At 64.0% G+C, this 57039-nt stretch carries 53 protein-coding genes (2 of these 53 running past the window's edge); 12 read left to right on the top strand and 41 right to left on the bottom strand.

What is annotated here, in order from left to right:
* From DM813_RS26635 to DM813_RS26565, 15 genes are all read right to left on the bottom strand, one after another.
* Nucleotides 1-395, bottom strand: partial view of a DUF1329 domain-containing protein gene (locus DM813_RS26635; protein WP_128326445.1) — the beginning only. The gene continues 940 nt to the left of window position 1, outside the view; only the first 395 of its 1335 coding nucleotides appear in the window; its start codon is at nt 393-395; its stop codon lies beyond the left edge, outside the window.
* Between the two features lie 175 nt (nt 396-570).
* The gene (locus DM813_RS26630) at nt 571-1779 is read right to left on the bottom strand and encodes a helix-turn-helix transcriptional regulator (RefSeq protein ID WP_128326371.1); all 1209 of its coding nucleotides are present in this window, start codon (nt 1777-1779) and stop codon (nt 571-573) included.
* A gap of 89 nt (nt 1780-1868) precedes the next feature.
* The gene (locus DM813_RS26625) at nt 1869-3077 is read right to left on the bottom strand and encodes an acetyl-CoA C-acyltransferase (protein WP_128326370.1); all 1209 of its coding nucleotides are present in this window, start codon (nt 3075-3077) and stop codon (nt 1869-1871) included.
* Between the two features lie 7 nt (nt 3078-3084).
* A complete protein-coding gene (locus DM813_RS26620) occupies nt 3085-3555 on the bottom strand; it encodes a MaoC family dehydratase (RefSeq protein WP_128326369.1) in 471 nt (156 codons plus the stop codon).
* 10 nt (nt 3556-3565) lie between these two features.
* On the bottom strand, nt 3566-4351 hold the full coding sequence (locus DM813_RS26615; protein ID WP_128326368.1) for an SDR family oxidoreductase: 786 nt from the start codon (nt 4349-4351) through the stop codon (nt 3566-3568).
* Nucleotides 4352-4564: 213 nt separating this feature from the next.
* On the bottom strand, nt 4565-5443 hold the full coding sequence (locus tag DM813_RS26610) for an SDR family oxidoreductase (protein WP_128326367.1): 879 nt from the start codon (nt 5441-5443) through the stop codon (nt 4565-4567).
* A gap of 61 nt (nt 5444-5504) precedes the next feature.
* On the bottom strand, nt 5505-6656 hold the full coding sequence (locus DM813_RS26605) for an acetyl-CoA C-acetyltransferase (protein WP_128326366.1): 1152 nt from the start codon (nt 6654-6656) through the stop codon (nt 5505-5507).
* Nucleotides 6657-6659: 3 nt separating this feature from the next.
* Entirely contained in the window at nt 6660-7715 is a 1056-nt protein-coding gene (locus tag DM813_RS26600) for an acyl-CoA dehydrogenase family protein (protein WP_128326365.1), read from the bottom strand.
* 10 nt (nt 7716-7725) lie between these two features.
* Nucleotides 7726-8883: an acyl-CoA dehydrogenase family protein gene (locus tag DM813_RS26595; protein ID WP_128326364.1), complete on the bottom strand. Its 1158-nt coding sequence runs from the start codon at nt 8881-8883 to the stop codon at nt 7726-7728.
* Nucleotides 8884-8892: 9 nt separating this feature from the next.
* Nucleotides 8893-9645 carry an enoyl-CoA hydratase family protein gene (locus DM813_RS26590; protein ID WP_128326363.1) on the bottom strand — a complete coding sequence of 251 codons (753 nt, stop codon included), beginning with the start codon at nt 9643-9645 and terminating at the stop codon, nt 8893-8895.
* Nucleotides 9642-10754, bottom strand: coding sequence for an NAD(P)H-dependent flavin oxidoreductase (locus DM813_RS26585; protein ID WP_128326362.1), 1113 nt, complete (start codon nt 10752-10754; stop codon nt 9642-9644). Before DM813_RS26585 ends, DM813_RS26590 begins: the two co-directional genes overlap by 4 nt.
* Nucleotides 10751-11659: an enoyl-CoA hydratase gene (locus DM813_RS26580; protein ID WP_128326361.1), complete on the bottom strand. Its 909-nt coding sequence runs from the start codon at nt 11657-11659 to the stop codon at nt 10751-10753. Before DM813_RS26580 ends, DM813_RS26585 begins: the two co-directional genes overlap by 4 nt.
* A gap of 16 nt (nt 11660-11675) precedes the next feature.
* Nucleotides 11676-12473, bottom strand: a complete 798-nt coding sequence (locus tag DM813_RS26575) for a CoA-transferase subunit beta (RefSeq protein WP_128326360.1) — start codon at nt 12471-12473, stop codon at nt 11676-11678.
* A 12-nt stretch (nt 12474-12485) separates the two neighbouring features.
* Nucleotides 12486-13361: a CoA transferase subunit A gene (locus DM813_RS26570; RefSeq protein WP_128326359.1), complete on the bottom strand. Its 876-nt coding sequence runs from the start codon at nt 13359-13361 to the stop codon at nt 12486-12488.
* A 12-nt stretch (nt 13362-13373) separates the two neighbouring features.
* The gene (locus DM813_RS26565; protein ID WP_128326358.1) at nt 13374-14264 is read right to left on the bottom strand and encodes a VOC family protein; all 891 of its coding nucleotides are present in this window, start codon (nt 14262-14264) and stop codon (nt 13374-13376) included.
* Nucleotides 14265-14469: 205 nt separating this feature from the next.
* Between DM813_RS26565 and DM813_RS26560 the strand changes: the two genes are divergently transcribed.
* Together DM813_RS26560 and DM813_RS26555 are read left to right on the top strand one after the other, a co-directional pair.
* A complete protein-coding gene (locus DM813_RS26560) occupies nt 14470-15642 on the top strand; it encodes an acyl-CoA dehydrogenase family protein (protein WP_128326357.1) in 1173 nt (390 codons plus the stop codon).
* A complete protein-coding gene (locus DM813_RS26555) occupies nt 15639-16829 on the top strand; it encodes an acyl-CoA dehydrogenase family protein (RefSeq protein ID WP_128326356.1) in 1191 nt (396 codons plus the stop codon). The genes DM813_RS26560 and DM813_RS26555 overlap by 4 nt, the downstream gene beginning before the upstream one ends.
* Before the next feature lie 42 nt (nt 16830-16871).
* Here DM813_RS26555 and DM813_RS26550 read toward each other — a convergent pair whose 3' ends face one another.
* Genes DM813_RS26550 through DM813_RS26540 form a run of 3 tightly spaced genes read right to left on the bottom strand, consistent with a single transcriptional unit; the run spans nt 16872 to nt 19029 of the window.
* Entirely contained in the window at nt 16872-17501 is a 630-nt protein-coding gene (locus tag DM813_RS26550) for a nuclear transport factor 2 family protein (protein ID WP_206617440.1), read from the bottom strand.
* A gap of 5 nt (nt 17502-17506) precedes the next feature.
* The gene (locus DM813_RS26545) at nt 17507-18280 is read right to left on the bottom strand and encodes an SDR family NAD(P)-dependent oxidoreductase (protein WP_128326354.1); all 774 of its coding nucleotides are present in this window, start codon (nt 18278-18280) and stop codon (nt 17507-17509) included.
* A gap of 14 nt (nt 18281-18294) precedes the next feature.
* Nucleotides 18295-19029, bottom strand: coding sequence for an SDR family NAD(P)-dependent oxidoreductase (locus tag DM813_RS26540; protein ID WP_128326353.1), 735 nt, complete (start codon nt 19027-19029; stop codon nt 18295-18297).
* A 262-nt stretch (nt 19030-19291) separates the two neighbouring features.
* Between DM813_RS26540 and DM813_RS26535 the strand changes: the two genes are divergently transcribed.
* Nucleotides 19292-20125: an alpha/beta fold hydrolase gene (locus DM813_RS26535; RefSeq protein ID WP_128326352.1), complete on the top strand. Its 834-nt coding sequence runs from the start codon at nt 19292-19294 to the stop codon at nt 20123-20125.
* Nucleotides 20126-20267: 142 nt separating this feature from the next.
* Here the strand turns inward: DM813_RS26535 and DM813_RS26530 are convergent, their stop codons facing one another.
* The 5 genes from DM813_RS26530 to DM813_RS26510 form a co-directional block, all read right to left on the bottom strand.
* Nucleotides 20268-21500, bottom strand: coding sequence for an NADH:flavin oxidoreductase (locus tag DM813_RS26530; RefSeq protein WP_128326351.1), 1233 nt, complete (start codon nt 21498-21500; stop codon nt 20268-20270).
* 73 nt (nt 21501-21573) lie between these two features.
* Nucleotides 21574-23211: a DUF1302 domain-containing protein gene (locus DM813_RS26525; protein WP_128326350.1), complete on the bottom strand. Its 1638-nt coding sequence runs from the start codon at nt 23209-23211 to the stop codon at nt 21574-21576.
* 77 nt (nt 23212-23288) lie between these two features.
* Nucleotides 23289-24905 carry a FadD3 family acyl-CoA ligase gene (locus DM813_RS26520; protein WP_128326349.1) on the bottom strand — a complete coding sequence of 539 codons (1617 nt, stop codon included), beginning with the start codon at nt 24903-24905 and terminating at the stop codon, nt 23289-23291.
* A 32-nt stretch (nt 24906-24937) separates the two neighbouring features.
* The gene (locus tag DM813_RS26515; protein WP_128326348.1) at nt 24938-25960 is read right to left on the bottom strand and encodes a ferredoxin--NADP reductase; all 1023 of its coding nucleotides are present in this window, start codon (nt 25958-25960) and stop codon (nt 24938-24940) included.
* 79 nt (nt 25961-26039) lie between these two features.
* Entirely contained in the window at nt 26040-27227 is a 1188-nt protein-coding gene (locus tag DM813_RS26510) for an acyl-CoA dehydrogenase family protein (protein ID WP_128326347.1), read from the bottom strand.
* 218 nt (nt 27228-27445) lie between these two features.
* Here DM813_RS26510 and DM813_RS26505 point away from each other — a divergent pair, with 218 nt between their 5' ends.
* The 4 genes from DM813_RS26505 to dmpG all read left to right on the top strand — a co-directional run bounded on the left by DM813_RS26505 (nt 27446) and on the right by dmpG (nt 31080).
* The gene (locus DM813_RS26505) at nt 27446-28219 is read left to right on the top strand and encodes a glucose 1-dehydrogenase (protein WP_128326346.1); all 774 of its coding nucleotides are present in this window, start codon (nt 27446-27448) and stop codon (nt 28217-28219) included.
* A gap of 73 nt (nt 28220-28292) precedes the next feature.
* Nucleotides 28293-29084 carry a fumarylacetoacetate hydrolase family protein gene (locus DM813_RS26500; protein WP_128326345.1) on the top strand — a complete coding sequence of 264 codons (792 nt, stop codon included), beginning with the start codon at nt 28293-28295 and terminating at the stop codon, nt 29082-29084.
* A gap of 30 nt (nt 29085-29114) precedes the next feature.
* Nucleotides 29115-30041 carry an acetaldehyde dehydrogenase (acetylating) gene (locus DM813_RS26495; protein ID WP_128326344.1) on the top strand — a complete coding sequence of 309 codons (927 nt, stop codon included), beginning with the start codon at nt 29115-29117 and terminating at the stop codon, nt 30039-30041.
* Nucleotides 30042-30051: 10 nt separating this feature from the next.
* Nucleotides 30052-31080: a 4-hydroxy-2-oxovalerate aldolase gene (gene dmpG, locus DM813_RS26490; RefSeq protein ID WP_128326343.1), complete on the top strand. Its 1029-nt coding sequence runs from the start codon at nt 30052-30054 to the stop codon at nt 31078-31080.
* A 62-nt stretch (nt 31081-31142) separates the two neighbouring features.
* Here the strand turns inward: dmpG and DM813_RS26485 are convergent, their stop codons facing one another.
* From DM813_RS26485 to DM813_RS26435, 11 genes are all read right to left on the bottom strand, one after another.
* A complete protein-coding gene (locus DM813_RS26485) occupies nt 31143-31976 on the bottom strand; it encodes an SDR family NAD(P)-dependent oxidoreductase (protein ID WP_128326342.1) in 834 nt (277 codons plus the stop codon).
* A gap of 12 nt (nt 31977-31988) precedes the next feature.
* Complete coding sequence (locus DM813_RS26480) at nt 31989-32756, bottom strand: SDR family oxidoreductase (RefSeq protein WP_128326341.1); 768 nt, start codon at nt 32754-32756, stop codon at nt 31989-31991.
* A gap of 108 nt (nt 32757-32864) precedes the next feature.
* Complete coding sequence (locus DM813_RS26475) at nt 32865-34088, bottom strand: helix-turn-helix transcriptional regulator (RefSeq protein WP_128326340.1); 1224 nt, start codon at nt 34086-34088, stop codon at nt 32865-32867.
* Nucleotides 34089-34268: 180 nt separating this feature from the next.
* Nucleotides 34269-36695 (bottom strand): efflux RND transporter permease subunit, encoded by a 2427-nt coding sequence (locus DM813_RS26470; protein ID WP_128326339.1) that lies wholly within the window; start codon nt 36693-36695, stop codon nt 34269-34271.
* Nucleotides 36696-36709: 14 nt separating this feature from the next.
* On the bottom strand, nt 36710-37696 hold the full coding sequence (locus DM813_RS26465; protein ID WP_128326338.1) for a WD40/YVTN/BNR-like repeat-containing protein: 987 nt from the start codon (nt 37694-37696) through the stop codon (nt 36710-36712).
* Between the two features lie 332 nt (nt 37697-38028).
* Entirely contained in the window at nt 38029-38979 is a 951-nt protein-coding gene (locus tag DM813_RS26460) for an OB-fold domain-containing protein (RefSeq protein WP_128326337.1), read from the bottom strand.
* A gap of 4 nt (nt 38980-38983) precedes the next feature.
* Nucleotides 38984-40195 carry a thiolase family protein gene (locus DM813_RS26455; protein WP_128326336.1) on the bottom strand — a complete coding sequence of 404 codons (1212 nt, stop codon included), beginning with the start codon at nt 40193-40195 and terminating at the stop codon, nt 38984-38986.
* Between the two features lie 93 nt (nt 40196-40288).
* A complete protein-coding gene (locus tag DM813_RS26450) occupies nt 40289-41959 on the bottom strand; it encodes a DUF1302 domain-containing protein (protein WP_128326335.1) in 1671 nt (556 codons plus the stop codon).
* A gap of 67 nt (nt 41960-42026) precedes the next feature.
* Entirely contained in the window at nt 42027-43112 is a 1086-nt protein-coding gene (locus DM813_RS26445) for an MBL fold metallo-hydrolase (RefSeq protein WP_128326334.1), read from the bottom strand.
* Nucleotides 43105-44958 (bottom strand): long-chain-acyl-CoA synthetase, encoded by a 1854-nt coding sequence (locus tag DM813_RS26440; protein WP_128326333.1) that lies wholly within the window; start codon nt 44956-44958, stop codon nt 43105-43107. The genes DM813_RS26445 and DM813_RS26440 overlap by 8 nt, the downstream gene beginning before the upstream one ends.
* Nucleotides 44955-46040, bottom strand: a complete 1086-nt coding sequence (locus DM813_RS26435) for an alkene reductase (RefSeq protein ID WP_128326332.1) — start codon at nt 46038-46040, stop codon at nt 44955-44957. Before DM813_RS26435 ends, DM813_RS26440 begins: the two co-directional genes overlap by 4 nt.
* Before the next feature lie 242 nt (nt 46041-46282).
* Between DM813_RS26435 and DM813_RS26430 the strand changes: the two genes are divergently transcribed.
* From DM813_RS26430 to DM813_RS26420, 3 genes are all read left to right on the top strand, one after another.
* Nucleotides 46283-47611 (top strand): spinster family MFS transporter, encoded by a 1329-nt coding sequence (locus DM813_RS26430; RefSeq protein ID WP_128326331.1) that lies wholly within the window; start codon nt 46283-46285, stop codon nt 47609-47611.
* 62 nt (nt 47612-47673) lie between these two features.
* Nucleotides 47674-48105, top strand: coding sequence for a nuclear transport factor 2 family protein (locus DM813_RS26425; RefSeq protein ID WP_128326330.1), 432 nt, complete (start codon nt 47674-47676; stop codon nt 48103-48105).
* A gap of 35 nt (nt 48106-48140) precedes the next feature.
* A complete protein-coding gene (locus DM813_RS26420) occupies nt 48141-48575 on the top strand; it encodes a nuclear transport factor 2 family protein (protein WP_128326329.1) in 435 nt (144 codons plus the stop codon).
* An 8-nt stretch (nt 48576-48583) separates the two neighbouring features.
* Here DM813_RS26420 and DM813_RS26415 read toward each other — a convergent pair whose 3' ends face one another.
* The 4 genes from DM813_RS26415 to DM813_RS26400 form a co-directional block, all read right to left on the bottom strand.
* A complete protein-coding gene (locus tag DM813_RS26415) occupies nt 48584-49834 on the bottom strand; it encodes an OprD family porin (protein ID WP_128326328.1) in 1251 nt (416 codons plus the stop codon).
* A 74-nt stretch (nt 49835-49908) separates the two neighbouring features.
* Complete coding sequence (locus tag DM813_RS26410; protein ID WP_128326327.1) at nt 49909-51249, bottom strand: MFS transporter; 1341 nt, start codon at nt 51247-51249, stop codon at nt 49909-49911.
* Between the two features lie 85 nt (nt 51250-51334).
* Nucleotides 51335-52873: a bifunctional 3-(3-hydroxy-phenyl)propionate/3-hydroxycinnamic acid hydroxylase gene (locus tag DM813_RS26405; protein ID WP_206617432.1), complete on the bottom strand. Its 1539-nt coding sequence runs from the start codon at nt 52871-52873 to the stop codon at nt 51335-51337.
* Between the two features lie 53 nt (nt 52874-52926).
* Entirely contained in the window at nt 52927-53772 is an 846-nt protein-coding gene (locus DM813_RS26400; RefSeq protein ID WP_128326326.1) for a fumarylacetoacetate hydrolase family protein, read from the bottom strand.
* A 96-nt stretch (nt 53773-53868) separates the two neighbouring features.
* Here DM813_RS26400 and DM813_RS26395 point away from each other — a divergent pair, with 96 nt between their 5' ends.
* Together DM813_RS26395 and DM813_RS26390 are read left to right on the top strand one after the other, a co-directional pair.
* Entirely contained in the window at nt 53869-54423 is a 555-nt protein-coding gene (locus DM813_RS26395) for a VOC family protein (RefSeq protein WP_128326325.1), read from the top strand.
* 54 nt (nt 54424-54477) lie between these two features.
* The gene (locus DM813_RS26390; protein ID WP_164897298.1) at nt 54478-55233 is read left to right on the top strand and encodes an IclR family transcriptional regulator; all 756 of its coding nucleotides are present in this window, start codon (nt 54478-54480) and stop codon (nt 55231-55233) included.
* Between the two features lie 6 nt (nt 55234-55239).
* On the opposite strand, the gene osmE is transcribed toward DM813_RS26390, so the two are convergent.
* The 3 genes from osmE to DM813_RS26375 form a co-directional block, all read right to left on the bottom strand.
* Complete coding sequence (gene osmE / locus DM813_RS26385; RefSeq protein ID WP_128326323.1) at nt 55240-55608, bottom strand: osmotically-inducible lipoprotein OsmE; 369 nt, start codon at nt 55606-55608, stop codon at nt 55240-55242.
* Nucleotides 55609-55684: 76 nt separating this feature from the next.
* Nucleotides 55685-56833, bottom strand: a complete 1149-nt coding sequence (locus tag DM813_RS26380) for a PQQ-dependent sugar dehydrogenase (protein WP_128326322.1) — start codon at nt 56831-56833, stop codon at nt 55685-55687.
* A gap of 30 nt (nt 56834-56863) precedes the next feature.
* Nucleotides 56864-57039: the 3' portion of a hypothetical protein gene (locus DM813_RS26375; protein WP_128326321.1), read on the bottom strand. 154 nt of this gene lie beyond the right edge of the window; 176 of the gene's 330 nt are visible here — the last part of the coding sequence; its start codon lies off the right edge, out of view — the gene reads right to left on this strand; its stop codon occupies nt 56864-56866.

Below are 57039 nucleotides of genomic sequence, written 5' to 3'. Positions count from 1 at the left end.
AGCTTGGCGATGCCGGCGTTTTCGCGAGTCGCGTTGCATACCGCGTCGTCGAAGCGGAAATCGCGGTGCGTGGGGTAGATCGGCATCTTGTAGGTGGCCGGATAAAGCTTGAACAAGGCTTTCTGACCGTCGGACAGGTACTCGCTGTACTGCGCGAGGTTAGCCGAGGTAATCACGAACAGCGGCTTTTCGTCCGGATACGGGTCAACTGGGTGGTTACCGGTGCCTTTGAAGTCAACGTGCGGTGGCACGCCCAGCCACTTGCCACTGTATGCAGGAATGCTGCCGTCGGCGTTGGCGCTCTTGTCGGCGCCGACGCAGGTCAGGTCCTTGCCCAGACGCTCGACATCTTCCGGTGCGGCAGTCGCCGTGCCGATTGCACTGCATCCCAACATCAACCCCAACACCCAGGTGGGTGTGGTGCTGGCAACTCGCGAGACAAGACCACTGGACGCCAGGTTACTGCCGGTCATTTTTATTCTCCTTGGATACCGATAGCGGTCACCCAGTATCAGCAGCCCAAGGAGCGAACAGCATCGTCCGCACGGACTAACGCATTTTGGCGACAGGCTACAGCGCTTCCTCGACCAGGGCCGGCGCACGCGGTTGCGCCAGCGCCACGACACTGTTGAGCATGATCCGCACCAGCTCGGTCTGGCGCCGCACCCCGGTTTTGGAAAAGATCGAACGCAAGTGCGCACGCGCGGTGTTGCGGCGGATGTTCAACATTTCCGAGGCTTCCTCCAGCGACAGTCCGTTGGCAAGCTCCAGGGCCAGCGCGGTTTCCGCAGGTGTCAGGTTGTACAGCTGCGAGGTGGCCACGTTGCTCACCAGCGACTTGCTGACCGCGTCGCGTACATAGACCACCACCGTCGGCTTGCCCTTACCCTCGACCAGCTCCTGCGTGGGGATCAATTCCACCACCACGCCCAGGCTGACTTTTCCTGAAGGCCGGGAAATCGACATGGCCTCGGCGCCCTGTATGCCACCTTCGCCCGGCCGCGCCCGCTGAAAGGCGTTGCGTACCAGGCGCAGCAGTTCACGGTTGTCACTCGGGTAGGTTGCTTCCAGCCGCCCACCGACGACCTTGAGGCCGTCCTGGCTGTCGAGAATCTCCCGCGCCACGGAATTGAGCTGCACCACGCTGCCGTTTTCATCGAGGACAAAGGTCGCCACCGCCATGCGGCTGATGGTTTGCGAGTACAGGCTGCCCAGCGACTCACTGCGATCGAGCTGCGAATGCATGTGCAACGCACGGCGCAAATGGGGCAGAAGCATTTCGCACATGGCGCGATCGACCGGGGAAAACCGCGGTTGGTCCTTGGGACGGTTAATGCGAAAACGCACAGCGCTGCCATCGGGCATACGGATATCGGCGCCGAGCATCTGGTGACAGCCATAGGGCTCGCAATACAGCAGGTAAAAAGACGAACTGAGCCACTCGGCCTCGCTCATCAGTTCGTCGACGGTGAAGACCGTGTCGGTGGGCAGGCCGTCGAACAGCGTCGATTTCGAGTAGTAGGCGTAATGGTTGATGCCGCCCTCCTCCAGCTCGACGTCGCCGGCGACCATCATCGGCGACAACAGCGGCTCTTCCTGGACGCGCAGAATCAGGGTGACGAAATTCGCCTTGAACAGCGACCGCAGCTGGCGCAGCGATTCCCCCATGCAGCGAATATCCATGGCCGAATCGTACATGTTGCCGATCAGCCGTTCGTAGTCGGCCAGTTCCAGGCCCATCTCCGAGAGGACCTGCGTATTGCTCAGGCGACCTTGCATAGACACTCCCCAGCAGCGGGCCCGCACGGCATGGCCCGCATTCAATCATTGATGATGGGTGATCAGTACTCGATGCAGCGAGGTCGGCATCACGGCAGTTCGAACAACCCCGCCGCGCCCATGCCGCCGCCGATGCACATGGCGATCACCACGTAACGGGCGCCGCGACGGCGGCCCTCGAGCAGTGCGTGGCCGACCATGCGTGCGCCAGACATACCAAAGGGGTGGCCAATGGAGATAGCGCCACCGTTGACGTTCAGGCGTTCCGCCGGGATCTGCAGGGCATCGCGGCAATGCAGGACCTGGCAGGCAAAGGCTTCGTTGATTTCCCACAGGCCGATGTCCGCCACGCTCAGGCCAAAGCGCTTGAGCAGTTTCGGCACTGCCACCACCGGGCCAATGCCCATTTCTTCCGGTGCGCAGCCACCGACGGCAATGCCGCGATAGATGCCCAGCGGCGTCAGCCCGCGACGCTTGGCTTCAGCCCGGCTCATCAGCAGGCTGGCCGACGCACCATCGGAGAACTGCGAGGCGTTGCCGGCAGTGATGAACTCGCCCTGCTCGATCCATTTACCGTCTTTCCACACCGGTTTCAATGCCGCCAGGTCTTCCAGACGCGTGCCCGGCCGGTTGCATTCGTCGCGATCGACCAGCACGCGCTGGTGACCGTTGGGTTGACCGTTGGCATCGAACAGCAGCTTGTCGACGCTCAGGCCGACGATTTCATCGTCGAACAAACCGTCACGCTGGGCGGTGGCGGTGCGCAACTGGCTTTGCAGAGAGTACTCGTCCTGGGCTGCGCGGCTGATGCCATAGCGGCGCGAGACGATTTCGGCGGTTTCCAGCATCGGGATGTAAGCGCTGGGCATCACCTCAAGCACCGCCTGTGACTGGGCGCGATAGGTGTTCTTGTGCTTGGTCTGGGTCAGTGACAGCGACTCCACGCCACCGCCAATGGCGATATTCAGTTCGCCGGTCATGATGCCTTTGGCGGCGACGCCGATGCTCATCAGGCCCGAGGCGCACATGCGGTCCAGGGCCATGCCGGGCACGCTGTCCGGCAGGCCGCCGGTGTAGGCACAGAGACGGCCGATGTTGTAGGCCTGGGTGCCCTGCTGCACGGCCGCGCCCATGATGACATCGTCGACTTCACCCGGTTCGATACCGGCGCGCTCGACCACCGCACGCACCACGTGGCCGCCCAGTACCGGGGCTTCGGTATCGTTGAACGAGCCGCGAAACGACTTGGCCAGCGCGGTCCGCGCGGTGGCAACGATGACAACTTCATTCAGGTCCATGACAGGCTCACTCGGTAGTAGGGTTGAAGGTGTAACGGCTGATGGTGTCGATCACGCAGCCGGGGCGCGACTGGCCCTCGACGTCGACGCTCACGCGCACCACCAGCTGCACGGCGTCCGCCAGTTGCTCGGCACGCACGATGGTGGCGCTGCCGCGCACGCGCGAGCCGACCTTGACCGGCGCCGGGAAGCGCACGCGGTCGCTGCCGTAATTGACGCCCATCGCCATGTTGTCGATGGTGATCAACTGCGGCAGGAACAGGTTGACCAAAGACTGGGTCAGGTAGCCGTGAGCGATACAGGCACCGAACGGGCCGCTGGCGGCGCGTACCGGGTCGACATGAATCCACTGGTGATCGCCGGTGGCTTCGGCAAACAGATTGATGCGTTCCTGGCTGATGGTCAGCCACTCGGTGCTCCCCAGGTCCAGGCCTTCGGCCGCGAGCAACGCCTGGGCACTGCTGAAAACATGACTCATGACCCGCTCCTCAGGCTTGTTGGGAACTGACGGACAGCACTTCACCGACCATGTAGGAGGCGTAGTCGCTGGCCAGGAACATCATCACGTTGGCGACCTCCCAGACTTCGGCGGCACGCCCGAATGCCTCGCGCCCGGCGAGGCTGGCGAGCAGCTCTTCACTGGAGGCCTTCTTGAGAAAGTCGTGCAGGGCAATCGACGGCGACACGGCGTTGATGCGCACACCGTACTCGGCGGCTTCCAGCGCACTGCAACGGGTCAGGGCCATGACCCCGGCCTTGGCGGCGGCGTAGTGCGCCTGCTCCTTCTGGGCACGCCAGCCGAGGACCGAGGCATTGTTGACGATGGTGCCGGCGCCACGGCGCTGCATCGGTCCGAGCATTGCGCGGGTCATGCGGAAGGTGCCGGTCAGGGTCACATCCAGAACCCGCAACCACTCTTCGTCGCTCATCTCGACCACACGTTTCTGGCCACCGAGGCCGGCGTTGTTGATCAGCACATCGACGCCGCCGAGCAGGTTTTCGGCGCTTGCCACCAGGGCCTGGACTTCGTCTTCGACGGTGACATTGCACAGCTGACCGTAAATCGCTTGCAGGCCGGTCTCGGCCTTGAGGCGCTCTACGGCTTCTTCGAGGCGGCGCGGGTGCACGTCGGAGATCATCAGTGCCCGGCAGCCCTCCTCGGCACTGCGCCGGGCGGCCGAGTAGCCGATACCGGCACCTGCGGCGGCAGTAATCAGCACCGATTTACCGGCGAGCAGTTGATGGCCCGGGACATAGGGGGGAGCTTGTTTCACAGCGTTTACCTCCGAAGGTATCAGTACGCTGTAGTTGTACGGAGGGGGCTGCGCGGGCGCATCGTCAAAATAGGGTAGAAAACCTGGCACACCACAGACCTGTGGGAGCGGGTTTACCCGCGAAGGGTTGTGCAGCAAACCGGTTTGGTATCGCGCTTCAGACCTTCGCGGGTAAACCCGCTCCCACAAAGACAGCTGTTCCTACATCGCCGGTTAACTGCCCCAGACCTTCTGCGCCTTCGGCGCTTCGGCAAGGATTTCGGCCACTGCAGCACCGATTTCCTCGACCTTCCACAGCGCGCCCTTGTCACGGGTAACGCCGGTACGCCAGCCGTCACCCAGCGAGATCCGCCCACCCTGGCTCTCGAAGATCTGGCCGCTGACATGGGCCGACTCCGGGCTGCCGAGCCACACCACCAACGGCGCGACGTTTTCCGGCGCCCAGGCGTCGAAGCTGCCGTCTTCGGGCTTTTTCACCACGTCGGGCATGGCGCTTTCGGTCATCGAGGTGCGTGCGGCCGGGGCCAGGGCGTTGGCGGTGATGCCGTAACGTGCCAGCTCGGCCGCCTGCACCAGGGTCAACGCAGCGATCCCGCCCTTGGCCGCCGAATAGTTGGACTGCCCCACCGAACCTTGCAGGCCGGCACCCGAGCTGGTGTTGATAATGCGCCCGTCGACCGGCGTGCCGGCCTTGGCCAGGTCACGCCAGCGCCGCCCCAACAGGTTGGCCAGGCAGTAATGCCCCTTGAGGTGCACGCGCATGACCAGGTCCCAGTCGTCTTCGCCAAGGCTGATGAACATGCGGTCGCGCAGCACCCCGGCATTGTTGACCAGCACATGCACTTCACCGAACGCCGCCAGCGCCGCATCGACAATGCGTTCGGCAGTGGCCAGGGTGGTGATGTCGTCGTTGTTGGCGATGGCCTGGCCACCGCTTGCGCGAATCTCACCGGCAACGTCCTGTGCCGCGTCGGCACGGATATCGTTGACGACGACGTTGGCGCCTGCCGCGGCGAATGCCAGCGCATAAGCGCGACCCAGCCCGCCGCCGGCACCGGTGATGATCACGGTGCGGCCTGAACAAATAGCCATGTTTAACTCCTTGATACGGCGTCAGCGCACGCCCGGCGGGCGGCGCTACGGATGGGAAAACCTAGAGACGTTCGATGATCGTGACGTTGGCCTGGCCGCCGCCTTCGCACATGGTCTGCAGGCCATAACGGCCACCGCTGCATTCCAGTTCGTTCAACAGCGTGGTCATCAACCGCGCACCGGTGGCACCCAGCGGGTGGCCCAGGGCAATCGCGCCGCCGTTGACGTTGGTGCGTGCCGGGTCGTAGTCGAGCTCCTTGGCCCAGGCCATGACCACCGAGGCGAAGGCTTCGTTGATCTCCACGCAATCAATGTCGCTCATGCGCAACCCGGTTTTTGCCAGGGCGTGGCGGGTCGCAGCGATGGGTGCGGTGAGGTGCCAGATCGGGTCATCGCCCAGCACCGTAAGGTGATGGATGCGTGCCCGTGGCGTAAGGTCGTAACGCTTGAGGGCTGCTTCCGACACCACCAGCAACGCCGCCGAGGCGTCGCAGGTCTGGCTGGAAACGGCGGCGGTGATCGACGGGAACTGAGGATCCACCGGCTGCAGCTCGGCCATTTTCGCCAGGTTGGTCAGACGCGGGGTTTCATCCACGCGCAAGCCGTTGCAGGCCACGATTTCCCGGGCGAAACGCCCGCTTTCGATGGCGGCCAGCGCACGGCTGTGGCTTTGCAGGGCGAACGCTTCCATCTGCTCCCGGCTGATGCCCCAGTGATCGGCGATGCGCTGCGCGGCATAGAACTGGTTGACCGGCTGATCACCAAAGCGTGCGCGCCAGCCTTCGCTGCCGGAGAACGGATCGGGGAAACCCAGCGGCTGCCCGGCGAGCATGGCCGAGGAAATCGGAATCCGCGTCATGGTTTGCACGCCGCCTACGGCGATCACGTCCTGAGTGCCGCTCATCACCGCCTGCGCGGCGAAATGCAGTGCCTGCTGCGATGAACCGCACTGGCGGTCAATCGTGGTGCCCGGCACGTTCAGCGGCAAGCCGGCGGCCAGCCAGCTGGTGCGGGCAATATCCCCGGCCTGCGAGCCGATGGTGTCGACGCAACCGAAGATCACATCGTCATAGTCTTCGCCCGGAATCGCGTTGCGTGCCACCAGTGCCTTGAGCACCTGGGCCCCCAGGTCAATGGCGTGGACTTCGCTCAAGGCGCCTTTGCGCTTGCCGGTCGGGCTGCGCAGGGCATCAACAATATAGGCCTCTGGCATGACTCACTCCTCGAAGGTATGGCCCGGGCCCAGGCGGGCACCGTCGGCGAACAGGTAGTCGCTGACACGGGACTTGTGGAACGCGCGATCACCCCAGGACGAATCGAGCGCCCAGGCGCGTTTCATGAACATCTGCAGGTCGACTTCCCAGGTGTACCCCATCGCGCCATGCACCTGAATGCCCTTGCGAGCAGCAACCCAGCTGGCCTCGCAGCAGGCCAGGCGGGCCTGGGACACCCACACGGAGGCATTGGCATCGCCCTGAGCCAGGCCGTGGGCGGCGCGGTACAGCACCGGCTTGGCCTGTTCGATGGCGCGGGCGACATCGGCCAGGTGATGCTTGACTGCCTGGAAGCTGCCGATCGGCTTGCCGAACTGCTTGCGCTGCGCGACGTAATCCACCGACAGGTCGAGCATGCGTTGCGCCAGACCGAGCAATTGCCCGGCCACCGACAACGCGCCGCGGTCGAGCAATTGCGCCTGCAACGTGCGGCCCAACACACCGCTGGCCACACAGGTGGCCGCGGTCGGGTTCCAGGTCACCTGCCCCAGGCGCCGCGAGGCATCGATGCTCGGCTGGTGCAGCACATCCACTTGCGAGCGCGGTACAACATGAATGTCGTCGCCATCGATCAGGATCAGCACTTCGGCCAGTTGCGCATCGCTGACCAGGGGGTTGACGGGATGGCTGATGGCAAGGCGCACGTTGCCTTCGGCGATGCGTGGCAACAGTCGGCGAGCCGGGTGTTCGGCGGTCAAGCTGGCCAGCAGGCCGGTGGCGACATAAGCAGTGTCGGCCAGGGAGTCGGGAATCGCGTAATACCCCAGTTCCTGGGTCATCAGCGCCCAGGCGACATCGTCCATGCCCAGGCCACCTTCGGCTTCAGGCACCGACAAGGCAGTCAGGCCCTGGGCGGCAATCTTGTTGCGCAGGTCCGGTGAACGACCGACGTCGGTTTCCCAGATTTCCCGGAGCATTTCCGGGGCTGCTTCGGTCATCAGGAAACGACTGATGGCTTCGCGAAACGTCAGCTGGTCATCGGTAAAAGTGAAGTCCATGGCCCGTTCCTTATTTCGGCAAGCCGAGCATCCGCTCGGCAATGATGTTGCGCTGGATTTCGTTGGTCCCGGCGTAGATCGGCCCGGACTGGGCGAACAGGAAACCGTCCAGCCAGCCCGCTGCATCGCCCTCGCCAGGCGCCAGCAACTCGGCGCGGCTACCAAGAATGCGCATCGCCGTTTCGTGCATTTTCAGGTCGAGCTCCGACCAGATGATCTTGTTGATGCTCGACTCGGCACCGATCTGCTCGCCGCGACTGAGGCGGCCAACGGTGTGGTACGCCGACAGTGCATAGGCCTCGGCGCCCATCCAGGTTTCCAGCACTGCGTCGCGCAGGCTCGGGTCGCGGTCGGCGCTGTCGCGGTTAGCCTTGTACAGCTCCACCAGGCGGCGTGCGGTAGCCTGGAAGCGTGCCGGCGAACGCAGCAACAGCCCGCGCTCGAACCCGGCGGTGGCCATTGCCACGTGCCAGCCCTGGCCATCGGCGCCGATACGGTTGGCCACCGGCACCCGGACGTCGTCGAAGAACACTTCGGCGAAAGCATCTTTGCCGTTGAGCGCCTTGATCGGGCGAATGCTCACGCCCGGCGCATTCAGCGGCACCATCACGAATGACAGGCCATGGTGACGGCTGGAGCCCGGCTCGCTGCGGAAAAGGCCAAACAACCAGTCGGCGAAGATCGCCCGGGTCGACCAGGTTTTCTGGCCGTTGATCACATAATGGTCGCCATCGAGGGTCGCCTTGCTGGTGATCGCCGCCATGTCGGAACCGGCATTGGGCTCCGACCAGCCTTGCGCCCACATGTCGAGGCTGGCGGCCATGCGCGGCAGAAAGCGCTGTTTCTGCTCAGGGGTGCCGAATTCCATCAGCGTCGGCCCGAGCAGCAACTGGCCATTCTGGTTGACCCGCATCGGTGCCCCGGCACCGTAATACTCTTCCTCGAAGATCAGCCACTCGATCAGGTCGCAGCCGCGCCCGCCCAGCTCGGCGGGCCACATCACCATCGACCAGCGGCTTTCAAACAGCTTCGCCTCCCAGGCGCGGTGCTGCTCGAAACCTTCGCGGGTGTCGTAACTGGCCAGCGGTTCGCGCGGCAGGTTGGCCGCCAGCCACGCGCGGACTTCGGCGCGGAAGGCAGTTTGTTTGGGGGTGTAATTCAGTTCCATGGCGTTCCCTCAGAACTTGGCGTCGCGTTTTTCGACGAAGGCCCGACGGGTCTCGGCGGAGTCCGGGCTGCTGTAGGCCTGCATGGTGAAGCCCTGCTCCCAGCGGTACTTGTCCTCCAGATTGCCGTCTTCGATGCCGTTCAATGCTTCCTTGGCGATACGGATCATGCCGGGGCTCTTTTCGGCGATCTTCGCCGCGATGCCCAGCGCGGTTTCGCGCAACTGATCCTTGCTGACGATGCGCTCGATAAAGCCGTATTGCAGGGCTTCAGGGGCACCGATGCTGTCGCCGGTAAAGAACAGGTAGCGGACCTTTTGCACCGGGAACAGGCGTTGCAGGTGCGCGCCACCGCCCATGGCACCGCGGTCGACTTCCGGCAGGGCGAAGGTCGCGCAGTCGGAGGCGACGACGATGTCCGCCGCCCCGGTAATGCCGATGCCGCCGCCGAGGACAAAGCCGTGGACTGCGACAATCACCGGCACCGGGTTGCGGTGCACGGCCTTGAACGTCGCATAGTTGCCGGCGTTGACCTCGACGATGCGCTCCGGATACTTGTCCAGCTCCTTGATGTCGACGCCGGCGCAAAAGCCCCGGCCTTCGGCGCGGATGACGATCACGCGTACTTGCGGGTCGGCGCCAAGGGCTTCGATCTGCCGGGCCAGCGCACGCCATTCCTGGCTGTCGAGGGCGTTGACCGGCGGCTTGGCGATCACCAGCTCCGCGATCCCCTGGTTGAGTTGTGTAGTAAATGCCTGGTTCACAGGGGTTCTCCAATACTGGCGGGATGGTTCGAGGACTGGGTCTGGCTGCGCGCCAGCAGCGCGTCCAGGCAGTGCTGGGCTTCGCTGGCGATGCCTTCGATGACTTCACGGCAACTGAGCAGCTCGCCGATGGCGGCCGCGACCTGGCCGCTGGGCAGGATGCCTTCGTCCGGGGCGCCATCCATCATCGAGCGCTGCAACAACACCGGCTGGTTGGCCGCCATCACCACTTGCGACAGGGCTGACGGGTCTTCACGCAGGGCACGGATAAACACCGACGCCATGTGCCCCAGGCTCATGCCGGTTTGCTGTTTCCATTGCCAGGCACTGCCCAGAGCGATGCGCAAGCGACCGAACGGGCCGGCCTTTTCCAGACGATTGATAAAGCGGTTTTCGATCATGCGGTGGCGCATGCCGTCCACCGCCGTGGTCACCCGCACCTGCTGCGGGTCGTTGACCTTGAGATATCGCTCCAGGGTCGCCGCCGGTGTCGGCGATTCGCGGGTCATCAGAAAGCGCGTGCCCATGGCGATGCCTGCGCCCCCGGCAGCCAGCACCGAGGCCAGGCCACGGCCGGTGGCATAACCGCCAGCCGCGATCACCGGCACCTTGACCGCCGCCAGTACCTGCGGCAGCAGTATCGAGCTGGGCACGCCGCCGGTATGGCCGCCGCCCTCGCCGCCTTGAATGGTGATCAGGTCGGCCCCCAGCTCCACCGCCTTCAGTGCATGCTTGAGTGCGCCCACGGTGGGAATGCACAGCACCTTGGCCGCCTTGAACCGCGCGATGGTCTGTTTGTCCGGGCCGCGCCCGTAGCTTACGGCGCGCAAGCGGTACTGGATCGCCAGGTCGACGCACTGCGCGGCGTTGTCCTGGAACATGTGAAAATTGAGCCCGAAGTTGCTGCCACCGGTGGCATCGATCACCTTGCGGATTTCGCTTTCCAGCTCATCGGCGGCGATGGTCGCGCCAGCAAGGAAACCAAAACCGCCGGCCTGCGTCGTGGCGATCACCAGGTTGGCATCGGCGACCCAGCCCATGGCGGTTTGCACAATCGGGTAGCGGCAACCGAGCGCTTCGGTCAGTGGCGTATCCAGCCAGCGATTCATGAGCGCTTGTCCTCTGCCTGCTTGTTGGCCTGGGCCATGCCTTTGGCGTCGAAGCCACCCAGCTTGTCGCCGGACAACAGCTCGTTGTGGGCATGGGCGAAATGGTGCCAGGCGAACACCGCATCCATCGCCGTGCGCTTGCCTTGCAGGTCTTCGACGTGGTTGATCGCCTGCTTGGTCAGGGCCAGGCCCATGCGCGGCTGACGGGCAATGCCGGCGGCCAGGGCATAGGTGGCCTGCTCCAGTTCCTCGCGGGGCACCATGCGGTTGACCATGCCCACCTGCCAGGCGCGGGTGGCGCTCATGCGGTCACCGGTAAAGAGGAACTCCTTGGCCAGGCGCGGGTTCATTTCATAGGGATGGGCGAAATACTCCACCCCTGGAATGCCCATGCGCACCACCGGGTCCTGGAAGAACGCGTCTTCGCTGGCGACAATCAGGTCGCACACCCAGGCCAGCATCAGGCCGCCCGCCACACAGGCGCCATGGACCATGGCGATGGTCGGCTTGGGCAGTTCGCGCCAACGCCGGCACATGCCCAGGTAGACCTCCTGCTCGCGGGCATAGAGTTGCTCGCCCCCAGGCTTGTTGGTGTGGTCCCACCACAGGTGCGCGCGCTCGAACGGCTTGTCGATGTCACGTCCCGGCGTGCCGATGTCATGGCCCGCCGAGAAATGCTTGCCGTTGCCACGCAGGACGATGACCTTGACCGCATCGTCGTTCACCGCCTGGCGAAAAGCGGCGTCCAGGGCGTAGGTCATTTGCGAATTTTGCGCGTTGTTGAAGGTCGGCCGGTTCAGCGTCAGCGTGGCAATCCCCTCGGCCACGCTGTACAGCACCGGTGTGTCTGTTTCGTAGACGGCTTTGTCCTCGCGGACGACGAATTCACTCTCGCTGCTGTGCATGTTCACTGTCCTCGCCTCAGGCCGTACGGATGCCGGGCGGGTTGCCCTTGATCGCCGTGGCGCGGTAATCGTGGGGGTCGAGCCGGCGGATCAGGGCCAACTGCTCTGCGGTCGGGTGTACGGTCTCGTGCAGTTGTGCCGACTTGAGCAACGGGAAACCGGTGTTGTCCTGAACCTGTTCGAAACTCACCCCCGGGTGCAACGAGCGCACCTGCACGGCACGCTCAGGGCCGTCGAAATCGAGCACGCACAGGTCGGTGACTACACAGCGAATGTCCATCAGGTCGCGACGTGCGCCTTCGGGCCAGCGCTCGGCCTTGAAGCCGACCCCGGAGACCATGTCCACTTCACCGCTGACGAATACCCGGGTGTTGTGGTTAGGTACGAAAAACGAATTGAGGTGGTTGATGCTGTTGCCCGGCAGGCCACGCACACCGAGGATCGCGGTCTTGGGCTTTTGATAGTCGCCGACGCAAGACAGGTTGGTCTGGCCCCAGCGGTCGATCTGGGTCGGGCCGATCATCGCGTGGCGACGACCGCCCCAGACGCACTCGAAGACCCGCTCGAACGACATGTAGCCGGAGTAACGCGGTACATAGTCGCCACGCGGGCCGAGAGGAATCGGCTCCTCGACCAGGAACGCTTCGCTGTCGGTCATCAACAGCTCAGGGCTGTGAGTGAGTTTGGCCAGGCTCGCGCCCAGGCGCGGAATCACGCCCAGGCCCGAGGCGATCACTTCGCCATTGCCGCGCCAGGCCTCGGAGGCGGCGACGATCATCAGCTCAGCGAGGGTGAAATCACAGGTTGCAGACATAGTCGCTAATCCTCAGAACACGGGAAGGGGCAAGGCGCCCATGGAATCGGCACCGCCGTTCTGTGCCTGATAGGCCTGCTCGCCAGCGGCGATGTAGGTCTGCACATAGTCCTGCCAGCCGTTTTCCGCCTGGCTGCTGGCGACATAGCCCTTGAGGTGCTTCATGTCCCAGCCGTAGTCGGGGGCGCAGGCAGTCGGGTGGGCGCCAAGTGGCGCATGCACCACGCCGCTGACCAGGTAGCGCTCGAAGGTGTTGAAGCGGGCCTGCTCGGCGCTCAGCTCCAGGCGCTCCTCCAGGCGCTCGCAGGAGACGATGCACTGCTGGGCCGCGCGGGCGAACAGGTGATCGAAGTACGGGTCCGGCCCGGTGACCAGGATGTTGCCCAGGCGGTCGGCGACGTTGACGTGGACAAACGCCACATCGAGGTTCAGCGCCGGCATCGCCAACAGCACCTCGCCATCGGCATACGGCGAGGCAATGGTCTTGAGTTCCGGGTTCAGGCGCGTCACGTCGGTGGCCAGGCCACAGCGGGTCGGCAGGAACGGCAGGCGCATGCCCGCCGCACGCAGGCCCCACTGGAACATGCCTTCGTCAAGCTCCAGCAGCTCCAGCTCACCGGCCTCGCGGGCCTTGCGGTAGTAAGGCTCGAGCGGGATGGCATCGAGGGTGGCGAAGCCGAACACCAGCTTCTTGACCTTGCCGGCAGCACACAGCATGCCCACTTCAGGGCCGCCGTAGGCGACCACGGTCAGGTCCTTGACCGGCGAGCGCAGGATCTCGCGCACGATAGCCATCGGCTTGCGCCGCGGGCCCCAGCCACCGAAACCGATGGTCATGCCATCGCGCAATTGAGCGACCGCATCGGCCGCTGTCAGTTGTTTGTTCATCATCACGGTTCCTTACTGTTGGCCGACCGAAAAGTCGTGCCCCCAAATGCTCACGCGGGTGAACTCGAAGGCCGAGTGTTCGGCCCAGTCGACTTGCAGCCCGCCAAAGCCGTATTCCAGATCGAATCCGGACGGTGTCTTCATGTAGAAGCTGGTCATGCGGTCGTTGAGGTGCTGGCCGAGGGTCGCCGACAGGCTCACGTCATGGGCCAGCAAGCGGTCATGGGCACGCCCGACCTCGGTCATCGAATCCACCTCGACCATCACGTGCACGCAACCGGAAGGCAGCGGGTACTCGGCCAGCGCCAGGCTGTGATGGCGGGCGTTCTGGCAATGCAGGAAGTGGATGCGGATCGGCGGTGCCGACGGGTCGGGGCGGAAGTTGAAAATGTCCGACAGCTCGAAGCCCAGCACGTCCTTGGCGAACGCCAGCGTGGCGTCGAAGTTCGGTGCCGGCAGCACGGTATGGCCCAGGCCCATGTCGCCGGTGATGAAACGCGGCACGCCCTGCGGCGAAACGAACGGCAGACAGTCGGAGCGATGGCCCCAGCTCAGTTCATGGCAGTTGCCCGACGGGTCGGTGACTTTGACCAACGCCTGCACGCCGCGCTGATCGACCTCGGCGGCGCTACCCGGCTGCCATTCGATACCGGCGGCGGTCAAGTGCGCGAGGGCGGCCTGGAATGCCGGTTCGTTGGCCAGTTCCCAGCCGGATGCCAGGTAACGCGCCTCGCTGCCTTCGACGATCAGCATGCGAAACGGACGCTCGTCCATCTTCACGTAGAGACCGCCACCCGGCGCCGGCTGCACTTGCATGCCCAGCACGTCCTCGGCGTAGCGTTGCCATTGACTGAGGTTTTCGATCTGCGAGACGAAATAGCTCAAACCGCGAATGTCGATCATGCCTGGGTTCCTCGTTGGCTGATTCCGGTGCGTGGCTGGCATTGTGCAAAGTGCCGCCCTGCCCTTCATCGTCCGTTGAGACTAACCCCCCTCACGCTTTGCGCGGTCTGGCCCGAAGCCGGGTTGACCTAGTCCGTTTTAGTGATTCAGGCAGCCCCCTGACATTCCAGACTGCGGCATCCATCCGCCTTGCAGAGACCACCCCATGGAGTTCGCTTTTACCGAAGAACACCTGATGATTCGCGACAGTGCCGAGCGCTTTCTCGCCAGCGCCAGCGACTCGCTGGCCGTGCGCGCCAGCATGAGCCGCGCCGACGGCTACGACCCCGAGGTCTGGCAACGCATCGGCCTGGAGCTGTGCTGGCCGGCCCTGATGGTTCCGGAGCGTTTCGGCGGCATGGGCCTGGGCTTTGTCGAGCTGGCGATCCTGCTGGAGCAGAGCGGTCGCTTTCTGCTCGGCTCACCGCTGTTCGCCACCGCCTGCCTGGCCACGCCAGCACTGCTGCTCGGCGACAACCCGGTGGTGCAGGAGCGCTGGCTGAGTGCAATTGCCGCTGGCGAAACCACGGCGACGCTGGCGTTTGCCAGCGGCAAAGGCTGGGATGCACAAAGCGTACAAACGATCGCCCAGCCCGCTGCTGGCGGCTTTGTCCTTGACGGTGTCTACACCCAGGTCGTCGACGGTACACAGGCAGACCTGCTGGTCGTCGCCGCACGCAACCCTGGCAGCGAGGGGGCATCGGGCATCAGCCTGTTCGCCCTCGACGCCGATACCGCCGGTATCACGCGCACTGCCCTGCCCACCCTGGACCAGACCCGGCGCCTGGCCCGGGTCGAGCTGCACAACGTGGTGGTCAGCGACGCGCAGCTGCTGTGTGGCCCTGACCAGGGCTGGGCGGTGTTGCACGACAGCCTGCAGATCGCCGCCGCCGGCCTTGCCGCCGAGCAGGCTGGCGGCGCGCAACAGGCCCTCGACCTGACCCTGGCCTACATCGCCGAACGCCGGCAGTTCAGCCGCACCATCGCCAGTTTCCAGGCGATCAAGCACCGCTGCGCCGACATGATGCTGCAGGTTGAATGCGCCCGCTCTGCGGTTTATTACGCCGCATGCGTGGTGCAGGAACACCTTGATCCGGACGGCGACGTGGCGGTCGCCAGCGAACTGACCATGGCCACCGCCACGGCGAAGATCCATGCCAGCGAAGCGTTTTTTCATTGCGCGGCCGAATCGATCCAGTTGCATGGCGGTGTGGGGTTTACCTGGGAGTACGACCCGCACCTGTATTTCAAGCGCGCCCGCGCCAGCGAGCAACTGCTGGGCACCCCGGCGCTGCACCGTGAACGCCTGGCGGCCCACCTGTTTGGAGAAGACGCATGAAAATCGGATTCAGCACTGCCGACGAAGCCTTCCGTGGCGAAGTCGCCCACTGGTTGGCCGAACACCTGAAGGGCGAGTTTGCCCCACTGCGCTTTCGCGGTGGCCCAGGGGACGAACACAGCTTTCCCGAAGAACGCAAAGCCTGGGAACGTGAACTGGCCGCTGGCGGCTGGATTGGCCTGGGTTTGGCCAAGGAACATGGCGGGCGCGGCCTGAGCATCTGCCAGCAGGTGATTTTCCACGAGGAATACGCCCGCGCCGGTGGCCCCGGACGCATGGGCCACATCGGTGAAGGCCTGGTCGGCCCGACCCTGGCCGCCTTCGGCACCCCGGCCCAGCAACAGCGGCTGCTGCCTGGCATCCTCGAGGGTCGCGAGTTCTGGTGCCAAGGCTATTCCGAGCCTGGTGCCGGCTCTGACCTGGCAAACGTACAGACCCGGGCACGGCTTGATGACAGCGGCAACCACTGGCTGATCAGCGGGCAGAAAGTCTGGACGTCACTGGCACACGAAGCCGATTGGTGTTTCGTGCTGGCGCGTACCGAGCCCGGCAGCCAGGGGCACCATGGCCTGTCGTTCCTGCTGGTGCCGATGGCCCAGACGCAGATCCGCGTACACCCGATCCAGCAGTTGACGGGTACCAGCGAGTTCAACGAAGTGTTTTTCGATCAGGCGGTGACCCACACCGACAACCTGATCGGCAAACCGGGCGACGGCTGGAAGATCGCCATGGCCTTGCTCGGCTTCGAACGCGGGGTGTCGACGCTGGGCCAGCAAATGCAGTTCCAGAACGAACTCGACGAGATCATCCGCATTGCCCGGGTCAACGGCGCCGCACGTGACCCGTTGCTGCGCCAGCGCATTGCGCAGGCCTGGTCCGGGCTCAAGGTATTGCGCTACAACTCGCTGCGCATGCTCTCCGGGCCGCAGGATGGCAGCCTCAAGCGCGAGGCGATGATCTACAAGCTGGCCTGGTCGACCTGGCACTCGGATCTCGGCAAGCTGGCGATGGATGTGCTGGGCGATGAGGCAGAAGTGCTGGACGCGGCGCCCTATCAGTTGAGCCGTTTACAGTCGCTGTTCCTGTTTACCCGCTCCGACACGATTTATGGCGGCAGTAACGAGATACAGCGCAACATCATTGCCGAACGGGCCCTGGGCATGCCGCGCGAGCCGCGGGTAGTGTAGGCGCAACTGGCCCGGCTATGCCGGGCCGCCGCGAAAGACAGGTCAGCGAACGCGGATCTTCGGGGCGTCTGCCCCACGGCGCAGGTTGGCAAGGAAGCCTTCCAGCGGCGCCGGTTCGGCGATCTGTGGCAAGGCGTCCTTGTCTGGCCGTTGCGCCCAGAACGCATCCCAGGACGGGAACAGTTCGTGGAAGGTGCCGGCATACGGCTCACGCCCCGGCCAGCGCATCTTCAGGCCGCCAATTGGTGGCTTGTTCAGGTCGGTGGCGTACCAGTAGCACGGCAGGCGCCGGCGGAAGCACCAACGCCCGTCGATCCGCTCGTAGTCGTCCCAGTACAGCATCTGCATGATCACCCACTCCGGGCCCGTCTCATGCTCGTTCTTGGAATAGACCACACCGGTGGCATGATCGACGTCGCTGAACTCGATGATGTGCTGGCCCAGGTGATGGGAGGTGCCGTGAAACTGCTTGCGCATGGTTTCGTCCAGCCACGCCTTGAGGTGCGCCCGGCCGCTCTTGTCGCGGCCCACGCGCACATCCGGGGCAAAGCAGTTGGCCATGGCATCCATGTCGCGCATGTCCAGGGCCAGGGCGTACTTGCCGGCCAGTTGGCGGATGGCGTCCAGCGACTCCAGACGGTCGATGCGCTCGAGCAGCGCGGTGGATTCCACGCCCATCACTCCATCACCGTGTACAGGTCGGAACCGCGGCCACCGTCCACTGCCAGGCTGGCGCCAGTGACATAGGAGGCTTCGTCGCTGGCCAGGAACAGGATGGCATTGGCCAGTTCCACCGGCAGGCCGACCCGTTTCATCGGGATGACTTTCTCGGTGTTGGTGCGCGCCTTGCTGTCGCCGAGCATGCCGGCGGTAGCCGGGGTATCGACCACGCCAGGGATGATCACGTTGCAGCGAATGTTGTCGGGCGCGCCTTCACTGGCCGCCGCGCGGCTGAAGTTGATGACCGCCGCCTTGGCCGCCGAGTAGCCGGCCATCCATGCAGTGCCGAACAGGCCGCAGATCGAGGCGATGTTGACAATCGAACCGCCACCCTGGGCTTTCATCAGGCGCATGGCGGTGCGGGTGCCGAAGAAGGTGCCATCGACGGTGGTGGCGAAGTTCGCGTGCCAGTCGGCGGTGCTCATGGTGTCGATGCCACCCCAGGTGTAAGCCATCGCGTTGTTGACCAGAATGTCCAGGCGGCCATGGCGCTGCGCGGTGGCTTCCAGTGCGCCGACGTAGGCCTGCTCGTCACTGACATCGGCGACGGCAATTTCAGCCTGGCCACCAAAGCCCAGAATCTTTTCCTGCACACCTTGCAACGGCTCCACGCGGCGCCCGCACAAGACGACGATGGCGCCCTCTTCGGCGAATCGCACGGCGGTGGCTTCACCAATACCGGAACCTGCACCGGTCACAAAGGCGATTTTTCCCTGTAAACGCTTGCTCATCAGTAACTCTCCGATCAGATAAAGGCCATGCCGCCGTTGACCGCGATGTTCTGGCCGGTCATGAAACTGGCGTCTTCGCTGGCCAGGAATACCGCGACACGGGCGATCTCGTCGGTTTCGCACATGCGGCCCAACGGCACGTTTTTCAGCAGCGCCTGCATGTATTCGTCAGGAATGCCCGCCATCATCGGCGTGTTGGTCGGCCCCGGTACCAGGGTGTTGACGCGGATACCGCTGGCCGCCAGCTCACGGGCGATCGAACGGGTCAGGCCCATCACCCCGGCTTTCGAGGCGCAGTAATGGCTAGGCCCCTCGCCGGTCAGCGCGGCGGTGCTGGAGAGGTTGATGATCGCGCCCTGGCGACCACCCTTGACCATCAGCTTGGCGCCCTCGCGACAGCACAGGAAGGTGCCGCCCAGGTTCACGCCAATCACCCGCGCCCAGCTTTCGTCAGGGGTTTCCAGGAAGCTGTCGAGGCCGCCCACGCCAGCGTTGTTGACCAGGATATCGAGGCCACCGAAATGCGCCTCGGCCTGACCCATGGCATCGGCCACGGAAGCGCCGTCACCGACGTTGCAGGCCAGGGCCAGGACGTTGTTGCCAAGGTCGGCGAGGCTCTCGGCCAGTGCCGCCTGATTGAGGTCGACCGCTACCACTTTCGCCCCTTCGGCGACAAAACCACGCACGATGGCCTGACCCATGCCTTGCGCGGCGCCGGTCACGAAGGCCACTTTATCGAGTAACTTCATTGCGTTCTCCCAGTGTGCAAATAGCTGCGGCCCGCCGCCCTTGCAGAGGGGCCGTCCCCTGAATGATTAGCGGCATGTGCCCGGGCTCACATCGTCCGATGGGACTAGCGCGCCCACCGTGGTCTGAACGGACGATGCCGACAGTGGCGCACGGCCCCAGCATGCAGAGGAGCACACCCCGTCAGGCGCAGCGTTCCCCTTCACACCGCTGGCACGCCTGACGCGGTTGTGCGTCATGAATCCGCAGAAAATGGAGAACCCCATGAACCAACCCGTAGACCTGCCCCTGCCCGTCGGCCATTACGCAACGCTGCCCAACGGTTTGCGCCTGCATTACCTCGATGAGGGCGCAGGCCCCGTGGTGCTGTGGCTGCACGGCAGCGGGCCGGGCGCCAGTGGTTTCAGCAACTTCAAAGGCAACTACCCGCAGTTCGTCGCGGCCGGCTACCGCAACATCGTCCTCGACCTGCCGGGTTTCGGCCGCTCGGACAAACCCGAAGACGTGCAGTACAACCTGGATTTCTTCGTTGAATGCGTGGCGACCTTCCTGCAATCGATCGGCGTCAAGCGCTGCACCCTGCTGGGTAACTCGCTGGGCGGCGCAATTGCCCTGGGCCTGGCCCTGCGTCAACCGGACCTGCCGCAGAGCCTGATCCTGCTGGCACCGGGCGGTGTCGAGGAACGCGAGGCCTACTTCAAGATGGAAGGCATCGTACGCATGGTCAGCCTGTTCAGTGCCGGCCCGATCGGCATGGACGAGATGCGCAGCATGATGAGCCTGCAACTGTTCGATGCTTCGATCCTGCCGGAAAGCCTGTTGCAGGAACGGGTCGCCGTGGCGGTGACCCAGCCGAAGAACCTGTTCAGCACGATGATGGTGCAGAACATGGAATCGCGCCTGGGCGAGATCCAGTGCCCGATCCTCGGGTTCTGGGGCAGCAACGATCATTTCAACCCGGTCAGTGGCGCCCAGCGCATCATCGATGGCGCGCAGAACGCCCGGTTCATCGTGCTCAATCGTTGCGGACACTGGGTCCAGGTGGAACACCGCGAACTGTTCAACCGCAGCTGCATCGATTTCCTGCAGAACGGTTGATCGTCAATCTCCACAATTCCTGTGGGAGCGGGCTTGCCCACGATGCGTCGGAACAGTCAACATTCATGTCAGCTGATCCACCGCTATCGCGGGCAAGCCCGCTCCCACAGGGGTTGTGGTGTATTTGTTTATTATTGTGTTGCTAGCGGTCTGCCGCCTTCTGGCTGTTCAATAGCGCATCACCCGGCTGGCCCAGCACACAAGAGGTACCCCCCGGGGTATACATCATCGCTACGCAGCGGTTACAGGCGGTGCAGATGGAGTCACGGCTGGCGCCACTTTCAAGCTTGTTGACGTAGTCGTTCTCGGCCAGCAACACCCGCCCCATCGCCACCAGGTCGAAGCCCTCGGCCATGATCTTTTCGATGCTCGCCAGGCTCTTGGCACCGCCCAGGTAAGCCAACGGCATTTTCACTGCAGCACGCACCTTGCGCGCATGTTCGAGCAGGTACAGCTCACGGAACTCCACGGTCGGCTCTTTGCGGCGCTGAATGGCCATCGCCAGGGCGATGATCTTGTTCTTCTGCTGCACGCGGTTTTCCTTGGGGAACGAGGAACCGAACATGGTGGTGATCGACTCGGCGTTCATCCCTGCGCTGAGCACCAGCAGGTGCGCGCCCTCTTCTTCGAGCATGCGTGCGATCTTCGCCCCGTCCTCGGCGCTGTTACCGGCGCGAGCGCCTTCGGTGACGCTGTATTTGCAGATCACCGCCATGTCCTGGCCCACCGCATCCAGCACCGCTCGCAGCACCCGGCGCGGAAAGCGCAGGCGGTTTTCCAGGCTGCCGCCGTACTGGTCGCGACGCTTGTTGTACATCGGCGAAATGAACTGGCTGAGCAGGTAGCCGTGACCCATGTGGATTTCCACCGCGTCGAAGCCTGCCTGACGCGCCAGGCGTGCGCCCTGGGCGAAATCGCGCACCACTTGTTGCATGTCGGCTTCGGTCATCGCCTGTTTGAGGAACATGCCGCTCATCATGCCGATCTTGTTGAAGCCGCCGCTGGCCGACAGCGGCCGCTTGGTCGAGCGCTCGCGAATAAAGGTAAAGCAACCGCCATGGGTGATCTGCGCGCTGGCCAGGCCACCGGTTGCATGCACGCCATCGGTCAGGGCCTTGAAGTGCGGCAGGCTGGATTGGCTCAGGGTCAGTTGATTGGGCAAGGTGCGGCCATCGCTGCTCACCGCGCAGTAGGCCACGGTGGTCAGCGCAGTGCCGCCGGCGACAATCGCCGAGTGCAACTTGACCAATTGTTTGGAGGGTACGCCGCCGGCACTCATGCCCTCGTTGGTGGCGGACTTGATAAAGCGGTTTTTCAGGGTCAACGGGCCAATCGCAATCGGACTGAACGGTGACGGGGTCGGACGAGGGTTCATGGGATGCCTCTCATTGTTGTTATCAGGCTACACGCGAAGGCGGCGCCGCTTGATCGCGACGCCGCCATGATCATCAAAAGGTGTACTTGGCGTTGAGCGACAGGTAATCGCGGTCGGCCAGCAACCGGCCCTGGGCGACATCCGGCGAGCTCAGGTAGGCGACATAGGTCATGCCGATCTGAAAGTTGCCCAGGTACTTGAAGTCGCCGCCCACGGTCAGGCGCTTCTCGTCCCGGCCCAGGCCCTGGTAGGCGCTGCCGTCGACGTTCTGCGTCCACACCACCTTGGTGCTCAGGTCCAGGCCGGTGGCGATGGACGGGTAATCCATGTAGGCACCGATACCGAGCAGGGTCGAGCCGCGGGTCTGGGTCTTCGATTCGAAGGTATCGAAGGTGCCGTCCACGCCAGGCCCGCCGCCGGTGATGGTCAGGCTGTCGACCCCCTCGATGTGCTGATGCACCACCTCGCCCATGAACGTGGTCTGCTGCGCCAGGAAACTCGGCCCGAGGATGTACGAGGCGTTGAGGTTGCCCTGCCAGATCTGCCCGGTGGTCGGTGCGCCGTTGTTCAGGTAGACCGAGGCGCCATCGCGGTAGCTGAGGTCACCGGCATACTGCACGGAGTCGCCGATCTTCGAACTGAAGCTGATGCCGGTGAGCTCGACATCCTCGAAGTAGCCCAGGCGGTAGGTCAACGGTTCGCCTTTGTGGCCAATGCTCTTGAGCGACGAGTACTGGGTGGTGCCGGAAAAATCGAAGAACAGTGAGCCGATGCGCTCGTTGTAGCGGTAGTGGAACAGCCCCACCTCGGTGTTTTCGGTGATCCGGTAGCGCACACCCAGGCCCCACTGGCCGCTGTCCTTGGCATCTTTCTCACCGGCATAGCTGACCGCTGCACCGTTGGGCAGGCTGTCGATCACGCCACTGCCGAGGCGGAAAAACTCGGCGCCGGGGCCGAAGGTGTCGCTGCCGAAGTAGTCGCCCACGGGGTTGAGCTGGCTCTTTTCCCACTCGTACTGGTAGTAACCGACCAGCGCCAGGTCTTCATTCAGCGACCACGACGCCGACACCTGCCCGACCGGCAGGTAGGAATCCTTGGCCTCGGTACCCGGCACGTTGAACTTGGTGGCATCGACCGGCGCCTGGCCCTGGCTGATGTTCGGCCAGAACAGGCTCTCGCCCCAGGCCACCAGGTGGCGCCCGGCCTTGAGCGACAGGTACTGGGTTTCGCCGACATCGAAGTTGCCGTACACATAGGCGTCGAGCAGGCGTGCGGTGTTGCCGCTCAGGCGGCGGGCTTCGTCACTGAAGCCATCATTGTGCCCGACCTTGTTCACCGTCTCCGGCGAGTCGTTGTCGTTGCGCTGGTGGTAGACATCGTCGTAGAAATCACTGCCGCGCAGCACCGCCCCGAGGTTGTTGTGCTTGAGTTGCAGTTCACCGAACAGGCTCAGGCGGTTGTTGATCAGGGAGCCGCGCTTGAAGTTGCGCGTGCCGTCGTCGTTGTTGGGGTCGTTGAGGTATTGGCTGGCCTGCTTGGCGGTCCGCATCGAGGCGGTGTAGTTGACCGTCAGCGACGAGTCCAGCGTGGTGTTTTCCCCCAGCTCGATAGTCGGCCCGGCGCTGGCCGTGGCACTGGCGACGGTGATCGCCGTTGCCAGCAGGCAACGCCTGCTCCCCGGATAACGCGCAACCGTGTTTCGCGTAAACATGCTCCTCTCCTTTTTGTTGTTGTTTTTGCTTGGGTCGCCACAGCGTTGAAAAATCCGTTTGCCCGGCTGTGCGGGGCTCATGCCGGCGCGCTATCGGCCACCAGCGCGCGCAGTTCGTTCTTTGCCACTTTGCTCGACGGGTTCAGGGGCAAGGCACTGAGAAAGCGCACCTGGCGCGGCACCTTGTAATTGGCCATCTGCTCACGGCTCCAGGCAATCAGTTGCGCCGCGTCCAGTGCCTCTCCGTCGCGCAGCACCACGCAGGCGCAGCCGACCTCGCCCATGCGCTCATCGGCGATGCCGATCACCGCCACCTGGGCAATCGCCGGGTGCTTGATCAGCGCCGCCTCAATCTCTGCCGGGTAACAGTTGAAACCGCCGACGATGAACATGTCCTTCAACCGGTCGGTGATGATCAGGTTGCCCGCCTCGTCCAGGCGCCCGACATCTCCGGTGTGCAGCCAGCCGTCGGCGTCGATGGTTTCGCGGGTCGCTTCCGGGTTCTGGAAATAGCCCTGCATGATGTGAAAGCCACGCAGGCAGATCTCACCCGTCTGCCCCGCGTCCAGCGCCAGGTTTTGTGGGTCGCGGATGCTCACTTCGGTGCCGGCGATCGGTCGGCCGCTGGTACCGGCAATCACCTGCGCCGAATCCTGCGGGTCGCAGATGGTCGCCAGCCCACCGCATTCGGTCAGGCCATAGGCGGTGGTGACCACGGAAAACCCCAGCTCGTTGCGCATGCGTTCGATCAGGCTGGGGGGAATGCTGGCTGAGCCGGTCACGGCAATACGCAGGCTCGACAGGTCGGTCTGCTTGAGTTGCGGGTGGGCCAACAGCGACAGGTACAGGGTCGGCGCGCCGGGCAATACGCTGATGCGCTCGCGGGCAATGCGCTGGAACACCGCTTCAGCGTCGAACACCGCGTGGGGCAAGATGGTTGCGCCGCCAATCAGGCAGGTCAGCCACCCGGCCTTGTAGCCAAAGGCGTGAAAGAACGGGTTGACGATCAGGTAGCGATCGCCCGGCACCAGGCCGATGATCTTGACGTATTCACTGAACGCCCGCAGGTTCTGGCCATGGCCGCTCATCACGCCTTTGGGTTTGCCGGTGGTGCCCGAGGTGAACAACAGGTCACACATAGCCCCGGGCTCGACTGCCATGGCACGGCGTTTGGCACTTTCGCTGTCGATGGTCGCCGCACCGCGCAAGAATCCGGCAAGCGTCAGGTCGCAGGGTTGCTCCGGTGTTTCGCCGTCGACGATGACCAGGTGCTCGAGGCTGGCCGGTCGATACGGCGCGAGCAGCGCCGGGTAGTCCACCTCGAGAAAGCGCTGCTGCACAAACAACACGCGGCAGCCGCTGCGCTCCAGCACGTCGGCGGCCTCGGGGCCCTTCATACGTGTGTTGATCGGCACCAGCACCGCGCCGGCACATTGAATGCCCAGCGCCGCGAGTATCCACTCGGTGCTGTTTGGCGCCCAGATGCCGACCCGATCACCGGCCTGGATACCCAGGGCCATCAGGCCCTTGGCGAATTCCATGACGCGTTCGGGTATCTGTGCGTAATCGATGTGCTGGCCGTTTTCCTCGATGGCAATGCGCCCGGCAAAGCGTTCGGCACTGCTGAAGACCAACTGGGCCAGGGTGGCAGGGGCTGCGCTCAACGGCGCGGCAAGGTTCAGGCTCTGATTCATCGTAGGCTCGGGCTCGGCATCATTCGGGAACATCATTCGGGAAAGCGGATGTGCAGTTGCGCGGAGGTGGGCACGGCCTGGCAGGCCAGAATCCAGCCTTCGGCGAGATCACCCGCGTCCAGGGCGTCGTTGTGCAGGAGCTCGACATCGCCACTTTCCAGCTTGCACATGCACGAGGCGCAGCCGCCGACACGGCAGGCGGCGGGCGGGTTGAGGCCGGCGCGCTCCATGGCCGCCAGTACGGTTTCGCCGCTGTCACAGGCCAGCTGGTAGTCCTCGCCATCGAGGCGTACCGCCAACTGCGCGGCCACGGCCGCCTCACTGCTGGACACCAGCGGCAGTTCACCTTCGCCAGGTAGCGAGACGAAACGCTCGACATGTACCCGGGCGTCCGGCATACCCAGCGCGCCGAGTGCGCTGACCACCGCGTCCATGAACGGACCCGGCCCACAAATGAATGCCTGGGCATCGATAAATGGCCGCGCCAGCTCGGCCAGTTGCCCGACGCTCGGCACGCCCTGTACCGAGTCGAGCCAATGGACGATCTGCAGGCGTTGCGGATGCGCAGTGGCCAGGGCCTTGAGCTCGTCCTTGAAAATCACCGAGGCTTCATCGCGGTTGGCGTAGATCAGCAAAATCCGCCCGCTGCCCGCCAACAACGCCGAACGCAGGATCGACAGCACCGGGGTCACCCCGCTGCCGCCACCGAACAGCAACAGGTCGCTGTCCAGGTTGCGTGGGACGAACACCCCGGCCGGGGCCAACACTTCGAGGGTCTGGCCGGCCTGCAACTCGCCGCACAGCCAGTTTGAAGCGCGCCCCTGGTGCACGCGCTTGACGGTTACCCGCAACGGCTCATCCAGCAACGGCGTGCTGGACAGTGAATAACAACGTGGCAACCAGCCGTCCTCGAACGGTACGCGCAAGGTCAGGAACTGGCCGGGTTGGTAGCGAAAGCGTTCGCTCAGATGCTCAGGCACGTCGAACACCAGGGACCGCGCATCCGCGGTTTCCTCGATCACTTGTGCCACGCGCAGGGCAAGATAATTGTTCATAGGTCAGGTACTCATGACCACCTGCCCGCGTTCCACGGGCAGGTGCAAACCCAGGGGTATCGAAACGGCTGCTACAGCCTCAGACGTAGGGGTCCGGGTTCGGCAGACCGAGCATCACCGCGCCGTAGCTGCGCCCGTAGGCCATGTAGTTGTTGGCGATGTGCCCGCGCGCCTGGTGCAGGTCGCGGAACAGCCTCGCCACCGGGTTGGTGTTGTACAGCCCCGAGGCGGCCATGCTGCGCAGCAGGTCGTTGACCCGTTCGGCGCAGATGTTGGTCACGTAGGCCGACTGGTAGCGATACAACAGGCGGGTCTCGGTGTCCGGGTATTCGCCGGCACGGGCCAGGTTCATCAGGTGCTCGTAGTTGCGTTCAAGCACCAGGCGCAGGCCATCGACGGTGATCATCGCTTCGGCCACCGCGGTTTGCGCCACCGGATCGTCAGCAGTGCGGGCACCGTGCTTGCCGATGTGCTTGGCGGCGTTGTCGCGGAACTCGTTGATCGCACCTTGCAGGGCGCCGATCGCCGAGGTCGAGACCGCACGAGAGAACACCTGGGCGAACGGGATCGCGTAGATCGGGTTGGTATTGACCAGGCGCCCCGGCGTCGCTTCGAGGGTGCAGTTGTTGGTGCGCTGCACACGGTGAGCAGGAACGAATGCATCTTCGACCACAATGTCATGGCTGCCGGTGCCGCGCAGGCCCAACACGTCCCAGTTGCGTTCGATCTGGTAGTCGCTACGCGGCAGCAGGAAAGTACCGTGCTCGGCGGCGAAGTCACCATCAGGCGGAATGATGCCGCCGAGGAAGATCCACTGGCAGTGCTCGCTGCCGCTGGAGAAGCCCCAGCGCCCGCTGATGCGGTAGCCACCTTCCACCACCGTGACCTTGGCGGCCGGCATATAGGTCGAGCAGATCAGCGCACTGTGGTCGTCCGCCCAGACTTCACGCTGGGCTTCGATCGGATAACGCGCCAGCTGCCAGGGGTGAACCCCCATCACGCCGTAGATCCAGGCCGTGGACATGCAGCCCTCGGCGAGGATGGTCTGGATTTCGAAGAAGGTGCGCGGATCAACTTCATAGCCACCGAATGCGCGTGGCTGCAAAGCCCGCAGCAAGCCTGCCGACTGCAGCTCGGCAACGCTTTCCTCCGGCACCTTCAAGTCCTTGTCGGCCTGCGCCGTGCGTGCTTTGAGTGCCGGCACCAAACGGCGTGCACGTTCAAGCAGATCACATTCGTCCTGGGTCTTTTCTCGCATGCTGTGCATCACTCAATTCTCCCGATCTCACTGCGCCACTGCGCCAGTTGAGATGGATCATCGGATCGAGCGAGCATTCCTTCATCGTCAAAGCGGACTAGGGTAGTCAGGCTGCGCGGCACCGGGTCTTTGGGGGACGCAGCGCTAGTCCGTTGAGACGATGCCCTCCCCGGTCACCGCAGCGATAGTGAAGGCATCCATAGTCGAACCCCACGGAGCAAGGGCCCATGAGTATTTTGCAGCGTTTCCAACTGGACGGCAGCGTCGCCATCGTCACCGGCAGCGGCCGCGGCATCGGTCGCGCAATTGCCCTGGCGTATGCCGAAGCCGGTGCCGATGTGGTGTGCTCGGCACGCTCACTGGAAGAGGTTCAAGCCGTGGCCGAAGAAGTGCGCGGTCTGGGCCGGCGCGCGCTGGCCATCACCTGTGACGTCAACGACGACGAGCAACGCCAGGCCCTGGTACGCCAAAGCGTTGAGCACATGGGCCGCATCACCCACCTGGTCAACAACGTCGGCGGCGGCGGACCGAGTGACCCGCTCAAGCTCAGCCCCGAACAGTTCGCCCAGATGCTGAATTTCAACGTCGCCACCACCTACGCCTTTTGCCAGCTGTGCGTGCCGCTGATGCGCGAGGCCGGTGGCGGCAACATCATCAACATCAGTTCGGTGGCGGCGCGCTATGCGCAGCGCCATTTCAGCGCCTACGGCACCGCCAAGGCCGCCCTCAGCCACCTCACCCGCCTGCTCGCGCAAGATTTTGCGCCGCAGATCCGGGTCAACGCCGTCGCCCCCGGCCCGACTCTGACGGAGGCGCTGAACGGCGTGATGCCGGCCGCCATGCGCCAGGCCATGGAAGCCAACACCCCGCTGAAATGCCTCGGCACCCCGGAAGACATCGCCGCCGCTGCCCTGTACCTGGCCAGCCCTGCTTCGGCCTGGGTCACCGGCAAGATCATCGACGTCGATGGCGGCGCCGACTCGTCGGTCTGGCCCGGCTGAACCCACTCCTTTGAGCCCGTTCCTGTTGATCTCGGGACGGGCTTTTTTCTTCCTACCCTCTGGAGCCTTCGCCATGGACGCCCATTTGATCCACGCGCTCGGTGACGAGCTGTTCAATGCCCTGCGCAACCGCCAGACCCTCGCGCCGCTGACCCGTCGCTACCCGCAGATCACCCTGGAGCAGGCCTATCAGATTTCCCTGAAGTTCCTGCACCGCCGCGAAGCCCTCGGCGAGCGGGTGATCGGCAAGAAAATCGGCGTTACCAGCCGCGCCGTGCAGGAGATGCTCGATGTCCACCAGCCGGACTTCGGTTTCCTCACCGATGCCATGCAGGTCGCGGATGGCAGCGATGTCAGCCTGGCCCGCTACAACCTGATCCAGCCGCGGGCCGAAGGCGAAATCGCCTTTATCCTCGGTGAAGACCTGCAAGGCCCGGGCATCAGCGCCGACGACGTGTTGGCTGCCACGCAAGCGGTGGCGCCGTGCTTCGAGATCGTCGATTCGCGCATCGATGACTGGCAGATCCGCATTCAGGACACCGTGGCCGACAACGCTTCCTGCGGCGTGTTTGCCCTCGGCAGCCAGCGCATCGACCCACGCACCCTGGACCTGGCCGCCGTGCACATGCAACTGCTGAAGAACGACCAGCCCGCGGGCTCGGGCCTGGGCTCGGCGGTGCAAGGTCACCCCTGCGCCGCCGTGGCCTGGCTGGCCAACACCCTGGGCGAGCTGGGCATTCCCTTTCGCCGCGGCGAAGTCATTCTCTCGGGCGCCCTCGCACCGCTGGTGCCTGTGGTCGCCGGCGACCGCATCAGCCTGTCCATGAGCGGGCTGGGCGAAACCAGCCTGCGCTTCGTCCCTTGACCCTTACTCCCTCCCCTGGAGCCAAAGACCATGAGCAAAAAGATCAAATGCGCGCTGATCGGGCCGGGCAACATCGGCACCGACCTGCTGTACAAACTGATGCGCAGCGAAGTGCTGGAGCCGGTATGGATGGTCGGCATCGACGCCACCTCCGAAGGTTTGGCACGGGCCCGCGAGCTGGGCCTGAAAACCACCGCCGACGGCGTTGACGGCCTGTTGCCACACGTTGTCGAAGACCAGATCCAGATCGCCTTCGACGCCACCTCGGCCTATGTGCACGCGCAGAACTCGCGCAAGCTCAACGCCCTGGGTGTGTTGATGATCGACCTGACCCCGGCCGCCATCGGCCCCTACTGCGTGCCGCCGGTCAACCTCAAGGCGCAACTGGGCCTGGGCGTGATGAACGTCAACATGGTCACCTGCGGTGGCCAGGCCACCATTCCGCTGGTGGCTGCAGTGTCCAGCGTGCAGCCGGTGGACTATGCGGAAATCATTGCCACCGCCGCGTCGAAATCGGTCGGCCCCGGCACCCGCAAAAACATCGACGAGTTCACCCGCACCACCTCCAGTGCGGTGGAAAAGGTCGGCGGCGCGAAGAAAGGCAAGGCAATCATCATCATCAACCCTGCCGAGCCGCCGCTGATCATGCGCGACACCGTGCATTGCCTGACCGCCAGCGAACCCGACCAGGTGGCGATCACTGCCGCGATCGAGGCGATGATCAAGCAAGTGCAGCGCTACGTACCCGGCTACAAGCTGGTCAACGGCCCGGTGTTCGACGGCAATCGGGTGTCGATCTTCATGGAAGTCGAAGGCCTGGGCGACTACCTGCCCAAGTACGCCGGCAACCTCGACATCATGACCGCTGCTGCAGCGCGCACCGCCGAAATGTTCGCCGAGGAAATCCTCAAGGGTGAGCTGGTGCTGCAAGCCACTGCCCAAACCGCCCACGCATAAGGAGACGACCATGGATCTTCGCGGCAAAAACATCACCGTTCACGACATGTGCCTGCGCGACGGCATGCACCCCAAGCGTCACCAGATCAGCCTGCAACAGATGAAAGACATCGCCTGCGGCCTCGATGCCGCCGGCGTTCCGCTGATCGAAGTCACCCATGGCGACGGCCTCGGTGGCAGCTCGGTGAACTACGGCTTTCCGGCCCACACCGACGAGGAGTACCTGTCGGCGGTGATCCCGCTGATGAAAAAGGCCAAGGTCTCGGCCTTGCTGTTACCCGGTATCGGCACCGTCGATCACCTGAAGATGGCCCATGAGCTGGGGGTCAACACCATTCGCGTGGCCACCCATTGCACCGAGGCCGACGTCAGCGAGCAGCACATCTCCCACGCCCGAGGCCTGGGCATGGACACCGTCGGCTTCCTGATGATGGCGCACATGAACAGCCCCGAAGGCCTGGTCAAACAAGGCTTGCTGATGGAAAGCTACGGCGCCAACTGCATCTACCTGACCGACTCGGCGGGCTACCTGCTGCCCCATGACGTCAGCGCCCGCGTCGCGGCGATGCGCGCAGCGCTCAAGCCGGAAACCGAGATCGGTTTCCACGGCCACCACAACCTGTCGATGGGCGTGTCCAACTCGATCGCCGCGATTGCCGCCGGCGCCAATCGTATCGATGCCGCCTGCGCAGGCCTCGGTGCCGGTGCCGGTAACACGCCGATGGAAGTGCTGGTGGCCGTGTGTGACCGCATGGGCATCGACACCGGTGTCAGCGTGTTCGGCATCCAGGATGTCGCCGAAGACCTGGTGGTGCCGATCATGGATTTCCCGATTCGCAGCGACCGCGATGCACTGACCATGGGTTACGCCGGAGTCTACGGTTCGTTCCTGCTGTTCGCCAAGCGTGCCGAGAAGAAGTACGGCGTGTCGGCGCGGGAGATCCTGGTCGAGATGGGACGGCGTGGCATGGTGGGGGGGCAGGAAGACATGATCGAAGATACCGCGATGACCCTTGCCCGCCAGCGCCAACAGGCGTAAGCCGGCTCAGCCTCGCTCGATATCCTGTGGGAGCGGGACATGCCCGCTCCCACAGGACAAGCTCAGCGCCAGTCGGCGACGATCCCATGCTCCAGCGCAAACGGCTGCGCGGCGATGGTCCGGCGTTGAAACGCCGGCGCCTGTTCGGCGGTGGCCAGCCACAACATCACTGCCGCCGGTACATGGGGCGGCGCGATGCCGGAACGCAAGGCGAGCACACCTTTGTCGCCGATGGTGGCCTTGAGCGCCTCGGTGCTGACCACCCCGGGGTTGAGGGTGTAGGCACGAACGCCAAGATCGCCCAGTTCCGCTGCCAACACCCCGGACAAGCGCGATACCGCCGCCTTGCCCGCGCCATAGGCATAGCCCCAACCGCCCTTGTCTGCCGCCACCGGGGGATCGCTTTCACCGGCACCGGAGGTGACGTTGATCACCACGCCGCCACCGCGCGCCACCATGTGCTCGGTGACCGCCCGGGTCAGCAGGAATGGTGTGAGGATGTAACCCTTGAACATCCGCTCCAGGGTTTGCGCCTGCAGGTTCATGAACCCGGCGTTGAGATCGCTGCCCTGGTAGATCGCGTTGTTGATCAGCACGTCGATGCGCCCGTACTCGGCCAATACCGCCTCACAGGCATCCAGGGCCGAGGCGCTGTCGAGCAGGTCCATCGGTACTACGAAAACCCGGCAACCGAGTTCGCGCACGGCCTCGGCGGTGCCATTGAGGCTGCCGGCCAGCGGTGCCCCGGCCGCGTCGCGTAACGCATGTTCGTGCTGTTCGCCCTCGTTGAGGGTGCGGGCGCTGATCGCCAGGTCAAAACCGGCACGGGCAAACGCCAGTGCCGCCTCGCGGCCAATCCCCCGGCTGGCGCCGGTGATGAATGCCACCTTGTTCATGCAGGTTCCTTATCAGAAGCGCGAGGGGCGGACCATGGCATCCATGCCGCCGTCGACGAACACCACGGTGCCATGCACAAAAGATGCTTGCGGCGACTGCAGGTACGCCACCACGTTGGCGATCTCATCAGGGTGTGCGGAACGCCCCATCGGCGCGACGAAATCGCGCGTCGCCTGGCCAAATCGTGCATCCTCCAGCGAGGCCTGGTGCAATGGTGTAGCGACAGCGCCCGGCGCGACCACGTTCAAGCGCATCCCCTGCTTGCCCCAGCTCACCGCCAGGTTGCGGGCATGGTGGCTGATGGCGTATTTGGAGGCGGAATAGGCGAAGTGAGGCTCACCAAGGTTGTTGGCAAACTCCAACGCCTTGACTTCGTCGCCGGCGAGCATCATTTCGATCATCGGCTGGCTGTCAGGCCCCGTGTGCGTCGCCGCCAGCGAACCGATGACCAGCGCCGCCGGATTCTCACCCTTGGCCAATGCACCTTGCAGGCCGTTGAGCAACTGACTGACGCCGAAATAGTTGACTGCCAGGATGATCCCGCAGTTGGGCGCGGTGACACCCACTCCGGCGCAGCAGATCAGGCCGTCGAGGACCCCACCGCTCTGCTCAAGCACCTGGGCGATTGCCGCGTCACGCCCCTGGGAGGTGGACAGGTCGGCGATCACATCGGCGTTGCTGCGATCGATACCGATGACCTGGTGGCCGGCTGCGCGCATGGCGGCGCTGACGGCAGCACCGATTCCCGAGGCGCTACCGGTGATGGCTGTAATAGGCATAGTGGTTCTCCGTGATAGGTCCAGCCAGTATCGATAGGCCGATCACCCGAGGGCATCGTCTATGCGGACTAAAAATGCGTCGCCTGCAGGCGCCAGCGGCGGCGTAACTCAGGCGGTCACAGCCAGCTTCAGCGGTGGTACTTTGATTTTCTCGGCGGCTTTCAACGCCAGCTTGGGTTTTCCCAACGCCACCACGCTGTTGAGCAGGATGCGCACCAGCTCGGTCTGGCGGCGCACGCCGGTCTTGGAGAAGATCGAGCGCAAATGGGCACGGGCGGTGTTGCGCCGGATGTTCAGCACTTCGGCGGCTTCTTCCAGGGACAGGCCGTTGGTCAGTTCCATGGCCAGTGCGGTTTCGGCCTTGGTCAGGTTGAACAACTGCTTGGTTACCACTTCGTTGGCCAGTGATTTGCTCTCGGCGTCGCGGATGTACACCAGCGCCGCCGGCTGGCCCTTCTCCTCGGCCCAGTCCAGGGACGGGATCGACTCCACCACCACACCAAGGTTGACCAGGCCCGAAGGCCGGGTAACCGACATGGCCTCGGCGCTTTTCGGCGCATCCGGCGAGAACGCGCCACGAATCAGGCGTTGCAGCTCGCGGTTGTCGCTCGGGTAGGTCGCCTCCAGGCGCCCCCCCACCAGCTTCAAGCCGTCGGAGCGGGCCAGGATCTCCTGGGCCACCGGGTTGACCTGCAATACGCTGCCGCTTTCGTCGAGAACCAGCGTGGCCACCGACAAGCGGCCGATCGCCTGGGAGTACAACTCGCTCAGCGATTCGCTGCGGTCCAGCAAGTTGTGCAACTGCAAGGCCCGACGCAGGTGCGGCAGGAACATCGCGCACAGTGCCCGTTCGTCGGCGGAAAAGTTGGGACCGCGTTTGGGCCGGGTGATACGGAAGCGGACCTTGCCGCTGTCTGGCGTGGAAACGTCGGCGCCCATTACGTGGTAAACGTCGTTGGGGCCGCAGAATGCCTTGAAGTAGGCGCTGTGCTCCCATTCCGTGGAGCTCATGATGTCATCGACAGTGAAAACGTGGTCCAGCGGCTGGTTGACGAACGGCGTGTTGGTACGCGGGTAGGTCATGTAGTTGACGTCGCCGGCGCCTTCTATATCACCGGCCATGATCATCAGGCCGACGTCGGGCTGGTCCGGTACCCGCAGGATCAGGGTGACGTAGTTGGCGTCGTAAAGGGTAAGGAAGCTTTTGAGGGCCTTGGCCATCAGTTTCGGATCGAGGGCGCCGTCATAGACTTCGCCCACCAGCTGGTTGAAACGTGTAAGGTCCAGGCCAAGGTTCGCCAGGGCTTCGTGGGTCAAGACAACATCTTGCATAGTCTTCTCCTCGCACGGGTAAGGACGGTGCCCTTCCCTTATTATTTTTATAATTTCGGCTGGGGCGAACTCAGGGTTCACCCTCTTGACTGCAACGTGCCCGCGAGCCCCGCATGGGGGCTCGCGCATCAGTTTCCCTATCCTTGTCGCCGGCCACAATAGGCCCGGCGGGTTTATTTTTTACTGGTTCGTATCACGCGACGCCGGGCTGTTTTTCAGCCGGAACTGGCCCTGTGCGGCGGCGGGTTGGCGTACCCGTTCGCTGACCAGCGGTCGCCCGCGATTGAACCAGGCGGCCAGCGCTGGCAGGAGGAAGATCGCCCCCAGCACGTTGACCAGGAACATGAACGACAGCAGCACCCCCATGTCGGCCTGGAACTTCAGCGGTGCAAACGCCCAGGTGCAAACGCCAATGGACATGGTCACGGCCGTGAACACCGCCGCCGTGCCACGCTGGCACATGGCTTCGTAGAAGGCTTCGCGCAGGTTGGCACCGCGCAGCATTTCATGCTGGATGCGTTCGTACAGGTAGATGCCGTAATCGACCCCTACCCCCACGCCCAGCGCCATCACCGGCAAGGTCGCAACTTTCAGGCCGATCCCCAGCAGGGTCATCAGTGCGTTGCAGAGGATCGCGACGATCGCCAGCGGCACCAGAATGCACAGCACGGCGCGAATCGACAGGAACGTCAGCCAGCAAAACAGCGCTACCGAGCCAAACAGCGCCCCGAGCATGATGACTTCAGCGCGTTTCACCGCTTCGTTGGACGCTGCCATCACCCCGACGTTGCCGCCAGCCAGCAGGAACTCGACTTGCGGCGAGTTGACCTCGGCAATGATCCGCTTCGCCTCGCTGATCGCGTGGCTGACGGTGCTGCCTTCGTGGTCGGTGAGAAACACCAGGATCTGCATCTGCTGGCAGCCGTCGGTCACCAGGCCGTCATCCGGGATATAGGCCCGCGCACCCTGGCTGAGGCCACGGGCAGAACCGGGAATCGCCGCCCAGCGCGGGTTGCCTTCGTTGTTACCGGCAATCACCCGCTTGCCCATGTCCGCCACGCTCTGGATCGACTGCACGCCCGACACCGTGCGCATGCGGAAATCGAAGGCTTCCACCGCACGCATCACCGCCGGCGACAGGCAGCCTTCGTCGACGCCTTTGACCTGGACGAATACCGACATCACATCGAGGCCGATGGCGTAACTGCTGATGATCTTGGCGTTGTCCTGGTTGTAGCGCGAGTCGGCCCGCAGTTCCGGCGCGCCCGCACCGATATCGCCTACGGCCAGGTCGCGCGCCTTGTAGGCACCGGCCACCAGCAGCAACAGGCTGATGGCAAACACCCCGAGCGCCGGCCCCGGTTCGGCCAGCGCCGACAGCCGCCACCACAGCCGGTGCTTGCCCGCAGGCCGCGATTGTGCGCGGCGCAGCAGACCTGGCTCCAGCCGCAGGTAGGAAATGATGATCGGCAACATCAGCTTGTTGGTGATGATCATCAACATCACGCCGATGCACGCGGTCACCCCAAGTTCGTGAACGATGGGAATATCGATCAGCATGATCACCGCGAAGCCCAGGGCGTTCATCAGCAAGGCCAGGGAACCGGGGATGAAGATCTTGCAGAACGCCGAGTGTGCCGCTTCCCGGGACGTGCTGCCGGCCAGGACATCCTGCTTCCAGGCATTGGTCATCTGCACCGCATGGGACACGCCGATGGAGAAGATCAGGAACGGCACCAGGATCGACATCGGATCAATGCCCAACCCCAGCAACGGCAACAGGCCCAGCAGCCAGACCACCGGGAGCAATGCCACCACCAGCGCCACCACGGTCAGGCGCAGGGAACGCGAATACAGCCACAGCAGCAACCCGGTGATCACGAAGGCGATGACAAAGAAGCCGATCACCGTATTGAGCCCTTCGACGACATCGCCCACCAGCTTGGCGAAACCGACGATATTGATCTCGATGTCATCGCTGTTGTACTTGGCGCGGATGTCTTCCAGGCGCTTGGCGATCTCTACGTAGGACACCGGCTTGCCGGTCACCGGGTCGGTGTCCTGCAGGTCGGCACGCACCATCGCCGATTTCAGGTCATTGGCCACCAGACGCCCCACCTGGCCGGAAGCCGCAGTATTGCTGCGTACCTGCGCCAGGTCTTCGGCGGTGCCGCTGAAGCGCGGCGGCACCACCACGTCACCGAAGAAACCTTCCTCGGTGATCTCGATGTAACGCACGTTGGCGGTAAACAGCGACGTCACGCTGGGACGACTGACCCCGGAGATGAAAAACACATCGTCAGTGACTTTGCGCAGGGTTTCGAGGTACTCGGCGTTGTAGATGTCGCCCTCACCCTTCCAGTGCACGCTGACCAACAGCCGGTTGGCACCGGTGAAGTAGCGGCTGAACTTGAGAAAGTTGACCATGTACGCATGGGTCACCGGAATCTGTTTGTTGAAGCCCGGATCCAGTTGCGTGTGGGTGGCGCTGTAGCCCAGGCCCAGAGTGGTCAGGACAAACAGCACCATCAACCCTTTGCGCCAGGCCATCAGGTAATCGGCGCAGATCAGGACGCCGCGCGTTACCCAGTGTTTTCCTTGATTCATTACCTGCCTCTCTATTACTGGGTGGCCTGTGTGGCCGCTAGAGCAGCAGCGCTGCCACTTGAACCTTGCAATACCCCGCGCTCGCCACCGACCAGCAGGCGTGAGCCGACCATCGTCGCCGAGGTCAGGGTACCGAGCCCGGCCAGCCGACCGACCCCGACCAGCTCGCCTTGCGCATCCAGGCGCACCACCGAGCTGCCGGCGCCGACGATAACCAGCCCGGTGTGATCGGGCAGCACCACATGGCCGTACAGTGGCAGTTGGTTGCCGACGTTGATCTGGGTCCAGCTGTCGCCAAAGTCGTGGCTGACGAACACATGCCCACGCATGCCGTAGGTCACCCAGTTGTCGGCACTCAGGCGCACGATGCCGAACAGCGAGCCGCTGTAGAACGCCGGCAAGGTATGCCAGTGTTTACCGGCATCATCGGTGCGCAGCACCAGGCCCTGCTCGCCAACCAGCATGCGCCTGCCGTCGCTGCCGCCGGCCATGCTGTTCAGGTGCGCGCTGTCGATGTCCAGGGTTTGCGGTGCCCAGCTCTGCCCGGCATCGGTGGACTGGTAGAACTTGCCGAAACTGCCGAAGGCCAGGACTTTGTCACCGCCTCCGGTCCAGATGCCCAGCAGTGGTTCACCCAGGTCGCCGTCATAGCGCATTTCCTGCCAGCTGCTGCCGGCGTCCAGGGAGCGCAGGATCCAGCCATCGTGGCCGACGGCGAGCAAGCGCTTGTCGTCCAGGGCCAGCACGGCGGTCAGGGTGGCGTTGCGCTGGGTGGCGACGCTGGCGGCTTGCCAGCTGACGCCCTGGTCGTCACTGAGCAGAATGCTGCCGCGCTCCCCCACGGCAACCACTCGCGCGCCGAGATTGAGCAGGCCGTTGATCTGCACCCGGTCCGGACGCGTGGCCAGCACTTCGGCCTGAGGCGCCACTTTGGGCGAAAAGGTGTAGCCAATAGTCAGGGCGACCACCAGGCAAACCAGGTAACCGATTATCGAGCGCATGGGCAACGCTCCTGTTCGGGGCACGCGTGCATAGGGCAAGTCATAGGGCCAATCCTCTTGTTCTTGTCAGGCGCCAAAGCATGCGAGGCAAGCGAACCGGGCGTTGCCTCTTGGGGGCATAGTCAGCGCAAGGACGGGGTGCTACATCGTCCAAATGGCTTATGCGATGGCGTAAATGGCGCAGCGGCTGGAGCGGGGCTGGCGAACGCGTCGAGATGCTGTGGTAGCGTTGTTCGCAGGCACGGCGGGTCGCCGCCCGCGGTTGCCTGCAGGCGCTGCAGACACTGCGGTGTATTGGCTACACCGCCGTGCCGTTGGTCGCTAAACGGTGATCAGGCGAGGTAAAGGATGACCAGGTCGTTGATCACCGACGGCCGGTCCTGGCCGACCACGTGCGTGTTCAGTTCCAGGGTCAACTGGGTACCACGCGCCGAGATCTCGGCCTTTTTCACCCGTGCCCGCGAATGAATGCGCGAGCCGGCAGGAACCGGCGCCGGGAAACGCAGGCGGTCGGAGCCGTAGTTGATCTGGGTGCTGAAACCGGTGATCTCGAAACCCAGCGCCAGTTTCATCCGTGACTGCAGCACTTGCACCAGCGCGCCGTGGGCAATAGTGCCGCCAAACGGGCTTTGCAGGCGTGCCCGCTCCGGGTCGGTGTGGATCCAGTAATCGTCACCCGACAACTGCGCAAAGGTATCAATCAAGGCCTGATCGACCACCACAACATTGCTCCAGTCGCTGAACTGCTCGCTGACCAGGGTCTGCAAGGCCGGGCCGTCGTTGAGGTCGATCTGTCGGGCAGCTGGTTGCTGCGAGGCCTCGGGCAGCGGTTCGCTTTCTTGTGCGGGCGGCAGCTCGAGGCTCGCCGCATCCTTGTCGACACCGGTAAAGCGCAGCAGACGGTTGCCCTTGGCATCGACCTCGGCGAACACCGGTTGCAGCGGCATGCCAATGCGGATTTCGTCTTCGGCAAGGCCGACCAGGTTGGTGTTGATCCGCACCCCCTGGGCCAGCTCGACCACCGCCAGTTTCTGCGGCATTTCGTCCATGAAGTCGGGCAAGGTGGCAATGCGCGTTACAGTGTAGCTGTACAGCGTCGCCGCGCCGTCGACTTCGCGCCAGGCCAGGTCATGCTCCAGGCACGCCGTGCAGTGCCGGCGCGGGTAGAAGTTCCAGTGATTGCAGGCGTTGCATTGCTGGATCAACAGGCGGCGAGCCTTCAGGCCCTCCCAGAACGGTGCGGAGATCTGCGTCGCGACCGGCATCGGTTTGTTGTTGGACATGTGCTTATGCTCCCTGAAGAATCAATGCGCCCTGCTCGCTCATCACGCCACCGGTACCGGAGACGTAGACGCTGTCGCAGCGCCCCAGCTGCCGCTCACCGGCGGCACCTGCGATCTGCGTTACCGCTTCGATCACCTGGCTCATGCCGCCGGCCGAGGCCGACTGGCCGAAACTCAGTTGGCCGCCGTGGGTGTTCATCGGGAAATCGCCACGGAAGGTCAGGTCGTGCTCGCGCACGAACGCCATGCCTTCGCCTTTGCCACAGAAACCGGCGTCTTCCAGGGTCAGCAAGGTGGTGATGGTGTAGCAGTCGTAGATCTGCGCCGCATCGACGTCTTTGGGCTTGAGCCCGGCCATGGCGAAGGCCCGCTCCGACGCAGGGCCGATCGGCGTGTTGATCATGTCCTGGGCGTAGGAAGGCGACTTGAACGCCAGGTGCTCGCCAAAACCGGTAATGAATGCCGGACGCTTGCGGCAGCGCGCCGCCACTTCCTTGCTGGTGATGATCATCGCGGCGCCACCGGCCACCGGCATGACGATCTCGAGGACGTGCAGCGGGTCGGCAACCATCTTGCTCGCCAGCACCTGCTCGATGGTCAGCGGCTGGCCGAAGAACATGGCTTGCGGGTTGGCCAGGGCGTTGGTGCGCTGGTCGACGGCGATCTTGGCCATTGCGCGCTGGTCGTAGTCGTACTGCGCGGCGTAGCGTTGGGCGATCATCGCGTAGCCGGTGTTCTGGCCCATGTGCCCGTAAGGCAGGTCGAACTCGGCTTCCGGTGCGCCAAATGCCGTGCTGTGGCCACCGTAGCGCATGGAGCGGGCCATCCAGCTGGGGTCTTCATCGGGGCCGAACGGCGCCATGCGTGCGGGGATCACGCACAGTACCGCCTGGCACAGGCCCAGTTCGATCGCAGCGGCAGCGCGCCAGACCATGCCCACCGACGTGCAGCCGCCCAGGTCCACCACTTCGGCAAAATTCAGGCGCAAACCCAGGTACTCGGCAGCCATCGCCGGCACGAACACCGAGGCTTCGTGAAAATGCGGGCCGTTGATCACCAACCCGTCGAGGTCCGAGGCTTTCAGTCCGGCGTCACGCAGGGCCTGGGCCGCCAGGTCGGCGACTTGCTCCAGGTGGAACATCTTCGGCGCCGTCGAGTATTTTTCCGGTTTGTATTGCGCGGTGCCAACAATGGCCGCATGCCCTTTGAGCCCCATAGTGCCTCCCGGTCGAAGCGCTGCGCTTCGACGCTGTTCAGTTGCTGTAGAAGGTCCGGGCGCGTGAACGCGACCCGGCTTGTGCGTGGTCGATCAGAAGCTGTATTTCATCGAGAACGTGGCGTAGTCGCGATCGGCGAACGGCCGCTTGATCGGGTCCGCTTCACCCAGGTAGGCGATGTACTTCAAGCTGGTTTCGAGGTTGCCCAGGTACTTGAAGGTGGTGCCCACGCTCAGGCGTCGGTCGCCGGCCACGCCGGAGATGCTGCCGGCCATGGGTGTCGATCCGCTGAAGACGTTGGAGAAACTGAGGGGGACTTCCAGATCCCAGCCTTGGAAAACGCCCGGATAACTGAACGATGCGCCCACGGTGTAGGCACTGGAGGATTTGGTGCGCCAGCCGGCGCTGGTTTTGTAGGTATAGTCATCGGAAGACGCCACCAATGGAGCCACTTGAGGAATCAGGTTAAGACCTTGCAGGTTCGGCGCGGCCGAGGCGGATTCGACGCTGTCTACCTGCACGCGGATGACTTCGGCGGTCAGGGTGGTCTGTTGCGCCCAGGGACGATCACCGAGGATGCGCATCGCCGACAGCTGCATCTGCTGGCCCTTGCCTTTGGCCGGTACTGCGCCCAGGGCGGTGTTGACCATCACCGGTGCACCGTCGCGGTACGACCATTCGCCGCCGACCTGAACATCACCGATCTTGGTCGAGGCGCTGATACCGGTCAGCTTGATGTCTTCGAAGTACTTGATCCGATAGCCGTTCATGACCATGGCATTGAGGCCACCGCCGACGGCCACCGGGTCATAGCCGATCAGGGCGGTGGCCGGGTTTTTGTCGTGGTAGTTGACGTGAAACAGCGACAGTTCGAGTGCCGGCACCGGGCGGTAACGCACCTGCACGCCCCACTGGCCGCCATCGCTCGGTTCGTCGGTGCCACGGTAGAGCACCTTCTGGCCGTTGGCGTAGATGAACTCGCGACCCGGCCCGACCACGTCGCTGCCCGACAGGTAGCTGCCCACTGGCGGCAGCTCAGTCCCCTTCCATTCATATTGAACGTAGGCGCCGAAGCTCAGGCTCGGGTTGATGCGGTACACCCCGGAGAACTGGCCTACCGGCAACAGCACTTCCTTGACCTCAACCCCCGGCTGCGAGGCTTTCACGGCGTCGGACGGGTTCTGTACGCCGTTGACACCCGGGTAATACAGGCTCTCGCCCCAGGACTCGATGTGCCGCCCGGCCTTGACGTCGAGCATGGTCGCGTTGTCGAAGCGCCAGCCGCCGAACACATAGGCATCGAGCAGGCGGGTACGTCCGCCGCTGTAGTATTTGGTATCGCTGGTGAACTCGTCGTTGCGCCCTTCCTTGTTCACCGTGCGGGGTGAATCGTTGTCGTTGTCCTTGTGGTAGACATCGTCGTAGAAGGTACTGCCGCGCACCACGGCGCCGTAGTTGTCCTTGCGCAGGATCAGTTCGCCCAGCGCGCCCACGCGGTTGGTGGTCAGGCTGCCGCGATCGAAGTTGCGGTCGGCATCGTCGGCGTTGGCGTTGCCCAACAAGCGGTCGCTCTGGCTGCCGGTGCGCACACCGATGCCGTAGCTGGTCGTTACCGACCAATCCATGGTCAGACCATTGTCGAACTCGATCGTATCTCCGGCCCAGACCGGCGTGGACACCAGCGCAATCGCTGCCGCCAGGCTGCTGACCCGAAATACGCTCGAAACCATGACCGTAGAATTATTGTTGTTTTTGTTGATCACACTGTCTCTCCTGTAGGGCAACCGGTTGGCTGCCCGGAATGTTCAACACTGCTGCCGTGACGCCCGCTTAAAACACCTTGAGCGGTGTAGCCGCGCACGCTCCCCTTACAGCGCACCGGAAGCGATATCGCCCCTGGTGCTCTTCCCGCACCAGCGACCCTTCGGCCACCAGGTAGTTGGCGTGCGCCAACGTTTCGCCCAGCGCCATCAGTTCGTCGAAACGACCCGACAACCTGGTAAACAAAACGGCCATCAGTTCGAGCGCAGTGCGCGGCTCGTCACAGCTGGCCAGCATCAGCGCCAGGTGCGCCCGGTGATGCGCCTCCAGTTGATCCAGGCGCTGATGCAAATTGAAAAATGGCCGCTCGTGCGCCGGCAGCACCAATACGCTGTCGGGCAAGCTGCGCAGCCGCTCGATGGAGCCGAGCCAGTCATGCAGCGGGTTGGCCAGGGGTTCGGTGGCATGCACGCCAACCGTGGACGTGATGCGCGGCAGCACCTGGTCGCCGGAGATCAGCAAGCCGTCATCGGCGGCATACAGGCACGCGTGCTCCGGCGAATGGCCACGGCCGACGACCACCTGCCAGCTGCGGCCACCGATTTCCAGGACACTGCCGTCTTGCAGGCGGCGGTAATGGTTCAGCGGCGCCGGCAGGAAGTGCGCGTTGCTCATCACCCCGAACATCTCGACGCTTTGTTCGTCCGCCACCCCGGCCTTGCGATAGAAGTCGAGAAAGTCCCAGCCCGGTGGCTGATCGGCGGGAAACTTGACGTGCAACGACTGGAACTCGCCGGTGGTCATGTATACCGGGCAGTGGAAGCGCTCCGACAGCCAGGCGGCCACCCCGGCATGGTCGGAGTGAAAGTGGGTGCAGACCACCGCCAGCAGCGGCAGCCCGTCACACACCTGGGTCAGTACCTGGTCCCAGACCTTGCGGGTCTGATCGAGGTTCATGCCGGTGTCGACCACCACCCAGCCGTCGGTGTGACGCAGCAGGTAGAGGTTGATGTGGTCCAGGCGAAACGGCAGTGGCATGCGCAGCCAGAACACGCCGGGGGCCACTTTAAGTACCGCACCGGCATCGGGCGCCTGCACCCACGGATAGCGCAGGCCGTCGCGCAGCTCGTGACCGTTCGCGTCGAGGTCAGTCATGGCTGGCCACCGCGAAAGGCGTCAAGCCGGCTCGCGTCAGGACCTCTGCCGAATACGGCACATAGGATCGGGATTGCTCGTCGCGGATGAACAAGGGATCGCTGCAACGTGACGGGCAATAGCCCTCGCGCTGCAGGTCAACCTTGCGCAACTTGAAACTGGCGGTCAGGTCGGCCGACCGGGTAACGCGCACGAACACCGGGGCCGCATAGCGAGGCAGGCGCGCCTCGGTCAGGGCGTACAGCGCGTCCGGATCGAACGGCCGGTCCGCCTGCATCAACACCGCCGCCATGCCGGCACGCCCTTCATGCCCGGGCACCTGAACGCCGTAGACGTTGATCAGTTCCAGGCCCGGCAGGTCGCCCAAGGCGTCGGCCACTTCCTGGGTCGATACGTTCTCGCTCTTCCAGCGATAGGTGTCGCCGATGCGGTCGACGAAGTAGCAGTAACCGTCGGCGTCTTCGCGCAGCAGGTCACCGGAACTCCAGTAGGCGTCACCCTCGCGCAGCACGTTGCGGCGGATCTTGCTCTCGGTGGCGTCGGCCGAGGTGTAGCCCTCGAAGCGCCCGGCGCCGATGTCCGGGTGATCGACGATAAAGCCCATGGCCTCGCCCACCTCACCGACGTTGCAGAGCTGGTAGAAGCCGTTTTCGTCACGCGGGTGGCAGTCGTTCTCGATGTCGTAGCGCACCAGCCGCACGTTGGTCTTGTTCCAGTCCGGCACGCGGCCGCATGAGCCAAAGTGGTTGTCGACGTTGATGATCGCGGCGTTCGCCTCGGTGGCGCCCCAGCCCTCGAACACCTGGATCGGCCCGAAACGGTCCAGCCAGCGCTGCCAGGTGTCTGGTGACAGCCCGGCACCGAGCATGCAGCGCAGGCTGTGTTCGCGCTCGTTTGCCCGTAGCGGCTGGTTGAGCAGGTAGCGACAGATTTCGCCGATGTACTGGAAGATGCTGATCTGGTGACGTGCCACATCGTTCCAGAACTCGCGCACGCTGAACTTGCGGCGCACGACGATGGCCGCCCCGGCGCGCAGCGCGGTTGAGGTTACCGAGGTGGCGGCCGCACCGTGGTACAGCGGCAGGCAGCAATAGAACACATCGGCGTGGGTGACCTGCAGGGTGCACTCCATCACGTCGCCGGAGGACATCCAGCGCATGTGGCTGTAGCGCGCAGCCTTGGGCAAGCCGGTGGTGCCCGAGGTGAAGATCAGCAAGGTCGGCGTCTGCGCCTCGATGTGCGCACGGATATCACGCGGGAACGTGGTGCGCGGGGCGTTGTCCAGGCGCGTATCGAAGTGCCCGTCGATGCCTTTGGGCAGCGCGCCGGCCCAGGGGTTTTCCGCGTCACGTATCAACCAGCACGGCAGCGCCGGAAAGCCTTCGGTGGCCTGGACATTGGCCAGGCATTCTTCGCCGACGACCAAGGCCTTGGCATCGGTGGTTTGCAGGGCATGCAGCAGTGGTCGGCCACTGATCTGGGTATTGATGAAGGCCACCACCACCCCGAGCTTGACCAGGCCGAACCAGGCACAAAAGAACGCCGGGCGGTTTTCCATGGCCAGGGCACAGACATCGCCCGCGCGCAGGCCATTGGCATAAAACGTATGGGCCATCTGGTTGGCGCGGGCATCGACCTCGGCGTAACTGAGCACCTGCTCGCTGTAGATCAGGAACGGCCGCTCACCCTGCTCGCGAGCCTGTTGCTCCAGGCGGTCGGCCAGGGTGTAGAGGTCGCGTGGCTTGATCAGGCCGGCGGCGACCGAGCGCCGGTCGAGGAGCGCCTGGGTCTGTTCCCGTGGCACCGCGCGGGTCGGCAGAACGCCGTTCAAGTCATTCAGGTTCATTGCGCCGCCTCTTGGGTGTTGACGGGATGGGTGGGGTAATCCGAGTAGCCCGCCGCGCCCGGCGTATACAGGGTCTTGCGGTCAAAGCCACTGAGCGGCAGGCCACGTTTCAGGCGCTCCACCAGATCGGGGTTGGCAATAAAATGACGACCGAACGACACAGCTGCCCCCTCGCCCGACGCGAGTGCGGCACTGGCCGAAGGGCCGTCGAAACCATCGTTGAGAATCAACGCATGAGGGCTGTGCCGACGCGCCAGGGCGAAGGCATCCAGGTCAGCCAGGGGTGAACGCATGATGTGCAGGTAAGCCAGGTTCAACGGCGCCACGGCTTCACACAGCGCCGCTGCCGTACCCGCCGGGTCGCGGTCGTCGATGTCGTTGTAGGGGTTGCCGGGACACAGGCGAAAACCGACCCGTCCGGCACCGATGGCAGCGGCCAGGGCCTCGATCACTTCCTTGGCAAAACGCACCCGCCCGGTCACATCGCCGCCGTAGGCATCGCTGCGCTGATTGCTGCCGGAGGCCATGAACTGCATCGGCAGGTAACCGCTGGTGCAATGCAGCTCGACACCGTCGAAACCGGCCAGGCGCGCATTCAATGCCGCCTGGCGATAGTCTTCGATGACCTCGTGAATGCCTTGCAAGGTCAGCGCCTGGGGCTCGTCGGTGTCGACCAGGCCCACGGCATCACTGAACACCTGGGTGCGCGCACGCAGCGCCGAGGGTGCCACGGTCGCAGCCCCGGCCGGCTTATTGTGCTGGCTGGCGGCGCGCCCCACGTGCATCAGTTGCAGGACGATGCGCCCACCCTCGGCATGCACCGCCTGGGTGACCCGCTGCCAGTGCTCGATCTGTTCGCTGCTGTAGATGCCCGGGGTGCGGCAATAGCCCAGGCCGCTGGCGGAAGGTGCAGTGCCCTCGGCGACGATCAGGCCGGCGCTGGCACGCTGACGGTAGTACTCGACCATGTCGCTGCCGGGCACTGCATCGGCAAGAGCGCGACTGCGCGTCATGGGAGCCATGACGATGCGGTTGGCCAGTTGCAGCTCGCCCAGGGCGACCGGCTCGAACAAGACGCTCATTTCAGATCCTCAGCTTCTTTTTATTTTCAGGCTGGCGCAGGGCTTGCCGTGGTGCGGGCAGGTGCTGACATACCAGCGAATGGGCTGAATGATTGACGTTGAGCGAAGGCGAAACATCGTCCGTCAAGACTAGGTTGGCAATGGTTTGCCCAAAGCTGCAAAGATGGTCTGAACGGACGATGAAAAAAGCCGGTGACCCGCCGAGCATCGCGACAACTAGAACAAAAACGGGAGTACCCGCAGTGACCCAACCCACCGCCGTGACCTGGCGAACGCACTACGCGCTTTTCGTGCTCGCCAGCATCTATGTGTTCAACTACATCGACCGTCAGTTGATGGCGATCCTGATCGAACCGGTGAAACTCGAGTTCGGTATTTCCGATACCGGCATCGGTCTGCTGTCAGGGGTGACCTTCGCCGTGTTCTATACCGTGTTCGGCTTCCCGATGGGGCGCCTGTCGGACCGCATCGGGCGCAAGCCGGTGATCGCTTTCAGCTGCATCGCCTGGAGCGTGATGACCATGCTCTGCGGCATGGCCGGCAACTTCCTTACCCTGGTACTGGCGCGCATTGGCGTGGCGGTCGGTGAAGCCGGCGGCACCGCGCCGTCGGTGGCCATGGTATCGGACCTGTACCCGGCCAATCGCCGCTCCACGGCCCTCTCGGTGCTGATGCTCGGCTCCAGCCTGGGCGCGATCGTCGGCCTGGGCCTGGGCGGCTGGATTGCCCAGCACCACGGCTGGCGCTATGCGTTCCTGTTGATCGGTGCACCGGGCATTTTCCTCGGTTTGCTGCTGTTGCTGACCGTGCGTTCGCCCAGGCCGGTGGCGCCACTGGGCATGGTCGCGGTGCAGCAGGACGGCTGGGCGAAAACCCTGGTCGAGCTGTTTCGCATGCCGTCGTTCCTGTGGCTGGTACTGACCGGTGGCGCAGCGGCGATTGCCGGTTACGCCATCGGCACCTGGAGCCCGAGCTTCCTGATTCGCTCGCACGGCCTCAACCTGCAACAGGCAGGTTTTCTAGTAGGCGTGGTCGGCGGCACCGGAGCGACTGTCGGCACCCTGACCTGCGGCATTGTCACCGACCGCATGGCGCGGCGTGACGCCGGCTGGCAGATCGGCGTACCGTTGCTGGGCACACTGCTGAGCATTCCGTTCGCGCTGGCCTACTTCCTCTGGCCACAGGGCACCGCGTTCAACATCGGCGACACCGCCGTGCCGCAAGCCTTCCTGTTCTACAGCGGCTTCGCCTTCCTCGGCGTGTGGTGGGCAACGCCTTGCCTGAGCGCCATTACCCACCTGTTCCCGGCCACCCGGCTGGCCCAGGCGACGTCAATTTTCGTCATGTCCATGACCTTGCTCGGCGTCGGTGTCGGACCGCTGCTGGTAGGTATGCTCAGTGACTTTTTTGTACCGCGCCTGGGCGGTGAATCACTGCGCTATGCCCTCGCCGCCTCCGTGTCGCTGCTGGCCTTGGCGAGTATTTTCCTGGCGTTGGCGCTACCGCGTTATCGTCAGCAGATGAAGAACCCCGCGCCTCACCTGGCACCGGTCCGGGCCGTCACGGCCTGATCCTTTCCCGCCTCGCCGCTGCAATCTTTACAGGTTCCAGCGGCTTTTTTTTGAGGATCGCCATGAGCACCAGCGCCGTGCAGATCTGCAACCTGCTCTACCGTTACGCCGAATGCCTGGACCGCGGCCAACTGATCGAAGCCTCGCGGCTGTTTGCACATGCCCGCATCAAGGTCCAAACCCCGGAACCGATTGATCACACCACGCTGCTGGGCATCTGGCAGCAACGCATCAAACTCTACCCCTGTGGCACACCGCGCACCCGCCACGTCATCAGCAACCCCCTCATCGACATCAACGAAGTGGCGGGAACCGCGACGGTCCGCTCCTGCTACACGGTATTCCAGGCCACCGATACCCTGCCCCTGCAAGCCATCGCCGGCGGGCGTTACCTTGATGAGTTCGAGCGTGTCGACGGGGTGTGGCGCTTCAGTTTTCGTGATTATTCGCAGCTGGACATGATTGGCGACCTGAGCGGGCATTTGCTGGGTTGAACCGTCAAACCGCAAGATCAAAAAAGGGAGGCACGATGGACATCAAACAGCTGCTGCTTGAGCGCGAGCTCAATGTGGTCCTTTCCCGCTACGCTCGCGCCTGCGACCAGCGCGACTGGTCCGCGCTGAATGAGGTGTTTATAGAAGCGGCAACCGCCGACTATGGCGGCCTGAACCGCCTGCAAGGCCGCGAGCCGATTGTCGCCATGATTCGTGTGCACCTGGAAGGCTGCGGACCTTCGCAACACTTGCTTGGCAATCTGCTGGTCGAAGTCAGTGACGCGGCGGTCGAGAGTCGCGTGTACGTCCGCGCCGCGCATCGCGGCGCCGGCAGCCTGCAGGACCTGACCTATGAATCACTGGCCGAATACCAGGACCGCTGGGTAGCGACGCCAAACGGCTGGCGTATCGCCCATCGGCGCATGGTCATCAGCCATGAGCAGGGCTGCCGCGACGTCCTGCGGCCCTAGCGTGCCGATCAGAACAGCATAACCGTGTAGTCGATGTTCACCCGCTGTTCATCGACGTCACGAAAGTAGTTGCTGGTGTAATGCCCCTGTCGGTAACGCAGCCCGAGGCCCTTTGCCGGCCCCGACTGGATGACGTAGGCCAGCTCCCAGGAGCGCTCGGTCTCGTCGTTGTCACCACCGGCGCCGGAAAAGTGCACGTTGCGGCCATCAATGTAACGATACAACGCGCTCAAACCGGGAATCCCCGCCGCGGCAAAGTCGTACTGATAGCGCGCCTGCCAGGTACGTTCCTTGGGGTTGCTGAACTCCGATACCAGCGATCCTTCGGTAATGACGTTGACGTCGGTGCCGGCGAGATAGGGCAAGGCCGTGTCGCCACTCATGTGCATCTGTCCAAACGCCAGGGTGTGCCCCGCCAGGGCATAGGACAGGTTGTACTGGTAGGCGCGGTTGTCTACGCGACCGGCCCGGGCCTCGCCATCTTCACGGCTGGCATGAAAGCGAAGGTCGACCTTGAGCGTGCCGGGCCCCACCGCAATACTTTTCAGCAGCCCCAGGTAGTCCTGCTGGTAGATGTCGCTTAGCTGCGCCCGGTAGTAGCTGAAGGTTGCGCCCTGATCGAACGCCCAGTCGCCCCCCGCATAGAGGAACTCCTTGGACTCGGCCCCCGCCGTGAAGCGACCGAACTGGCTGGAGACCTGCAAGGGCTGCCAGTTGGTCGAGTCGCGCAGGTTGATGCGGTCGATCCGGCCGGCACGCAGCGTCAGCCCCTCGATGTCACGCGAACTCAGGTCGACACCACGAAAGGTCGGCGGGAACAGCCGCGACATCACCGGCAGGATCACCGGTAACATCGGGTCGACCTGCCCCACCTTGAGCTCGGTTTTCGAGACCTTGAACTTGGCGGTCAGCCCCGCCTCGGCAAAGCTGTCATTCGGCTCGCGGGTGGTCGGGCTGTACGGGATCAGGCCGGTGCCGACGCGGTCAGGCGACGAATCGAGCTTGAAGCCGGCCATCGCGCTGGCATCCAGCCCGAAGCCGAAGGTGCCCGGGGTATAGCCGGACTGCACTTTGAGCAGAAAGCCCTGCGCCCATTCCTGGGCCTGGGATTGGCCGCTGCCACTGCGAAAATCGCGGTCGAAGTAATAATTGCGCACCAGCAGCTTGCCGCTGCTGTCGGTGAGAAAGTCCCCGGCCTGCGCACAGGGCAGCGCCAGGTGGGCCAGCAAAGCGAGGAGCGAAAGCGTCAGTCTGGTCATGGCTTTTGTTCTTCTGCAGACGTGAAAGGTCGCGCCACGGCAGTGGCTGCCGCAGCGGGTCTATGAAGCGTGAGTCAGGCGTTGAGCGTGGCTCGGCGGACGTGTGCGCCTCTGATCACCAGCACGGCGCCGATGGCCAGCAGCACGGCGGCGTAGCAGATACCCGACACGAAGCTCTGGGTGTGGTCCTTGAGTATCCCGACCATCAGCGAACTGACAATGGTCGCCGCGTTGCCAAACGCGTTGATGAAGGCGATGCCCACCACCTTGGCCGACGACGACAGATTCTGGTCGGCAAAGGCCCAGAACACCGTCATGGCACCGAAGGCACCTGCCGAAGCCAGGCTGATGCCGAGCAACTGCAGCGCCGGGCTGTGCAGGAAGGCTGCCGCCAGCCAGCCCACGGCGCCGATCGCCAGCGGCGCGAAGGTGTGCCAGCGGCGCTCGCGCAGGCGGTCCGAATGCGATCCCAGCCAGAGCATGGCGAACACCGTGACGACCTGCGGAACGGCAACAAGGAACCCGGTGACCACGTTGCCCGCGCCGGCGCTGAATCCGGCGATCATCTGCGGCCCCCAGATATTCACCATGCCCATGCTGGTGACCATGCAGAAGTAGATCAATGCCAGGCGCATAGTGCCTGCCGTGAGCCAACGACCGCTGGCAACGCCACCGCCATTGCGCGTTGCCACCTCACGATCACGCGCCATCAGCGCGGCCAGCACCTGCTTCTCTTCGGTGCTGAGCCAGCGCGCACGCTCCGGTGAATCGTCCAGGCGATACCAGGCGATCATGCCGAGCACCACACACGGCAGGCCCTCGACCATGAACAGCCATTGCCAGCCGTGCAAGCCAAAAGTGCCGTTAAGTTCAAGCAGGAAGCCCGAGACGATCGATCCGAGGGTGGCAGTAACCGGCATGGCGATCATGAACAGGGCATTGGCGCGCGAGCGGTACTCACTGGGGAACCAGCGGCTGATGTACAGCAACATGCCCGGCAGGAAGCCCGCCTCGGTGATGCCCACCAGCATCCGCAACACATACAGGCTGGTTTCATCGCGGGCAAACATCGTGCAGGTAGAAGCGATGCCCCAGGCCACCACCAGCACGGCGATCCAGCGCCGCGCGCCGATGCGTTCGAGCATCAGGTTGCTGGGTATGCCACAGGCGATGTACACCGCGTAAAACACCGTGTTGGCCAAGCCGAACGCCGCTGCGCTCAAACCCAGGTCACGGCTCATCGCCGCGCCGGCGAAGCCGATGTTGATGCGGTCGAGAAAAGAAAACATGAACAGCAGGAAGAGGAAACCGAGCAGTCGGCGGGAAACCCGCGACATGACCTGTTCGGCGCTGACCGAAGACGGCAGCGTTACACCTGGCACCTCTTGCGAGGCAGCCTGATCGAGGCTTTGCATGATAGGCACTCCGGCATGCTCAAGGCATGCATATTGTTCTTGTAGTGGTCGGTAGCTTGGCGGGAGTCACCTCCCGCCGGGCGCCTCAGGCGCAGTTCGAGCGCAGCGGTTCGCTATTGCCCGGGGTCAAGGGAAACGCCCGCAACAGCAGCGGTTCCAGGTCGGTTTCAGTGTGTGCCAGGCCATGCAGATAGCGGTCCGGGCGGATCAGGGCGGCGCAGGCGCCGAGGCTGTCGAGCCAGGCGCGCATGGCCGGATCGTCGGCTGCCCGGCAGCTTACCGACGCGTCGGCCAGATCGCAGGCCAGCGCCAGGGTTTCAAGCCGGCACAGCAACAGGTAGCGGTAACCGGTGACGTCATCCATCAGGCTGCCGTCGGCCAGGCGGAACTGGGGTGTCACCTGCCCGGCGACGCCTTCGGGCGCGCCATCGTGGGCACCGGGGCCAAGCGCCGGCTCCGGGGTACGGAAGTTTTCGATGGCGCAACTCAGGCTCGCATCCCGCGCGGCCACGGCCTCGCTGTCGGTGGCCTGGATGATATCGCCAAAGCGCACCGCGCCTTCGATGAATTCGCGGACGTGGGGGATCCGTTCGGAGGCGTAGCTGTCCAGCAGTGCGTCGTCCGCCTCGCCCGCCAGCACCGCGCGCAACTTCCAGGCAAGGTTGGCCGCATCGCGAATGCCCGCCGCCATGCCCTGCCCCATGAACGGCGGGGTCTGATGCGCCGCATCGCCGGCAATCAGCAGCCGCCCGCGTCGCCATTGCTGCGCGACCACGGAGTGGAACATGTACACCGCCGAACGCTCGATCTCTGCGTCCGCCGGACCGATCCAGCGCGACAGGCACGCCCAGATCCATTCCGGCGTGTTGATCTGCGCAAGATCGTCACCGGGCATCACCATCACTTCCCAGCGCCGGCGTTGACCGGCACCGCAGATGTAGGTGCTCGGGCGCTGCGGGTCGCAATACTGGATGGAGTAGTCGCCCAGCTCAGGCAGGGGGCGCTTGAGCATGAAGTCGATCACCAGCCAGCGCTCATGCAGCTGCAGGTCTTCCAGGGCACTGCCCATCAGCCGGCGAACCAGCGAGCGCGCACCGTCGCAGCCGATCACATAACGCGCGCGGCTGGTCAGCAGCTCGCCGTTGCGCATGTTCTCGTAACTGAGCGCGACGTGATCGGCGTGCTCGGTCAGGGCGAAGACATCATGGCGCGTGAGTAGCTGCACCCCCGGTCGTTCCTGCAGCCGCTCACGCAGGGCGTGTTCGAGATCGGGCTGATGCACCCGGTAGCAGGCGCTCCAGCCATGGCTGCCGAGCGCTACCGGCCGTTGCCATTCGATCAGCAACTCGCCGGCAGCGTTGACGAACTTCATGCCCGGGGCTGCACTGACCTGCTCGCTCAGGCGCTGCAGCAGGCCGATGGATTGAAACACGCGCATGCACTCGGCATCGAAGCGAATGGCGCGCGGTAACTGCAGAATGCCGGCCTCGCGCTCCAGCACCAGCACGCTGTGGCCGCATTCGGCCAACAGGTTGGCCAGCACCGCACCGGTCGGGCCACAGCCCACGATGGCGACGTCATAGATCGCCGGGTTCTGCTCGCTGAGAGGATTTTTATTGTTCATCGTCGTCTCTTCACTGCGGGGCCCGCCAACGGCGGGCCCGGGTCCTGTCGGGCTCAGTCGTCGGCCACACCGTTGACCAGGGTGCCGATTCGGTCGACATCGATTTCGACGGTGTCGCCCGGCTTGAGGAACAGTGGCGGCGTGCGTTTGAGACCAATGCCGCCCGGCGTGCCGGTGACGATCACATCGCCAGGCGCCAGCGGGGTGATCGTGGAGAGGTAGGCGATCAGCTTGGGGATGCTGTGGATCAGCTGGCGGGTGGAAGCGCGCTGCAGTTCGACGCCATTGACCCGGGTGACCAGTGTCATTTCTTCATCCGGGCCGATTTCGTCGGCGGTGACCATCCATGGACCGAAGCCACCGGTGCGGTAGAAGTTTTTACCCGGCCCCCACTGCGCCGTGTGCAACTGCCAGTCACGTACCGAGCCGTCGTTGTAGCAGGCGTAGCCGGCGATGTGGTCCCAGGAATCCGCTTCGCTGATGCGTCGGCCTGGCTTACCGATAATCACGGCAATTTCCCCTTCGTAGTCGAAGCGCTCGGACTCGCGTGGCCGCAGCAACGGCTGGCCATGACCGACCTGGGAGGCAGGCACACGCAGGAAAATCATCGGTTGTTCGGTGCTCTGGCGATTGGTTTCAGCAACGTGGTCGGCGTAGTTCAGGCCGACGCAGAAGATCTGCTCTGGATTGGGGATCACCGGCAGCAGGGTCACATCCTGCAGGCGATGGTCAGCGGCACCGCCCACTTCCAGCGCCAGCGCGACCGGGTCGGGCTGTGCCAGCAAGGTGCGCAGGTCATCGGCGCGGCCGGCGAGGCGGCGGCCGAGGTCGACGATACCGTCGTCGGCGAGGTAGCCGTAGCTGGTTTGATTGGCAACAACAAAGCTGAGAAATTTCACTTCAAACTACTCCGTTTTATCACTATGCGATAATTTGTTGCCTAAAGACTGGCAATCAAATAGATTCATGTCAACTATTATCGCATGGTGATAAAAATGAGCATTGATAGCGGTCTTTCGTTCAACCACATGGGCATCTACGTTCACGACCTGGCAGCGATGGAGGCCTTCTACACCGCCGTGCTGGGCTTCACGGTGACCGACCGCGGCAGCCTGCAAGGCGCCGCCGGCCCGGTACAGCTGGTATTCCTCAGCCGCGACCCGCGCACCCACCACCAGATCGTGCTGGCCAGCGGCCGCCCGGCGACCCTGGACTACAACCCGATCAACCAGATTTCACTGGCCGCCGATTCGCTGGCCACGTTACGCACGGTGTATCGACGCTTCGTCGAGCTGGGTGCACGCGATATCGACGCCATTACCCACGGCAACGCGATCTCGTTCTACGTCCGCGATCCGGAGGGCAACCGCCTTGAGTTGTTTTTCGATACGCCCTGGTATGTCAGCCAGCCGATGAAGGTGCCGGTCAACCTGGAGCTACCGGAGGACGAGCTGCTCGCGGCGGTCGAGGCCCATGCCCGACGCCTGCCCGGATTCTGTTCTCGCGTCGAGTGGGAACAGCGCATGCACACACTGATGAGTGCCAGCTGACTGGTCGCCAGCCGTGCACGCGCTACAATGGGCTCTTTTTACCCGAGAGCCCGTATGTCCAGCCTGAACCGCATGTTGTCGGTACTCGACGTGTTCACCAGCGAACGGCCGGTATGGGAGGCTGATGCCATCGTCGAGGCGCTTGGCTGTTCAACGCCAACGGGCTATCGCTACCTCAAGGAGCTGATGCAGGCCGGCCTGCTGCAGCGCCTCAATGGCGGCTATTACGCCCTGGGCCCACGCATCGCGTTGCTGGACTACATCATCCGCACCACCGACCCGCTGCTGGGCCTGAGCATTCCGCTGATGCGCGAACTGGTGGAGAAAACCGAATGCCGCTGCGTGCTGTCGCGCATGGACGGCGATTTTTTCCTCGACCTGCACCACGAGCGCCCCGAGCGCGACGTGCAACTGAACTACGGGCGCGGCCGGCCACGGCCGCTGTTCCTCGGCGGTGCCCCCAAGGTGATCATCGCCCACTATCCGCCGAAGAAACTGCGCGCGCTGTACGACCGGCACACGGCAGAAATTAGTGCTGCCGGTCTGGGCGAGGGCTTTGAGGATTTCCAGCAGGCCATGCAGGTTATCCGTCGAGAGGGCTATTACGCGTCCAGCGGTGAGCTGGAGGCAGGCATCTCCTCGTTGGCGGTGCCAGTGAAGTTCTCCAGCAAGGAGAATTGCGCCGCGCTCGCACTGGTCGCCTCGACCAGCCGTTTCGAACTCAGCGACCGCAGCAAGCTGCTGGAGCTGATGCGCCAGACCGCACAACGCATCAGTGCCGGTGTCGCCGAGTTCAGCCTGCAGGACTAGGCGGTGCTATCGGCCTGACTGCACGCGTCCATACCCCGGGTCCATGTAGAACGGGATCTTGGCGTTCTTCTGTTCCGCTTCCCAGTCGGCGCAGGTGAAAAAGTCCTTGTGGTCCACCCGGTCGTTGCTGTCGAAGCTGACCAGGTACGGCTGGGACTGGCCGTTGTGGCGGAACCGGTAGTCGTTGCAGGTACCGGGGTGCTCGGTGCGCTGGGTGGTCTTGAGCGGCGGGCCTCCCAGTTCGAGAACCTGACGTTTGCTCATTCCGTTTTCCACGTGCGCCACCAGGGGTTGATCGTGGTAAATCACCGGGTTGCCGAAACAGCCGCCGACTGCAGCCAGCGCTACACCCACTAGAAGTTGCAATGTATTCATGTCAGGCCTCCTGGTTCAGGGGACAAGGAGCGTTTCGATCCTGAAGGCGCTGACTGAAGTTAAGTCGACGTTGCCCCTATTGCGCCAGCCCGACCTTCAACAACGCGCCATCGTCGGCATCGGTCAGTACATACAGGTAGCCATCGGGCCCCACCCGTACATCGCGGATACGCTGCCCCAGTTCACCGAGCAAACGTTCTTCGTGAACCACCTTGTCACCGTCCAGCTCCAGACGGATCAGCTCCTGACTGGCCAGCGCGCCAATGAACAGGTTGTGGTCCCAGGCCTTGAAGCGCGGGTTGTCATAGAAGGCCATGCCACTGATGGCCGGTGACTTTTCCCAGACATGGTGCGGGTCGACCATACCGTCGACGTGCTCACCCCGGGCTTCGGGAATCGGCAGCAGCGAGTAGTTGATGCCATGGGTGGCGATCGGCCAACCGTAGTTCTTGCCCGGTTTGGGAATATTGATTTCATCGCCGCCACGGGGGCCGTGTTCGTCGGTCCACAGTTCCCCCGTCCACGGGTTGAGCGCTGCCCCCTGCTGGTTGCGGTGGCCAAACGACCAGATTTCCGGGCGCACATTGTTCTGCCCGACAAAAGGGTTGTCCTTCGGCACCGTGCCGTCCGGCAGGAGTCGCACCACCTTGCCTTGCAGCTTGTCCAGGTCTTGCGACGTCTCGCGCTGATTATTCTCGCCCAGGGCGATGAACAGGTAACCGTCGCGGTCGAACACCAGGCGCGAGCCAAAGTGATTGCCGGTGGACAGCTTCGGCTGCTGGCGGAAGATCACGTTGAAGTCTTCCAGCTTGGCCATGTCGCTGGACAAGCGCCCGCGCCCCACGGCGGTACCGGCCTTGCCGTCCTCGCCACCACCTTCGGCATAGCTCAGGTACACCATGCGGTCCTGCTTGAAGGTCGGCGAAAGCACCACATCAAGCAGCCCGCCCTGGCCTTTGGCCCACACCTCAGGAACCCCGCCCAGCGGTGCCCCGACCTTGCCTTCGGCGCTGATGAGCCGCAGGTTGCCGGGGCGCTCGGTGACCAGGATGCCCCGGCCTTCGGGCAGGAACGCCAAGCCCCAGGGGTGGTCCAGACCCTCCGCCAGGGTACTGACCTTGAGGCTGCCCTCCTCGCTTTTGAAAGCCTGCTCGGGCGCGGCATGGGCCAGCAACGGCAGCAGCGCTGCGGCCAACAGGGTGGGAATCCAGGTACGTGGGGTCATCAGCTTTTCCTTCCAGGGAGAGCGTGGCCATCAAGGCATGCGGGTTGAATCGCGGGGTGGCCGGGTGGGGTCCAGCTTCGGTGTCGACTGCTCCCGGTTCAGGGGCTGGCCGTTGCCGATGCCGCGATTTTCGACAGTCGGTTGGCGCGGGACGGGTTGGGTCGAAGGACCACGCACCGGCGGCGTAGGCTGCACGCTGCCCTGGC

The organism is Pseudomonas alkylphenolica (assembly GCF_004025535.1).
GTDB lineage: Bacteria > Pseudomonadota > Gammaproteobacteria > Pseudomonadales > Pseudomonadaceae > Aquipseudomonas > Aquipseudomonas alkylphenolica_A.
Note: the sequence above shows the minus strand (reverse complement) of the source record. Positions and strands in the feature narration are given on the sequence as shown.

What these genes read in the sequence shown, in the direction of transcription:
- DM813_RS26535 (WP_128326352.1), top strand. Translation starts at nt 19,292, where the DNA reads ATGAACCAACCCGTAGACCTGCCCCTGCCCGTCGGCCATTACGCAACG.
- DM813_RS26555 (WP_128326356.1), top strand. Translation starts at nt 15,639, where the DNA reads ATGAAAATCGGATTCAGCACTGCCGACGAAGCCTTCCGTGGCGAAGTC.
- DM813_RS26495 (WP_128326344.1), top strand. Translation starts at nt 29,115, where the DNA reads ATGAGCAAAAAGATCAAATGCGCGCTGATCGGGCCGGGCAACATCGGC.
- DM813_RS26460 (WP_128326337.1), bottom strand. Translation starts at nt 38,979, where the DNA reads ATGTCCAACAACAAACCGATGCCGGTCGCGACGCAGATCTCCGCACCG.
- DM813_RS26520 (WP_128326349.1), bottom strand. Translation starts at nt 24,905, where the DNA reads ATGAATCAGAGCCTGAACCTTGCCGCGCCGTTGAGCGCAGCCCCTGCC.
- DM813_RS26575 (WP_128326360.1), bottom strand. Translation starts at nt 12,473, where the DNA reads ATGTCTGCAACCTGTGATTTCACCCTCGCTGAGCTGATGATCGTCGCC.
- DM813_RS26485 (WP_128326342.1), bottom strand. Translation starts at nt 31,976, where the DNA reads ATGAACAAGGTGGCATTCATCACCGGCGCCAGCCGGGGGATTGGCCGC.
- dmpG (WP_128326343.1), top strand. Translation starts at nt 30,052, where the DNA reads ATGGATCTTCGCGGCAAAAACATCACCGTTCACGACATGTGCCTGCGC.
- DM813_RS26625 (WP_128326370.1), bottom strand. Translation starts at nt 3,077, where the DNA reads ATGGACCTGAATGAAGTTGTCATCGTTGCCACCGCGCGGACCGCGCTG.
- DM813_RS26605 (WP_128326366.1), bottom strand. Translation starts at nt 6,656, where the DNA reads ATGCCAGAGGCCTATATTGTTGATGCCCTGCGCAGCCCGACCGGCAAG.
- DM813_RS26435 (WP_128326332.1), bottom strand. Translation starts at nt 46,040, where the DNA reads ATGAGCGTCTTGTTCGAGCCGGTCGCCCTGGGCGAGCTGCAACTGGCC.
- osmE (WP_128326323.1), bottom strand. Translation starts at nt 55,608, where the DNA reads ATGAATACATTGCAACTTCTAGTGGGTGTAGCGCTGGCTGCAGTCGGC.
- DM813_RS26565 (WP_128326358.1), bottom strand. Translation starts at nt 14,264, where the DNA reads ATGATCGACATTCGCGGTTTGAGCTATTTCGTCTCGCAGATCGAAAAC.
- DM813_RS26540 (WP_128326353.1), bottom strand. Translation starts at nt 19,029, where the DNA reads ATGAAGTTACTCGATAAAGTGGCCTTCGTGACCGGCGCCGCGCAAGGC.
- DM813_RS26420 (WP_128326329.1), top strand. Translation starts at nt 48,141, where the DNA reads ATGGACATCAAACAGCTGCTGCTTGAGCGCGAGCTCAATGTGGTCCTT.
- DM813_RS26620 (WP_128326369.1), bottom strand. Translation starts at nt 3,555, where the DNA reads ATGAGTCATGTTTTCAGCAGTGCCCAGGCGTTGCTCGCGGCCGAAGGC.
- DM813_RS26515 (WP_128326348.1), bottom strand. Translation starts at nt 25,960, where the DNA reads ATGAACAATTATCTTGCCCTGCGCGTGGCACAAGTGATCGAGGAAACC.
- DM813_RS26470 (WP_128326339.1), bottom strand. Translation starts at nt 36,695, where the DNA reads ATGAATCAAGGAAAACACTGGGTAACGCGCGGCGTCCTGATCTGCGCC.
- DM813_RS26600 (WP_128326365.1), bottom strand. Translation starts at nt 7,715, where the DNA reads ATGGACTTCACTTTTACCGATGACCAGCTGACGTTTCGCGAAGCCATC.
- DM813_RS26630 (WP_128326371.1), bottom strand. Translation starts at nt 1,779, where the DNA reads ATGCAAGGTCGCCTGAGCAATACGCAGGTCCTCTCGGAGATGGGCCTG.
- DM813_RS26595 (WP_128326364.1), bottom strand. Translation starts at nt 8,883, where the DNA reads ATGGAACTGAATTACACCCCCAAACAAACTGCCTTCCGCGCCGAAGTC.
- DM813_RS26585 (WP_128326362.1), bottom strand. Translation starts at nt 10,754, where the DNA reads ATGAATCGCTGGCTGGATACGCCACTGACCGAAGCGCTCGGTTGCCGC.
- DM813_RS26380 (WP_128326322.1), bottom strand. Translation starts at nt 56,833, where the DNA reads ATGACCCCACGTACCTGGATTCCCACCCTGTTGGCCGCAGCGCTGCTG.
- DM813_RS26560 (WP_128326357.1), top strand. Translation starts at nt 14,470, where the DNA reads ATGGAGTTCGCTTTTACCGAAGAACACCTGATGATTCGCGACAGTGCC.
- DM813_RS26475 (WP_128326340.1), bottom strand. Translation starts at nt 34,088, where the DNA reads ATGCAAGATGTTGTCTTGACCCACGAAGCCCTGGCGAACCTTGGCCTG.
- DM813_RS26410 (WP_128326327.1), bottom strand. Translation starts at nt 51,249, where the DNA reads ATGCAAAGCCTCGATCAGGCTGCCTCGCAAGAGGTGCCAGGTGTAACG.
- DM813_RS26405 (WP_206617432.1), bottom strand. Translation starts at nt 52,873, where the DNA reads ATGAACAATAAAAATCCTCTCAGCGAGCAGAACCCGGCGATCTATGAC.
- DM813_RS26570 (WP_128326359.1), bottom strand. Translation starts at nt 13,361, where the DNA reads ATGAACAAACAACTGACAGCGGCCGATGCGGTCGCTCAATTGCGCGAT.
- DM813_RS26500 (WP_128326345.1), top strand. Translation starts at nt 28,293, where the DNA reads ATGGACGCCCATTTGATCCACGCGCTCGGTGACGAGCTGTTCAATGCC.
- DM813_RS26465 (WP_128326338.1), bottom strand. Translation starts at nt 37,696, where the DNA reads ATGCGCTCGATAATCGGTTACCTGGTTTGCCTGGTGGTCGCCCTGACT.
- DM813_RS26440 (WP_128326333.1), bottom strand. Translation starts at nt 44,958, where the DNA reads ATGAACCTGAATGACTTGAACGGCGTTCTGCCGACCCGCGCGGTGCCA.
- DM813_RS26610 (WP_128326367.1), bottom strand. Translation starts at nt 5,443, where the DNA reads ATGGCTATTTGTTCAGGCCGCACCGTGATCATCACCGGTGCCGGCGGC.
- DM813_RS26510 (WP_128326347.1), bottom strand. Translation starts at nt 27,227, where the DNA reads ATGCACAGCATGCGAGAAAAGACCCAGGACGAATGTGATCTGCTTGAA.
- DM813_RS26425 (WP_128326330.1), top strand. Translation starts at nt 47,674, where the DNA reads ATGAGCACCAGCGCCGTGCAGATCTGCAACCTGCTCTACCGTTACGCC.
- DM813_RS26580 (WP_128326361.1), bottom strand. Translation starts at nt 11,659, where the DNA reads ATGCACAGCAGCGAGAGTGAATTCGTCGTCCGCGAGGACAAAGCCGTC.
- DM813_RS26395 (WP_128326325.1), top strand. Translation starts at nt 53,869, where the DNA reads ATGAGCATTGATAGCGGTCTTTCGTTCAACCACATGGGCATCTACGTT.
- DM813_RS26415 (WP_128326328.1), bottom strand. Translation starts at nt 49,834, where the DNA reads ATGACCAGACTGACGCTTTCGCTCCTCGCTTTGCTGGCCCACCTGGCG.
- DM813_RS26530 (WP_128326351.1), bottom strand. Translation starts at nt 21,500, where the DNA reads ATGAACCCTCGTCCGACCCCGTCACCGTTCAGTCCGATTGCGATTGGC.
- DM813_RS26445 (WP_128326334.1), bottom strand. Translation starts at nt 43,112, where the DNA reads ATGACTGACCTCGACGCGAACGGTCACGAGCTGCGCGACGGCCTGCGC.
- DM813_RS26455 (WP_128326336.1), bottom strand. Translation starts at nt 40,195, where the DNA reads ATGGGGCTCAAAGGGCATGCGGCCATTGTTGGCACCGCGCAATACAAA.
- DM813_RS26480 (WP_128326341.1), bottom strand. Translation starts at nt 32,756, where the DNA reads ATGCCTATTACAGCCATCACCGGTAGCGCCTCGGGAATCGGTGCTGCC.
- DM813_RS26505 (WP_128326346.1), top strand. Translation starts at nt 27,446, where the DNA reads ATGAGTATTTTGCAGCGTTTCCAACTGGACGGCAGCGTCGCCATCGTC.
- DM813_RS26545 (WP_128326354.1), bottom strand. Translation starts at nt 18,280, where the DNA reads ATGAGCAAGCGTTTACAGGGAAAAATCGCCTTTGTGACCGGTGCAGGT.
- DM813_RS26525 (WP_128326350.1), bottom strand. Translation starts at nt 23,211, where the DNA reads ATGTTTACGCGAAACACGGTTGCGCGTTATCCGGGGAGCAGGCGTTGC.
- DM813_RS26390 (WP_164897298.1), top strand. Translation starts at nt 54,478, where the DNA reads ATGTCCAGCCTGAACCGCATGTTGTCGGTACTCGACGTGTTCACCAGC.